Below are 40,575 nucleotides of genomic sequence, written 5' to 3' on the forward strand. Positions count from 1 at the left end.
ACAATGCTAGGATTTTGTTAAACGGAATTCTAAGTATTGTTCGCTTTTTGGGCTCTTTGTCACCTGTAGTGGATTGAAGAAAAGTTAACATCTGGAGAGGACGATCGTTGTCCTCTCCATTTTTATATTCAGAGCGATGAAAATTCGTTTTTTGAAGTTGTCAAAGTTCCGAAAACCAAAGACATTGCGCTTGATAAGTTTGATGATATTATTAGTGACTTCTAATTTGGCGTTGGAATAGGGGAACTGAAGTGCATTGACAATTTTCTCTTTGTCCTTTAGAAAGGTTTTAAAGACAGTCTAAAAAGAGGATGAATCTGCTTTAGATTGTCCTCAATTAGTCCGAAAAATTTGTTAGGCTTCTTATTCTGAAAGTGGAAAAGCAAGAGTTGATAGAGATTATAGTGGTGTTTCAAGTCTTCTGAATAGCTCAAAAGCTTGACTAAAATCTCCTTATTCGTCAAGTGCATACGAAAAGTAGAGCGATAAAAACGTTTATCGCTGAGTTTACGACTATCCTGTTGAATGAACTTCCAATAACGCTTGATAGCCTTGTATTGATGGGATTTTCGATGAAATTGATTCATAATTTGAACACGGATACGACTCATAGCACGGCTTAAGTGTTGGAGTAAAACAGTCCAGTGGACTGTTTTAGCCTGAGTTTAGAAATATAATAACGAAGGGGGAAAACGATCCAAAACGATTTTAGCACACGGAAAAAGTTGTCTAGCTAAGTCATAGTAAGGGCTAAACATATCCATAGTAATGATTTTCACTCGACATCGGACTGCTCTATCGTAGCGCAGAAAGTGATTGCGGATGATAGCTTGTGTTCTTCCCTCAAGAACAGTAATGATATTGAGCTGATCAAAATCTTGTGCGATAAAACTCATCTTTCCCTTGGTAAAGGCATACTCGTCCCAAGACATAATCTCTGGAAGACGAGAAAAATCATGCTTAAAGTGAAAGTCATTGAGTTTACGAATGACAGTTGAAGTTGAAATGGATAGCTGATGGGCAATATCAGTCATAGAAGTCTTTTCAATTAACTTTTGCGCAATTTTTTGGTTGATAATACGAGGAATTTGATGATTCTTCTTGACGATAGAAGTCTCAGCGACCATCATTTTCGAGCAATGATAGCACTTGAATCGACGCTTTCTAAGGAGGATTCTAGTAGGCATACCAGTTGTTTCAAGATAAGGAATTTTCGACGGTTTTTGGAAGTCATATTTCTTCATTTGACATCCGCACTCAGGGCAAGATGGAGCCTCATAATCCAGTTTAGCGCTGATTTCTTTGTGAGTATCCATATTGATGATATCTACAATCTTGATGTTTGGGTCTTTAATATCAAGGAGTTTTGTGATAAAATGTAATTGTTCCATATGAATCTTTCTAATGAGTTGTTTTGTCGCTTTTCATTATAGGTCATATGGGACTTTTTTTCTACAACAAAATAGGCTCCATAATATCTATAGGGGATTTACCCACTACAAATATTATAGAGCCAAAAAAATAGGTCAGAACAAAAATTCCGACCTTTTGAATCTAATAAAATTTCTTCTTAATCATCGAACGTTGAACGTTTGATGCCACTAAACTCAAGGCAATTGCCAGGCTAAAAGCTAGAACTGTGTTGAATTTGAGGGCTAAAAAGATAAAGCTAAACAAGGCTAAAAAGACGCAAAAACAAGCAATGTTTACAAAGAAAAGAACTTCCTTCAAACTAGCAACGGAAGTGGTTTCTGGAACATAGTCTTGATAGAGCGTTGTTTGAGTTTCCTCTTCTTCAAACTCATACGGTTGATATTTTCTTACGGGCATGATTCTCTCCTTAACAGTACTCTTTCATTTTACCATTTTTCAAGAAAAAAATTATTACAGTAAGGTTACAAAAAGAATAAACTCTGTTTTCATATGATGAAACAAATTTCTTGACACTCTTCTACAAAGGTGATAGGATGAGTAAACCGTTTAAACTTTATCATTTTTTTCTATCTAATACGAGAAGAAATTTAACGGATGAAACGAATAAAAATCATACACAGATGCAAATAAATTCAATTTTGAAGTAAGGACAGGATTCTTTTAAATTGATTCTAGTTGTTCATGACGAGATAGATTTCTATCTTTAGTGCTATGGTAGAGGGGAAACTTGTTTCCTCGACAACAGAATACTTAAAGGAGCTTGGCATGTATCTTGCTATCAAAGAAATATTACAGAATAAACTGCGTTACAGTTTAATTCTAACAACCATTTTTCTAATTGCTTTTATGGTCTTTTTTATGACCAGTTTGGCTCTCGGACTTGTTCGAAACAACAGGGCTGCCATTGATAATTGGCAGGCAACAGGAGTTGTTCTATCCGATTATGCAAATGATAATTTGACTGCATCCTTTATACCAGAAAAAGACTACAAGGATAAGGTGTCTGAGGATGCTGTTCCCCTAAGCTATATGTTTGCAGTGACTAACCTTGTTGATAGTAGTGACAAGATGAATGTCTCTATTTTTGCTCAAGAGTGGGACAGTTTTATCTCGCCATCCTTGATTGAAGGTCATTATCCAGAAAATGACCAAGAAGTTGTAGTGGATCAGTCTTTTGAAAATTACGGCATCAAACTTGGGGACACTATTCAACTCAACGGAAGTGAGACAAGTTTTAAGATTGTAGGTTTGACCAAAGAAAATAAATTTTTTACGGAACCTGTTGTCTTCACAAGTTTAACAACGTATTGGAATTTACAAGGAACAACAAAAACCAATCGTTCTATCTCTGCATTGGTATTACAAAATGATGTAGAAGTGACTGGCGATGGCTTGAAGCAGATTTCTATTCAAAAAATGATTTCGAAAATTCCTGGCTACACCCCTCAGGTCAATGTATTTTCAGGGATGATTCTAGCTATGATTGTCATTACAGGTCTGATTGTAGGGATTTTTATCTACATCATTACCATTCAAAAATTAGGTCTCTATGGAATTATGCGAGCGCAAGGAGTTCAGATCAAATCCATCGTATGGTCCCTTTTCTGCCAAATCTTTCTCTTATCTGGTTTGGGTATCGGATTAGCCTTGTTTGCCATTTGGGTTGTCATTTTAGTCTTACCTGCAACCTTCTTTTTCTATCCTAGTTGGTTGGCATACTTTATGCTAAGCTTGGTTATCTGCTTGATGGAACTTCTGGGTGGCGTCATTTCGCTTCCGCGTCTACTTAAAGTGGATCCAATTACAGCGATTGCAGAATGATAAGGAGAATGAAATGACTAGATTAATTGAGATGATTCAAGTGACAAAGACTTATGGCGAAGGCAAGATGAAAGTTGTAGCTCTCCATGAGACCAATTTTCAGCTGAATGCAGGTGAATTTGTTGCCATAGTTGGTCCTTCTGGATCTGGTAAAACAACCTTTTTGACCACCTTAGGACAGTTGCAGGAGCCTTCAGGTGGGAAGATTTTAGTAAAGGGAACAGAAACGGGTAATTTGACTGAAAAAGAGAAAACAGATCTTCGGTTTAAGGAATTTGGTTTTATATTACAGGCTTCAAATCTGATCCCTTTTTTAACAGTGAAGGAACAATTAGACTTAATTGATCGACTAGATAAAGACGAATCTTCGAAAAGTGACCGTCAAGAGTTATTTGATTTGCTGGATCTGAACAAAGTTCAAAATCATTATCCTAAGGCCTTATCTGGGGGAGAACGTCAACGAGCAGCAATTGCCAGAGCACTCTATAACAATCCTAGCATCGTTCTTGCTGACGAACCAACAGCCAGTCTTGATACCCAAAGAGCTTATCAAGTAACGGATATGCTGGCATCTATAGCCCATGAGCAGGGAAGAGGAGTGGTAATGATTACTCATGACACCAGACTTCTAGATAAGGTGGACCGTGTCTTTATCATGAATGATGGTCACCTTGTTGAAGAAATACAAGCATAAAAGAATATAAAGTGAACTCTAGTAAAGGTAGTTCACTTTTCTTTTTATAAAAGTGAAGAGTATAACTTTTCTTAAAAAATAGATTGCCCATAGCTGATTTTTCAGAAATGTGGTATAATTTTTCTTATGGAAAAGATTATTATTACAGCAACTGCTGAAAGCATTGAACAAGTAAAAGAATTACTAGAGGCGGGAGTTGACCGCATCTATGTTGGTGAGAAAGATTTTGGACTTCGTTTGCCAAAGACTTTTTCTTATGATGAACTGAGAACCATCGCTGGTCTGGTTCATGATGCAGGTAAGGAATTGATCGTAGCGGTCAATGCCCTTATGCATCAGGATATGATGGATCGTATCAAGCCCTTCCTTGATTTCTTGGAAGATATTAAAACAGACTACATTACTGTTGGGGATGCAGGTGTCTTTTATGTTGTCAATCGCGATGGTTATTCTTTTAAAACCATCTATGACGCCTCAACGATGGTAACTAGCAGCCGTCAGATCAATTTCTGGGGACAAAAGGCTGGCGCTTCTGAGGCAGTATTGGCTCGTGAAATTCCATCAGCTGAACTCTTTAAAATGCCTGAAATTTTGGAAATTCCTGCTGAAATTTTGGTCTATGGAGCAAGTGTTATCCACCACTCTAAGCGTCCACTCTTGCAGAATTACTATAATTTTACTCAGATTGATGATGAAAAAACACGTCAGCGTGATTTGTTCTTAGCGGAGCCAAGTGATCCAGATAGTCACTACTCTATTTTTGAAGACAATCATGGAACTCACATTTTTGCTAACAATGACCTTGATTTGATGACAAAATTGACAGAGTTGGTAGACCATGGTTTCACTCATTGGAAACTAGAGGGACTATATACTCCAGGGCAAGATTTTGTTGAGATTGCAAAACTCTTCATCCAAGCTCGTAGCTTGATTCAAGAGGGAAGCTTTACGCATGACCAAGCCTTCTTGTTGGATGAGCAAGTCCGTAAACTCCATCCAAAAAATCGTTTCCTTGACACAGGATTTTATGACTACGATCCTGACATGGTTAAATAAGAATCAGAAACCCGAAATAAAATGTTCGGGTTTTTCTAGTGCAAGGATGAATTTAAAGCGTATTCATGTTATAATAAAAGTAGCTTTTTGTTTGGAGGTGTTTAAGTGGAAAATCTGAAAAAAATAGCAGGCATCAAGGCTGCTGAGTTCGTAACCAACGGAATGGTTGTAGGACTTGGAACAGGCTCGACTGCCTATTATTTCGTAGAGGAGATCGGACGTAGAATTAAAGAAGAAGGACTTCAAATTACAGCCGTAACGACCTCGAGTGTAACGACAAAACAGGCACAAGGATTGAATATCCCACTTAAGTCGATTGACGAGGTGGATGAGGTGGACGTGACTGTTGATGGAGCTGATGAGGTAGATCGCCAGTTTAATGGTATCAAAGGAGGCGGTGGTGCACTTCTAATGGAAAAAGTAGTTGCGACACCAACCAAACAGTATATCTGGGTGGTAGATGAGAGCAAAATGGTTGAGAAACTGGGCGCTTTCAAACTACCTGTCGAAGTTGTCCAATACGGAGCAGAACAGGTTTTCCGTCGTTTTGAAAAAGCTGGTTATAAGCCAAGTTTTCGTGAAAAAGATGGCCAACGCTTTGTGACGGATATGAAAAATTTCATTATTGATCTTGATTTAGGTGTTATTGAAGATCCGATTGCTTTTGGTCATCAACTGGATCTTCAGGTCGGTATTGTTGAGCACGGTTTATTTAATCAAATGGTTGATAAAGTGATTGTTGCAGGGCAAGCTGGCGTTCAGGTTTTAACTTCAACAAAAGGAAAATAAAGGAGGCAAACGATGTCAAAATTTAAACGTATTCATTTGGTGGTACTCGATTCTGTAGGAATCGGTGCAGCACCAGATGCTAATAACTTTGTCAATGCAGGGGTTCCAGATGGAGCATCTGATACACTTGGCCATATTTCAAAATCAGTTGGTTTGAATGTTCCTAACATGGCTAAGATTGGTCTTGGTAACATCGAGCGTGAAACATCCCTTAAAACGGTTCCCGCAGAGGCAAATCCTAGCGGCTACTACACTAAACTTGAGGAAGTGTCATTAGGTAAAGATACCATGACTGGTCACTGGGAAATCATGGGACTTAATATCACTGAACCTTTCGATACTTTCTGGAATGGATTCCCAGAAGAAATTCTTACTAAAATCGAAGAATTTTCAGGACGCAAGGTTATTCGTGAAGCCAACAAACCTTACTCAGGAACTGCTGTAATCGATGACTTTGGACCACGCCAAATGGAAACAGGGGAGTTGATTATCTATACATCAGCTGACCCAGTTCTTCAAATTGCAGCTCATGAAGATATCATTCCTTTGGATGAACTCTACCGTATCTGTGAATACGCTCGTTCGATTACTTTAGAGCGTCCAGCTCTTCTCGGACGTATTATCGCTCGTCCTTATGTTGGTGAGCCTGGAAACTTCACACGTACTGCAAATCGTCGTGACTTGGCTGTATCTCCATTTGCTCCAACAGTTTTGGACAAACTCAACGAAGCAGGCATTGATACTTACTCAGTAGGTAAGATTAGCGATATCTTTAATGGTGCTGGGGTGAACCATGATATGGGCCACAATAAGTCAAATAGCCATGGAATTGACACACTTTTGACAACAATGGGCCTTACTGAGTTTGAAAAAGGATTCTCATTCACTAACTTGGTCGACTTTGATGCACTTTACGGTCACCGCCGTGATCCACATGGTTACCGCGACTGCTTGCACGAGTTTGATGAACGTTTGCCAGAACTTATCGCTGCTATGAGAGAAGATGATCTACTCATGATTACTGCCGATCATGGTAATGACCCTACTTATGCAGGTACAGACCATACTCGTGAATACATTCCACTTTTGGCCTACAGCCCATCACTAAAAGGAAATGGACACCTACCAATCGGTCATTTTGCTGATATTTCTGCGACAATCGCTGATAACTTTGGCGTTGATAAAGCTATGATTGGTGAAAGTTTCTTAGATAAATTGGTTTAAGATGACTCGCTTGGCATTACTGGTTAGAGGGATCAATGTCGGTGGGAAACATAAGGTGGTCATGGCCCAGCTTCGTCAAGAATTGACAGAGTTGGGATTGGAAAATGTTGAAACCTACATCAATAGTGGCAATATTTTCTTTGACACAAGTATCTCGAAGACTCAACTAGTGGAGATCTTACAGGCTTTCTTTGACAAGCATTATCCATTTATCCAACATTTTTCCTTGTTAAGTCAAGAAGATTATGAAGAGGAGCTTAGAACTCTTCCGGAATGGTGGTTCCAAGAAATGGCTCGAAAGGATGTTCTCTTTTATACTGAGGGACTGGATAACAAGCAAGTCATTGAGAAAGTCGAAAGTATGGAACTGGTAGATGAACTGCTTCATTTCGGGAAACTGGGAATCTTCTGGGGCAAATTCTCAGAAGAAACCTATAGCAAAACAGCCTATCACAAGTTCCTGCTTAAGATGCCTTTCTATCGTAATATTACTATTCGAAATGCAAAAACCTTTGACAAAATTGGTCAATTTTTAAAAGATTATGAAGGAGACAGACAATGACATTATTAGCAAAAATCAATGAAACAGCTGCTTTCTTAAAAGAAAAGGGAGTAGAAGCACCAGAGTTCGGCTTGATTCTTGGATCAGGACTTGGAGAACTTGCTGAAGAAATTGAAAATCCAGTTGTGGTAGACTATGCTGAGATTCCAAACTGGGGACGTTCTACTGTTGTTGGACACGCTGGAAAATTGGTTTACGGTGAGCTTGCAGGACGTAAGGTTTTAGCACTTCAAGGACGCTTCCATTTCTATGAAGGAAATCCGCTTGAAGTCATGACTTTCCCAGTTCGTGTCATGAAAGTTTTGGGCTGTGAAGGTGTGATTGTAACCAACGCTGCTGGAGGTATCGGCTTTGGTCCTGGTACTTTGATGGCTATCACTGACCACATCAATATGACAGGCCAAAACCCTCTAATCGGTGAAAACTTAGATGACTTCGGTCCACGTTTCCCAGACATGTCAAAAGCTTACACTCCAGAATATCGTGCTACAGCTCATGCAGTTGCTGAAAAGCTTGGTGTTAAACTTGATGATGGTGTTTATATCGGTGTAACCGGTCCAACGTATGAAACTCCAGCTGAAATCCGTGCTTATAAGACACTTGGTGCAGACGCTGTCGGAATGTCAACCGTTCCAGAAGTCATCGTTGCAGCGCATTCTGGTTTGAAGGTTCTTGGTATTTCATGTATTACCAACTTTGCGGCTGGTTTCCAAGAGGAACTTAACCACGAAGAAGTAGTAGAAGTTACCGAACGTGTCAAAGGCGACTTTAAAGGCTTGCTGAAAGCGATTCTTGCAGAATTGTAATGTTATGAGAGTACGACTCCAAAGTATTCCCTATGGACTGAGAGTGCTTCTAGCCACTTTATCATTAGGAATAGGGACGGGTCTGGTCGGAATTGCCTGTCATTATCTACTAGAAGGGGTGCAAGGGCTGGCCTTTGGCCAAGATAAGTCGGATTTACTCCAGCAATTTCAAGAAGCTGGAGGTCTCCGTAGATTTTTGGTCTTATGTGTGACTGGGTGTTTGGCAGCTGGTTTTTGGTATGTCTTGCAAAAGCGTTATAAGATTCTGTCTATTCGCCAGCAAATTGACTTAGCTGGAGACAGGGAACCAGCGCTCTTAGCCCACCTCCTTCATGCAGGGATGCAGGTTGCGATTGTCGGAGCAGGTGCATCGGTCGGAAAAGAAGGAGCACCACGTGAGGTTGGGGCTCTTCTAGCTGGTCGCTTGGCGAAAGGTTTTTCTCTAGCCCTCAAAGAGCGAAAAGTCTTGATTGTCTGTGGTGCTGGAGCTGGTTTAGCTGCGGTCTATCAAGTTCCCTTTGCCAGTAGCTTGTTCGTCTTTGAGACTTTAGGACTCGCCTACAGTTGGCAGAACCTTCTACTGGTTTTGACCAGCACTTATCTGGCCACCTGGGTCGCTCAGTCCATCATTGGTCAGGAGGCTATTTATCACCTGTCCGCAGTCTCATGGTCGGCTAGCAGTTTCTTTCAGGCTATTGTGATTGCTTTCTTGGTTACTCCCTTGGCTCTGGTCTTTGCTTTCCTAGCCAAGCGGGCTAGTCACAAACGGCGGAAGAATGGGTCGATTCTTTGGGCTCTTCCGCTAGCCTTTCTAGTGCTGGGGGGACTAGCAATCTTTTTCCCTATCTTTATGGGAAATGGCCAGATACTAGCGCAAGCCCTCTTGTCTAGCCAGTCGATTCCTTATCTTCCACTGGCTCTTGCAGTGAAGGGGATTCTGGTTTATTTCCTCTTGCGCAATGGTGCTTATGGGGGAACTTTAACACCATCATTTGCCTTAGGGATTGGATCTGGCTACCTAGTGACCTTGCTTTTGACAGCAGTTGGGATTCATCTAGATCCTGCTCTAGGGATGTTACTAGGAGCGACCGTCTTTTTAGGGACGACCTTAAAAGCTCCTCTGACAGCCATTGCCCTGAGCCTTGGATTTACAGGCCAAACTTGGAGTTTGACAATTCCGCTTGTACTTGCGGCTGGTCTGTCTTACGTGATTCGAAAGAGATGGGAGAAGAAACGATGAAGGTACATTTTGTACTGCATGAAACCTTTGAAGTGCCGGGCGCTTATCTAAAATGGGCGCAGGATCGTGGCCATCAAGTGACCACGACCAAAGTCTATGAGAATGAAGCCTTACCAGAGACAGTGGATGAAATCGACTTCTTAATTGTGATGGGGGGACCTCAATCGCCAGATGAAGATCGGGAAACTTTTCCATACTACGATCCTCAGGCAGAGATTGAGCTGATTCAAAAGGCTATGAAGGCAGATCGTTATATTGTTGGGGTCTGTCTTGGTGCTCAACTCTTGTCTGTTGCTTATGGCGCAGAGTATGAGCATAGTCCAGAGCGTGAGATTGGTGTTTTTCCAATAACGCTAACTGAAGCTGGATTAAAAGACAATCATGTCAAAGTTTTTGGACAAACTTTAAATACTGGTCACTGGCATGGAGATATGCCGGGATTAACAGAGGATGCTATCGTCCTTGCGACCAGTCAAGGCTGTCCACGTCAGATTATTCGCTTTAGTCCTAAACACTATGCCTTCCAAGCTCATTTGGAATTTGATCCAGAAGCAGTAGAGCTCTTAATTGCTGCGGATGGTGAAGAAGTTTTGGAAGAACAAAGCAAAAAATTGACTTATGTTCAAAAGTCTGAAGCTATTCGTAACTATGCTTATCGAGAAATGAATGCAAAACTCTATGCATTTTTGGATTCATTAACAAATTAAAAATAATAGAAAGGTAGAGCGTGTGTTCAAATTTGAACACGAGCAGAAAGCTTTTCTAATTACTCAATTAAAAAAGAAAGGATGGGTTAACCGTATTAGCTGAACTGAATACGGGCGGAGAACTGTGTAAAAAAGATAAACTGTCTAGCATTTACAATGCGTCGCCAGTTTCCTATTTTTACTTTGTTCTCTGTCGCCTGTCCTATTAATAAAAAAGAAAGGTAGAGCGTGTGTTCTAATTTGAACACGAGCGGAAAGCTCGGAAAATAGATAATCTGACTGTGAAATCAGGATTTCTCGTCAGATTCCTAATTTTCAGTCGCTTTCTGGTCGCTCTTTGTATCATAAACTATGTCTATCCATATTGCTGCTAAGCAGGGTGAAATTGCTGATAAAATTCTTCTTCCTGGAGATCCTCTTCGTGCGAAGTTTATCGCTGAGAATTTTCTTGAAGACGCTGTATGCTTCAATGAAGTCCGTAACATGTTTGGTTACACTGGAACTTACAAGGGCCATCGTGTATCTGTTATGGGAACAGGGATGGGGATGCCCTCTATCTCTATCTATGCGCGTGAATTGATTGTCGATTACGGTGTGAAAAAATTGATCCGTGTCGGAACTGCTGGTTCTTTGAATGAGGATGTTCACGTTCGTGAGTTGGTCTTGGCGCAAGCAGCTGCTACCAACTCAAACATTATCCGCAATGACTGGCCTCAATATGATTTTCCACAAATCGCTAGCTTTGATTTACTAGATAAAGCCTATCATATTGCCAAAGACCTCGGTATGACCACTCACGTCGGAAATGTTTTGTCATCAGATGTCTTTTACTCAAACTACTTTGAAAAAAATATCGAGCTTGGTAAGTGGGGAGTTAAAGCAGTGGAGATGGAAGCAGCAGCCCTTTACTATCTTGCTGCCCAACACCATGTTGATGCTCTTGCTATCATGACTATTTCAGATAGTTTGGTTAATCCAGATGAAGATACAACTGCAGAAGAGCGCCAAAATACTTTCACAGATATGATGAAGGTTGGTCTAGAAACCTTGATTGCAGACTAAAGTTAGATTCCATTCATGTGATTACTCTTGTTCTCAAAATGATAAGCATGTTCATTGCTTCAATCCTATAATAGATGAGAATAAGGACTTTGAAGAACGTCAAATTGTGTCAAAGGACCAAAAGTAGTCAGTTTAACATTTAAATCATAATCAAATAAAGTTGAAAGCCTGGTTGACAGAAGCTAAAGGTTTTCAACTTTTTTAGAACAAAAAACTTAAGGAGGGGTGAAATGGATAAGATTGAACAATTACAGGAACTGATAGATAAAAGTCAAAGAATTGTCTTTTTCGGTGGTGCAGGGGTTTCAACAGAGTCTAATATTCCAGATTTTCGAAGTTCTGATGGTGTTTATAGTCTTAAGTTGGGGCGCCATTTTACTGCCGAGCAACTTGTTTCACGCACCGTGTTTGAACGCTATCCAGAGGATTTTTTTGACTTCTACAAAAAGTATCTGGTCTATCCAGATGCCAAGCCAAATTTAGCACATGATTATCTAGCGTCGTTAGAAAAAACAGGTAAATTAAAAGCAATTGTGACGCAAAATATTGATAGCTTGCATGAAATGGCGGGGTCTCAGAAAGTTTTGAAACTGCATGGTAGTGCAGATCGTAATTACTGTTTGGGCTGTCATCACTTTTATGATTTGGATGATTTTTTGGCACTTGAAGGTCCAGTTCCTCATTGTTTATATTGTGGTAAAGTGGTCAAACCTGACGTAACCCTTTATGAGGAACCTCTGGATATGGATGTTTTTAGTCGAGCAGCCCGAGTCATTCAGCAAGCAGATTTATTGATCATTGGTGGAACTTCCTTAGTCGTTTATCCTGCAGCTAGCCTCATCAATTATTTTTCAGGGTCAAATCTTGTCGTTATCAACAAGTCCAGCACCCCTCAAGATAGCCAAGCTGATTTAGTTATCGAAGGTAAGATCGGAGAAGTATTTTCTAAATTGAGACAATAAAAAACTGAAAGAAGTAGGACTATACTTCCTTCAGTTTTTTGTATCACGAACTCAGAAACTATGAACACGATTCTCTTCATTTCTAGGGGAATATTATTGTTGATTTATAAATTGCTCGAGTTATTTTTAATTGTTGAATAAAAGGAAAAAAGGAAGATTTTCTGGATGAAAATCTTCCTTTTTTAGTCAATCAGTACATGCTGATTTTAATGAAATGCTACTATATTGTTTACTTTTTTAAAGATCGCAAAAAACAATCAATCTCTGCTTGAGAATGGAGAATGCGCATCTTTTCTCCGTAAGTATTGTTTAAGTGTTGGTATCTTTCCTTTGCATTTTTTGTTCGTCCATCCCAGAGAATCCAACGGATAAATTCCCAGTTGAATTGCTCGGGGCATCCTGCTGCCATACTTTCTCTAACTTTGCCTCTATATTTTAAATAGCGCTTAAAGGCTCTTAGCAAACAAGTCCAAGCCGAGAAATTTAAAAAGATAATCTGGTCAGCTTGCTCCATTCTTTCCTCATAGCAACACCAAGAGTAGTTGCCATCAATGACCCAATCTTTGTGTTTGGTAAGGAAAGTCTCCATTTCCTTAAGCATCCAATCGCGGTCACTGTCTACCCAGCCTGGCTGAAATTGAAGTGTGTCCATGTGAAGTTTTGGGATGGAGTAGTGCTTAGATAGTTTTTCAGCAAGAGTAGATTTACCTGATCCTGAATATCCGATAATGGCTATTTTCATAATGACCTCCAGAAAAAAGTGTACAAAAAAAGCTCCGAAGAGCTCATTTTGTATGCAGTTAAAGATTAACCAAGTTTAGCTGCAAGACGTGCTTTATCACGGCTAGCTTTGTTTTTGTGGATCAAACCTTTAGTTTCTGCTTTATCGATAGCTGAGCTGGCAGCACGGTAAAGTTCTTCAGATGGGTTTGCTTCAAAAGCTTTGATAGCAGTACGCATAGCTGATTTTTGAGCTGAGTTCTTTTCGTTTTGTTTAACGTTTAATTCAGCGCGTTTGATAGCTGATTTAATGTTTGCCAATGTTCTTACCTCCATTTTTACTAACTATACCATTATATCTGAAAACTTACGTTTTGACAAGGGAAAATTATTTTTTTAAGTAAATTTCATCAATTTCGTGATTTTTAGATTTATGGAGAATGACCTCGGCTCGATTTCGTGTCGGTTCAATGTAATTTTGGAGATTGGTGAGGTTGATACTGGTCCAAACTTGGTGAGCAAAATCCTTGACTTCACTAAGAGGAAGTTGAGTGAAACGGTAGTAATAGTTGCCTGGATCATCTTGAGCAAAGCTCAAAAGTTTTAAGAATCGATCCAAATACCAACTTTCAATGTCTTCGACAGCGGCATCTACATAGATTGAAAAGTCAAAGAAATCAGTAATATAGAGACGGGCATTATGAGGGTTTTGGAAAACATTGATTCCCTCAACAATGACAAAATCAGCAGCTTCTACTCGTTGTTTTTGACCTGGCACGATATCATAGATTTCATGGGAATAAACAGGAATATCAACATCCTGCCCATTTTTAAGTTGGTCTAGGAAATTAAGCAAAGCTTCCATGTCGTAGCTCTCAGGAAAACCTTTACGATTAAGGATATCTTGCTCAATTAAGACACTATTTGAGTATAGAAAACCATCCGTAGTAACTAGTTCAACACTTGCTCCAGGAACGATACGAGACAGTAAAATTTGCAAGAGTCGACTAGTGGTTGATTTACCGACAGCAACACTCCCAGAAACTCCGATAATAAAGGGCTGTTTTTTGCTCTCTCTTTGTAGGAAAATGCCTTTTGAGAAGGCAAGGTCTTCTTTGGAACGTTTGTAAATCTGAATCAGATGTGACAGTGGCAGATAGATATCTGTAACGTCTTGAAGGCTAATCTGGTCATTGAAACTCTTAATAGAATCTAACTCTTCCTCGGTCAAGGGAGGAGTTGTTTTGCGATGCAAGGATTGCCAAGTTTCGCGGTTTATCCTTTCAAAATGTAAAAATTCGTTGGTCATTTGTTTTCCCCTAGATATTTTGTCTATCATACCATAAAAAGCTAAAAAAATAAAGCGGTTTCTTGAATGTGATAAGTCAGTAGTATATACTATAAGTAGATAGAGAATGAACAATTTATTGATGAAGTAGGAGCTGATTTCTCCTGATATTATCAGCTAATAAAGGGGGCTTTTTAGTTCACAACTCATAGGAGGTGTACTATGAAAATCTTAAAAAGTTACATATTGGAACTCTGTTTTATTTTAAGTTTTGCTTTACCTTTTATAAAAGGAGACAATGTGGATAATGGTAGATGTTTTGTGGAAATTTATTATGGTTTTACATTTTTAATGGATTATGCCATTGTAACAACTATTTTCATTTGTTCACTCCTCATTGCATGGTTGTTAAGGAAAGGTTGGACAAAATTCCTTGTTGCTGGTAGTTATCTATTTTTGATTTTGTGGATTGCTACAGAGGGTTATTTATTCCGCATGTCAATAGAAGATTTGATACGACTGTGGACAAGTTTGGAAATCCTGACACAAACTTATCAGTTAGGCTTTTATCTAAATATCTTGTTGGGGATCCTGTTGATAATTAAGTATTTGAAGGTAAAGCAATAGTAATTAAAATGCATCTGATTATAGACAATAAATTTGTTGTTTTATCCTGACTGTGATACCTTGTAGCTCTCAATGACTTGTCATTCGTTTCCAATAATTGATAGAGATTGAAGAAAAGCGCTTTCTTTGTTAAAATATAAGGGGGAAAACCTATAAAGGAGGTGCTAAGATGAAAACGAGATTAAGAGATAAGATCTTTGTTTTGATCAGTCTGTTTGTAGTTGTTTTATGGTTATCACCAAACTGGATTAATTTTTCCTTTTCTATCGGACTTCACTCCTATAACTGGACCACTTTTGTTCTTTTTATTTTATTGCCCCTCGTAGGTCTTGGCTACCTTGTGCTAGCATTCTTTGAAAGAAAGTGCTGGCTCTTCTTTTTTGGTCTTGCTTGCATTTTTGCTTTTCCGATTACCATGGCAGTAGGGAGCTTTTTACTAGGACCCTAATGTTAATCCGAATTTATATTATTTTTGAGAAAATACAATGTGATGTAAGGGCTTGCTACCTTTGTAAACGATTTACAAATAACTTATTTTTATGGTAAAATAGTGTCATGAGTAAAATGTATTATGCAGAAAATCCAGATGCAGCCCATGATGTTCATGAGCTTAGAGTTGAGCTACTTGGGCAAAAGATGACCTTTTTGACAGATGCGGGTGTCTTTAGTAAAAAAATGATTGACTTTGGAAGTCAGTTATTACTAAGATGTCTAGATGTCGAAAAAGATGAAAAAATTCTTGATGTTGGTTGTGGCTATGGTCCGATAGGCTTGTCTTTGGTTAAGGCTTATGGTGCCCAAGCAACGATGGTGGATATCAATAATCGTGCCCTGGATTTAGCCCAGCAAAATGCAGTAAAAAACAAGGTTCAAGCGACTATCTTCCAGTCTAATATTTATGAGCAGGTAGAAGGACAATTTAATCATGTCATTTCGAATCCGCCCATTCGTGCAGGCAAGCAGGTCGTTCATGAAATCATCGAGAAAAGTATTGATTATCTTGTTGATGGTGGAGATTTGACCATTGTCATCCAGAAAAAACAAGGAGCTCCTAGTGCCAAAAGTAAGATGGAAGAAGTTTTTGGCAATTGTGAGGTTGTAAAGAAAGATAAGGGATATTATATCCTTAGAAGTGTGAAAGAATGAGAGCAGTAGATCTAATCCAGAAAAAAAGAGACGGCCAAGAACTAAGCTCCAGTGAGATTCAATGGTTGATTGAAGGTTATGTATCTGGAATCGTCCCTGATTACCAGATGGCAGCTTTTGCTATGGCAGTATATTTTCAGGGAATGACTATAGATGAGATTTCTGACTTGACTATGAACATGGTTAAGACAGGTCAGGAATTTGATTTATCAGCTATTGAGGGTATAAAGGTTGATAAACACTCTACTGGTGGAGTGGGAGATAAGGTTACCTTAATTTTAGCGCCATTAGTAGCTAGTTTCGGTGTTCCAGTTGCTAAGATGAGTGGTAGAGGTCTGGGTCATACTGGTGGGACCATTGATAAGCTAGAATCCATCAAAGGTTTTCAGATTGAACGAAGTCAGGATGAATTTATCAAACAAGTTCAAGAGATTGGGGTCTCAGTCATTGGCCAGTCCAATCAACTGGTTAAGGCTGATAAATTGCTCTATGCCCTTCGTGATGTGACGGCAACGGTTGATACTATTCCCTTGATTGCTAGCTCAGTCATGAGTAAAAAGATTGCAGCTGGAGCTGACGCCATCTTACTGGACGTTACTGTTGGTGAAGGTGCCTTCATGAAAACAGTGGACGAGGCCCGTGAATTGGCTCAAACTATGGTAAATCTTGGTAAAGCTGTAGGTCGCAAGACAGTAGCAGTCATTACGGACATGAGTCAACCATTGGGACGTGCCATTGGAAACCGCTTGGAAATCCTAGAAGCACTAGAAATTCTTCAAGGTAAGGGACGTGAAGATATTAGTCATTTTATCTGCGAGTTAGCCCAGATTATGCTATCTTTAGCAAATGTTGAAAAAACTGTTGAGGAAGTAAGACAACATCTTGAAAATGGTAAGGCACTCCAGAAATTCGAAGAGATGGTTGTAGCTCAGGGTGGAGATTTAGAAGACCTCTATCGTCCAGTAAAAGTTGACCATATAGTTGATATTCCTGCTCAAGAGGATGGTATTATCGCAGAACTTCCAGCCATGGAGTTTGGTCTTTTTGCCATGAGATTGGGTGCTGGTCGTGCAGTGAAAACAGACGCCCTTGACTATGAGACGGGGATTGTTTTTGAGAAGAAAGTTGGAGACTTTGTCAGAAAGGGTGAAATTGTTGCAAAAGTATATACAAATGGCAAAATTTCTCCGGAACTAGTTACAGATTTCCAAAAATATGTTAAAATTAAAATAAGTGATGAAGTGATAAAATCGCGTGAAATTATCGAAATCATCTCCTAATTTAAGGAAAAACCGAAATGAAATTAAATAAATACATTGATCATACGCTTTTAAAGCAAGATGCAACAGTGGAACAAATTAATCGTTTGTTATCTGAAGCCAAAGACTATGATTTTGCCAGTGTTTGTGTTAATCCGTGCTGGGTTGCTCATGCCAAATCTGGTCTAGAAACTACTGATGTCAAGGTTTGTACGGTTGTAGGCTTTCCTCTTGGAGCCACAACATCTGCTGTTAAATCCTTCGAAACTAAAGAAGCTATCCAAAATGGTGCTGATGAGATTGATATGGTTATCAATGTTGGAGCACTCAAGTCAGGCTATGTGGACTTGGTTGAATCAGATATTCGAGCAGTTGTTGAAGCAAGCGGAGACAAACTGGTTAAGGTTATTATCGAGGCTTGTTTGTTAACTGATGAAGAAAAAGTTCAGGCTTGCCAGCTAGCCCAGAAAGCAGGAGCAGACTTTGTCAAGACGTCAACAGGCTTCTCAACAGGTGGAGCAACCCTATCAGATGTTAAATTAATGCGCCAAACAGTTGGACCTGATATGGGGGTTAAAGCTGCTGGTGGTGCTCGTTCTTATACAGATGCTGTTGCCTTTGTTGAAGCTGGAGCTACTCGTATTGGAACATCTTCTGGTGTAGCAATCCTAAAAGGAGAGTTAGCAGATGGCGACTACTGAGTTGATTGATTTAGCGATTGAGACTAGTAAAAAGGCTTATGTCCCTTACTCACATTTTCCGATTGGCGCTGTTTTGGTAGCCAAAGACGGAAGTATTTATACAGGGGTTAACATTGAAAATGCTAGCTACCCCTTGACCAACTGTGGTGAGAGAACAGCTATTTTTAAAGCTGTTTCTGAAGGACAACGGGAGTTTTCAGAATTGATTGTTTATGGTCAAACTGAGAAACCTATTTCTCCATGTGGAGCTTGTCGCCAAGTTATGGTCGAATTTTTTGAACAAGATCTAAAGGTGACCTTAGTTGCCAAAGATAAATCGACGGTCGAGATGACGGTCGGGGAATTACTTCCATACTCATTTACAGACTTGCATTAGTTAGTCTGCGTCACTCCCTGAGTGACAAGGGTCCTTGTGACCAATCAATCCATACTTGCAACTTCGTTGCGCATCTTATTTAGGAGGTTCAGTAATGAACAAGAAACAATGGCTAGGCCTTGGTCTAGTTGCAGTAGCAGCATTTGGACTTGCTGCATGTGGTAATCGCTCTTCTCGTAACGCAGCATCTTCATCTTCTGATTTGAAGACTAAAGCAGCTATCGTTACAGATACTGGTGGTGTTGATGATAAATCATTCAACCAATCAGCTTGGGAAGGTCTTCAAGCTTGGGGTAAAGAGCACAATCTTGCAAAAGATAAAGGCTACACATACTTCCAATCAACAAGTGAAGCTGACTATGCTAACAACTTGAACCAAGCAGCAGGAAGCTACAACTTGATTTATGGTGTTGGTTTTGCCCTTCACAATGCAGTTGAAGAAGCAGCGAAAGAACATGCAGACTTGAACTATGTTTTGATTGATGATGTGATTAAAGATCAAAAGAACGTAGCAAGTGTAACATTTGCTGATAACGAAGCAGCTTACCTTGCAGGTGTAGCAGCAGCTAAAACTACTAAAACAAAACAAGTTGGTTTTGTAGGTGGTATGGAATCTGAAGTTATTTCTCGTTTCGCAGCTGGTTTCAAAGCTGGTGTTGAGTCAGTTGACCCATCTATCAAAGTACAAGTAGACTACGCTGGTTCATTTGGTGATGCCGCTAAAGGTAAAACAATCGCTGCAGCTCAATACGCTGCAGGTGCAGACGTAATCTACCAAGCAGCTGGTGGTACTGGTGCAGGTGTCTTCTCAGAAGCTAAATCTTTGAATGAAAGCAAAAACGAAGGCGAAAAAGTTTGGGTTATCGGTGTAGACCGTGACCAAGTTGAAGAAGGTAAATATACTTCTAAAGATGGTAAAGAATCAAACTTCGTACTTGCTTCTACTTTGAAACAAGTCGGAACAACAGTTCAAGATATCGCAAACAAAACTGAAAAAGGTGAATTCCCTGGCGGTCAAGTGATCGTTTACTCATTGAAGGATAAAGGGGTTGATCTAGTAACAACTAACCTTTCTGAAGAAGGTAAAAAAGCTGTTGAAGATGCAAAAGCTAAAATCCTTGATGGAAGTGTAAAAGTTCCTGAAAAATAATGGATGAAAGTCATTTCTTAGGGGAGCGGCCTGTGGCCGCTTCTTTAAGAATTGAGACAAAGTGTTTTGTCTCAATAGAGCTTGCTAAGTTTCTTTAGCAGGTTTTATTGAAACAAAATAAAACTCTGAAAGGAAGAGCACATGGCACACGAAAATGTCATTGAGATGCGTGAAATTACCAAAGTTTTTGGTGAATTTGTCGCTAACGACAAAATTAACCTAGAACTTCGTAAAGGTGAAATTCATGCACTTTTAGGAGAAAATGGAGCTGGTAAGTCCACTCTTATGAACATGCTAGCAGGGCTTCTAGAACCAACTAGTGGTGAAATTGTGGTTAACGGTCAAGTTGTAAAACTAGACTCGCCATCAAAAGCCGCTAGTCTAGGGATTGGAATGGTTCACCAACACTTTATGTTGGTAGAGGCTTTCACTGTTGCTGAGAATATCATTTTAGGAAGTGAATTGACTAAAAATGGTGTCCTAGATATTGCTCAAGCAAGTCGAGAGATTCTTGAATTATCAGAGCGTTATGGACTAGCTGTGGATCCTTCTGCCAAAGTAGCAGATATCTCTGTTGGTGCTCAACAACGTGTTGAAATTTTGAAGACACTTTATCGTGGTGCCGATATTCTTATCTTTGACGAACCAACTGCTGTTTTAACGCCATCAGAAATCGATGAGTTGATGGCTATCATGAAAAACTTGGTCAAAGAAGGCAAATCAATTATCTTGATTACCCACAAGTTGGATGAAATTCGTGCGGTTTCTGACCGCGTTACAGTTATCCGTCGTGGGAAATCAATCGAAACAGTTGAGATTGCTGGTGCGACTAACGCTGACTTGGCTGAGATGATGGTGGGACGTTCTGTTTCCTTCAAAACTGAGAAGCAAGCACCACAACCTAAAGAAGTCGTTCTTTCCATCAAAGACTTGCTTGTTCATGAAAACCGTGGCGTTCCTGCTGTTAAAAATCTTTCACTCGATGTTCGAGCTGGTGAGATTGTCGGAATTGCCGGAATTGATGGAAATGGTCAGTCTGAATTGATCCAAGCTATCACAGGACTTCGTAAGATTGAGTCTGGTAGTGTGGAATTGAAAGGCCAGTCCATTGTAGGATTGCATCCACGTCAAATTACTGAACTGAGCGTTGGTCACGTTCCGGAAGACCGTCACCGTGATGGTTTGGTCTTGGAAATGATGATTTCTGAAAATATCGCTCTTCAAACCTATTATAAAGAACCTCTTAGCAAGAAGGGAATTTTAAATTATACGAATATCCTTGACTATGCAAAAAAATTGATGCAGGAGTTTGATGTTCGTGCTGCTAGTGAGATTGTTCCTGCTTCTGCCCTTTCTGGAGGAAATCAACAAAAAGCAATTATCGCTCGGGAGATTAATCGAAATCCGGATCTCCTCATCGTCAGCCAACCAACTCGTGGTTTGGACGTCGGTGCCATTGAGTACATTCACAAACGCTTGATTCAAGAACGTGATAATGGGAAAGCTGTCCTTGTAGTCAGCTTTGAACTAGATGAGATTCTAAACGTATCAGATAGAATCGCTGTTATCCATGATGGTAAGATTCAAGGGATTGTAACGCCAGAAACAACCAACAAGCAAGAACTTGGTGTCTTGATGGCTGGTGGTGAATTGGAAAAAGGAGTAGAGTGATGTCTAAAAAATTACAACAAATTTCGGTTCCCTTGATTTCTGTTATCCTTGGAATCTTGCTTGGAGCCATCGTCATGTGGATTTTTGGCTATGATGCTATTTGGGGTTATGAAGAGTTGTTCTACACAGCCTTTGGTAGTGTTCGTGGTATTGGTGAAATCTTCCGTGCAATGGGGCCATTAGTCTTGATTGCTCTTGGATTTGCAGTTGCGAGTCGTGCCGGTTTCTTTAATGTCGGGCTTCCAGGACAAGCACTCGCTGGTTGGGTTATGAGTGGCTGGTTCGCTCTTTCAAATCCAGATTTGCCACGTCCATTGTTGATTCTTGCGACAGTTGTCATTGCGCTGGTGGCTGGAGGAATAGTTGGTGCCATTCCTGGTATTTTAAGAGCCTATCTTGGAACATCTGAAGTCATCGTAACCATCATGATGAACTACATTGTTCTCTATACAAGTAATGCCTTTATCCACTCTTTCCCTAAAGATATCATGCAAAGTACTGACTCATCAATTCGAGTAAGTGCAAACGCAACTTATCAAACACCTTGGCTTGCTGAGTTAACTGGAAACTCTCGTATGAATATTGGGATTTTCTTTGCTATCATTGCAGTTGCAGTAATCTGGTTCTTGCTTAAGAAGACAACTCTCGGTTTTGAAATCCGTGCAGTTGGTCTCAATCCAAATGCTTCTGAATACGCAGGTATTTCAGCTAAACGAACCATTATTCTATCAATGATTATCTCAGGTGCTCTTGCAGGTCTAGGTGGAGCTGTAGAAGGACTTGGTACCTTCCAAAACGTCTATGTTCAAGGTTCATCATTGGCAGTCGGATTTAATGGTATGGCGGTCAGCCTACTTGCTGCAAACTCACCAGTTGGAATTCTATTTGCAGCCTTCTTGTTCGGAGTACTTCAAGTTGGAGCCCCTGGTATGAATGCTGCTCAAGTACCATCTGAGCTTGTAAGTATTGTTACAGCCTCAATTATCTTCTTTGTCAGCGTTCACTACATCATCGAACGCTTTGTCAAACCAAGAAAACAACTTAAAGGAGGTAAATAAGGATGTCGATTACAACAATGCTAACCCTTATGGTTTCTTCAATGTTGATTTACTCAGCACCACTTATTTTTACAAGTATCGGAGGCGTTTTCTCTGAACGTGGTGGAGTTGTTAACGTTGGACTTGAAGGAATCATGGTCATGGGTGCCTTCTCTGGAGTTGTTTTTAACCTTGAATTTGCACAAGATTTGGGAGCATTAACTCCTTGGTTGGCTCTTCTAGTTGGTGGATTAGTCGGAGCTATCTTTTCACTGATTCACGCAGTAGCTACAGTTCATTTTCGTGCTGACCATGTTGTCAGTGGTACCGTACTTAACTTGATGGCGCCAGCCTTGGCAGTCTTCTTGGTGAAGGTGCTTTATAACAAGGGACAAACGGATAACTTAACGCAAACTTTTGGACGTTTTGATTTCCCTCTTTTGGCTAATATCCCAGTTATCGGAGATATCTTCTTCAAGTCAACAAGTTTACTTGGTTATCTAGCAATTTCCTTCTCATTCTTAGCATGGTTTGTCCTCTTTAAAACTCGCTTTGGGCTTCGCCTCCGTTCAGTTGGTGAACATCCACAAGCAGCAGATACTTTGGGGATAAATGTCTACAAGATGAGATATCTTGGAGTTGTGATTTCAGGTTTCCTTGGAGGAATCGGTGGAGCTATCTACGCTCAGTCAATTTCCGTTAACTTCTCAGTTACAACTATCGTTGGACCTGGATTTATCGCACTTGCTGCTATGATCTTCGGTAAATGGAATCCTGTTGGTGCTATGCTTTCAAGTCTCTTCTTTGGACTATCACAAAGTTTAGCAGTTATCGGTTCTCAACTTCCTTTCTTGCAAGGAGTCCCAGCCGTTTACTTGCAAATTGCACCATATCTCTTGACCATTGTCGTACTAGCAGCCTTCTTTGGTAAAGCTGTTGCACCGAAGGCAGATGGTATCAACTATATCAAATCTAAATAAACAAAAAAGCGTCGGTTTGAAACTGACGCTTTATTTTTTAGGTTTTTGATGGGTAAGATTTAGTCCCCAAGGAACAAGATTTTCTGTTTTATTACGAATACGATTGATGTTATCCTTGTGGCGAATGATAATTAGACTTGCGAGGGCTAGGATAATCACTACAAATAATAAATCGTAACTTGGCAGTAGGAAACTGATAAGTGGAAAGAGAATAACCCCAAGTACAGCAGCAAGGGCAGCAGTAACACTAGAGAGAGAAATCATACTTCCTAGATAAAGAGTTCCAAAGAAGACAACTGCTAGATAGAGGCAAAATAGAGGAGCAAATCCGAAAATGACTCCAGCACTGGTTGCGACAGCCTTACCTCCCTTAAATCCTGCAAAAATTGGGAAAGTATGTCCGATTACGGCTAAGAGACCAAAAATGAGAGGAGAGATTCCTTGTACATGGAAGATAAGGGGAAGCAGGGTTGCGATGGTTCCTTTGAAAAAATCAATCACGAAGGTTGCCATACCCGCTTTCTTACCTAAAATACGGAAGGTATTGGTTGTTCCAGTATTGCCAGAACCATGTTCTCTTAGATTGATGTTAAAGAATATTTGTCCAATCCACAAGCCTGAAGGAATTGAACCCAATAAATAAGCTAAAATTAATAATACTATTGTCATCATGCTTCTATTATATCATGAAATAGGAGAGAAACGGAAAGGAATCTCTTCTCAAATTGTGACATCTGATTCTTTATGTAAGTAGAAAATTTTTCTCATGAACACTATTGTTCGGAAATCAAGGTTAAAGTTTTAAAAATTCATGAAAGTTTCTGAAATTCTTTGATTTTGTGTTTATTTATGCTATAATGAGAACAATTATTTTTAGGAGGTGGAATATGTCTTACTTATTTGAGATATTACCAAGTTTATTGAGCGGTGCGACAATGACCTTACAAGTTTTTGCACTGGTCTTACTTTTTTCAATCCCTTTAGGCATTTTGGTTGCTTTTTGCTTACAGGTGCATTGGAAACCCCTCCATTACATGATTGACATCTATATCTGGGTGATGCGTGGAACACCCTTACTCCTACAGTTGATTTTTATCTACTATGTTCTCCCAAGTATCGGAATTCGACTAGATCGTGTGCCAGCAGCAATTATTGCCTTCACGCTTAATTATGCGGCCTACTTTGCAGAAATATTCCGTGGAGGGATTGCAACCATTCCTCAAGGGCAATATGAGGCAGCTAAGGTTTTGAAATTCAAACCTATCGATACCGTCCGCTATATTATCTTGCCACAAGTGACCAAGATTGTTTTGCCAAGTGTATTTAACGAAGTTATGAGTCTGGTTAAGGATACTTCACTGGTCTATGCGCTCGGTATTTCTGATCTGATTCTAGCTAGTCGTACTGCAGCCAATCGTGATGCCAGCTTGATTCCAATGTTTCTAGCAGGAGCTATCTATCTTCTCATGATTGGTATTGTTACGATTATAGCTAAGAAACTTGAGAAGAAGTTCAGCTACTATAGATAGGAGGTTATCCATGTTAGAGTTAAGAAATATCAGCAAAAAATTTGGAAAAAAAGAAATTTTATCCAATTTCAGTTTAACAATTCCTGAAAAGCAGATTTTGGCCATCGTTGGACCTTCTGGTGGTGGGAAGACAACCTTGCTTAGAATGTTAGCTGGACTTGAAACCATTGATTCAGGTGAGATTTTTTATAATGGAGAATCCCTACCTTTGGATGAACTTGAAAAGCGTCACTTATTAGGTTTTGTTTTTCAAGATTTTCAGCTTTTTCCTCACTTATCCGTTATGGAGAACTTGATTTTGTCACCCATCAAAACTATGGGGCTGTCTGAAGCAGATGCCAAGAAGAAGGCAACCGACTTACTCGCTCGTCTGGGGCTCGAAGCTCACGCAGATGCTTATCCATACTCATTATCTGGTGGTCAAAAGCAACGTGTTGCCTTAGCACGCGCTATGATGATAGATCCTGAAGTGATTGGTTATGACGAACCAACTTCAGCCCTTGACCCAGAGTTGCGTCTCGAGGTTGAAAAACTGATTCTACAAAATCGGGAACTAGGCATGACTCAGATTGTGGTAACCCACGATCTCCAGTTTGCAGAAAATATTGCAGATCAGATTCTCAAAGTAGAGCCTAAGTAGGAGGTGTCTATGAATCGAAAGAAAATCACACTTGTTTTGGTATTCTTACTTGCTTTTTTCCTAGTAGGATGCACACAAAAAGCTAGTGATCCCAAAGTTGATAATTGGGACAAGTACCAAAAACAAGGCACGATAACCATTGGATTTGACAATACCTTTGTTCCCATGGGGTTTGAAGAAAAAAATGGTCAGTATGCTGGATTTGATATTGATTTAGCCCAAGCTGTTTCTGAGAAACTTGGTTTCAAGGTACAGTTTCAACCCATTGATTGGGATATGAAGGAAACCGAACTTCAAAACGGGACCATTGATGCAATCTGGAATGGATATTCGGCGACTGATGAACGCCGTGAGAAAGTAGCTTTTACCATTCCTTATATGGAGAATCAGCAGGTTCTCGTTTCTAAAAAATCGCAAAATATCCAATCAGTGTCTGATATGACAGGCAAGGTTTTGGGAGCCCAAGCAGGTTCCTCTGGTTATATAGATTTTGAAGCTCAACCGGAACTCTTAAAAAATATTGTAAAAGATAAGAAGGCAAACCAATATCAAAGTTTTACAGAAGCCTTGATTGACCTGCAAAATGATCGGATTGATGCTCTTTTAATTGACCGTGTTTATGCCAACTATTATCTTAAAACGGAAGGAATCTTGGACCAATATGAGATTTTTCCAGCCGGTTTTGAGAGTGAGTCATTTGCGGTCGGAGTAAGACCAGCGGATAAGACCTTATTAGCCAATTTGAATGAGGCTTTTGTGGAACTCTATCAAGAAGGAAAATTCCAAGAAATTAGCCAAAAATGGTTTGGTGAAGATATTGCAACAAGTCAAGTTAAAGGAAAAGAAAACTGAGACTCTCGTCTTGGTTTCTTTTTTTAGGGCGGGAATGAGTGATTTTTTTACTAAATAGGACTTGTGAATAGGCTTTTAACTTGAAAATTTTGCAAAATCCTTAGAAAACCTGTAAAATAGAAAAGATGAACAAATAGGAGGTTCCTTGTGTCAAAAAAGGAAATCAATATTAACAATTATAATGATGACGCCATTCAGGTGCTAGAAGGGTTGGATGCAGTCCGTAAACGTCCAGGGATGTATATCGGATCGACTGACGGTGCTGGGCTACATCACCTTGTTTGGGAAATTGTCGATAATGCAGTCGATGAAGCCTTATCTGGATTTGGTGATCGCATTGATGTAACGATTAATAAAGATGGAAGTTTAACGGTTCAAGACCACGGACGTGGGATGCCGACTGGGATGCACGCTATGGGGATTCCAACGGTTGAGGTCATCTTTACCATTCTCCACGCTGGAGGAAAATTCGGTCAAGGTGGTTACAAGACTTCTGGCGGTCTCCACGGGGTTGGTTCTTCTGTTGTGAATGCCCTCTCTAGCTGGCTCGAAGTAGAAATCACTCGTGATAGTGCAGTCTACAAGCAACGCTTTGAAAATGGTGGGAAGCCAGTAACCACTCTTGAAAAGGTTGGAACGGCACCTAAGTCTAAAACAGGTACCAAAGTGACCTTTATGCCGGATGCTAGTATCTTTTCTACGACAGACTTCAAGTACAATACCATTTCAGAGCGTCTCAATGAGTCAGCCTTTCTCTTGAAAAATGTAACCTTGTCATTAACGGACAAACGAACAGATGAAGCAATTGAATTCCATTATGAGAATGGGGTACAAGACTTTGTTTCTTACCTCAATGAAGACAAGGAAACCTTGACGCCAGTCCTTTACTTTGAAGGCGAAGATAATGGTTTCCAAGTAGAAGTAGCCCTCCAATATAATGATGGATTTTCAGATAACATCTTGTCCTTTGTTAATAACGTTCGTACTAAAGACGGTGGAACGCATGAGACAGGACTTAAGTCTGCTATTACCAAGGTTATGAATGACTATGCACGTAAGACAGGTCTTCTCAAAGAAAAAGATAAAAATCTTGAAGGGTCAGATTATCGTGAAGGATTGGCAGCTGTACTTTCTATCCTAGTTCCTGAAGAACATTTGCAGTTTGAAGGACAGACTAAGGATAAACTAGGAAGTCCACTTGCTCGTCCAGTTGTGGATGGGATTGTGGCAGATAAGTTGACCTTCTTCCTTATGGAAAACGGTGAGTTAGCTTCAAATCTGATTCGTAAGGCAATCAAGGCGCGTGATGCTCGTGAAGCAGCACGTAAGGCGCGTGATGAGAGTCGTAATGGTAAGAAAAATAAGAAAGATAAGGGATTGCTTTCTGGGAAATTAACCCCAGCCCAGTCTAAAAATCCAGCTAAGAATGAACTCTACCTAGTCGAGGGTGACTCTGCCGGTGGTTCTGCTAAGCAAGGCCGTGACCGTAAGTTCCAAGCTATCTTGCCTCTTCGTGGTAAGGTTATCAATACAGCCAAGGCTAAGATGGCAGATATCCTCAAAAATGAAGAAATCAATACCATGATTTATACCATCGGTGCAGGTGTTGGAGCAGACTTTTCTCTTGAAGATGCTAACTATGATAAGATCATTATCATGACCGATGCGGACACCGATGGTGCCCACATTCAAACCCTCCTCTTAACCTTCTTTTATCGCTATATGCGTCCACTAGTCGAGGCAGGACATGTCTATATCGCCCTTCCGCCTCTTTACAAGATGTCCAAAGGTAAAGGCAAGAAGGAAGAAGTGGCTTATGCTTGGACAGACGGAGAACTGGAAGAACTCCGTAAGCAGTTTGGTAAAGGCGCTACACTTCAACGCTACAAAGGTCTTGGTGAGATGAATGCGGATCAACTATGGGAAACAACCATGAATCCAGAAACGCGTACTCTCATCCGTGTTACAATCGAAGACCTAGCACGCGCAGAACGTCGCGTCAATGTCCTCATGGGTGACAAGGTTGAACCACGCCGTAAGTGGATTGAAGATAATGTCAAATTTACGCTGGAAGAGAGTGGGGCGTTTTGAACGATGCAAAATAAACAATTTATGATCACTGAATTGAAAAAAATAGCTATGCAATTTAGAAAAGCTGTTGAAAAAGCAATTCAGACAGAAGAGATTATCGATTACAACCTAGTTAATTTTCCTAAGGGATGTTGCAGTTTTGTAAGTGACTACCTTCAGAGGTATTTATATGAACAAGGAATTGAATCATTATATGTTTCTGGTGAATATGGTTCTGGATGGGAAGGGGAATCTCATGCTTGGTTAGTTGCCTACGGAGATATAATTGTTGATATTACAGGAGATCAGTATCAAGATAACGAAGGAGAACTCTTTTATGATATTCCGGTGTATGTCGGCGAAGAGGATGGGTTTCATAAATTATTTAAATATAATGGCCCACTGATTTCCTATCCTGAGCAAGAAATAAATGATTCTCGTAATGGTCGTTTAAAAGAAAAGAAAAACAAAAATTACAATATAATTTTGAAATACATTCAAAATTAGAGTTTTGCACTGTGAAAAGGAGAACTCTTATGAAAGAATCAGATGTTCTGACTAGGCTTGGATTGAAAGATAAGGACGAATTGGTCTCTTTATTAGAAAATAGTGGGTTAAATGAAAGATTGTCTAGACTTACTTTTATTGATAGAGAAACACATTCTATTAAGCTAGAATTTTGTGAATCAGGATGTTACTTTAAAATAGAAGTGGACTATACAAAGGAAGTGTCGGAAATTAAAGAAGAGGCTTCTGATTACTTTAGACGAGGGTGGTCATGTGTTTTGAAAGGGTCCAGAAAAACAGGAAGAGAAGCTCCCAAAAATAAAAAAACACCAGAGAACTATCCGAAAGAAATTGGAATTAATCATTTTAATATTGGTCATATTTTGGGACGTGGTTTCCATGAATTCATTTATGGGTATCAGTGCTTAACTCCCGATTTCAAGCAAAAAGGGATTTGGAAAGATGAAGCCATTAACGATAAAGAAAAAAATTTGATTACTCAGTTTGCTAGTGCAAACCATCAGACTAAGGGAGCTCCAAGATATAGCCAAGCTTATTTTGAAGATGAAGTTGAAAAGTTTTTCAAGGATACTGAAAGTGGAGAGGTTTTCTATGAAGTAAAGGCGATTTATAAAAAGTCAGAAGATTCAATAGACAAATATCCTATTGGAACGGAAATTTATTATACAACTTTAAAGCCTAATGAAAATGATCAAGCTATAGGAAAACATGTATTTATTCCTAATTGTGATATTGATTTTGATTTATCAGTTATGGGCGACTATCGGGAATATAACAGCTATCGAGAGTTTTATAAAAATGGATATAACGGAGAATATCGAAAATATTTTAAGAATAGTAATGATTTAACCGAACTACTTGGTGAAGAGCATTATTTTGCTTTAGTACTTCAAGAAAAAGTGCTTGGGATTTATAAAACTTCTAATAAGGCAAAAGATAAGATAGGAAACAAATCTATTTCTGAAATTAAGTTTGGAACAATTATTAGCGAGGGTGAACTTATTCATTCTTTTACTACAGAAGAGGAGAAAGGGATTATCCTTTTTACAAAAGAACAGATAAATACGCTGGAAAATTCTTTGAAAGGTAGTCAATATACTGAACGAACAGGAAGAAACAAGTATTTTAGACCTTTTATTAGTGAGGGAAAAATTTATCTGAAATATCATGGAGAAGATGGGAGTGCTTCTGTAACTCATGGCTCTACCGGTGGAGATATCAAGGGATATAACTCGTTAAGAGACGCTATGATTGCAATGGGATGGCTATAAATCTAATGCTTCCTCATTCCTAGGATTATTTTCCAAAATATTTCGTCTTATATAATCCTAGGAATTTGATAATGAAAAAGTTCCAGCAGACAGTCCGCTTTATAGACATGTCCTCTACAGAATCAATAGTTTCCACTAAAAAGGCAGGTATTCCCATGAGAACTGAAACCGAGATGTTTGATGTGATTTTGCAAACCGCAAAAGTGCTACAGGTCGATGCAGTCGCCATGTCCGGCTCGCGGACAAACCCAAAGGCTCCCAAGGACGAGTTCCAAGACTATGATGTAGTCTATATCGTGGGGGATTTGGATGGTCTGATAGCCGACCTTTCTTGGTTGGACCAGTTTGGCACACGTATCATTCAGCAACATAATATCCTAGGCAACCGTCGTCTCTATCTCATGCTATTTGAAGATGGTAATCGGATTGATTTAACCCTCTGCCCCAAAGACCACATTCAAGAGTGGGTAGAAAGCGAAGCGGATTTCACGGTGCTAGAGGACACTAAGGGCTTGTTTGAGACCTATTCCCCAAGTCCAGAGCGTTACTGGATAACCCCAGCTACTGAGACGGATTTTGAAAAATCTTGTAATGAATTTTGGTGGGTGTCAACCTACGTGGTCAAAGGAATTTGTCGTAAGCAACTTATCTATTCGACTGACCATCTCTACGGTATTTGTCAGCAAGAACTGCTAAAAGTATTGGCCTGGCAGGTAGCAAGTGATAAAGGAACAGTCGACATCGGTAAGAACTACAAATACCTCTTTAACTACTTGCCTGCTGAGAAGGAGAAGGAATTCTCAAATCTACTTGATTTCTCAAGTTTAGACAAAACCACTCATTCTTTATTGGCTACGATGCAAATTTTCCACCAAGAAGCTCAAATCCTTGCCCAAAAGATGGACTTTGACTATGATAAGGAAGTGGCTGAGAAGATGATTGAGTATGCTGAGGATAACAATGAGACTGGCAAGGTGGAGAAAAATAGATATAGTTAATCAGATAAGGAGTACTGCAATGTCTGAAATACTGACAATATTGTCATTTTTGATTATTTTTTTAATTTTTAGTGAGTTTAAAAGACGTAAAAATAAAAGATTTAATGATTCGCCCTTCTTTGTTATAATTGAGAAAGAATACAAGAAATGGCATAGAATGAACGGCACAATATTAAACAGAAAGTATACTACGGCATTTGAAATAGATAGAATATTATTTGAATTACGTTCCAAGTTATTAGATTATGGTATTACAAAGAAAGAATTTGAGAATTATATTAAATTTGTGGAGAGCAAAGGCAACCAATTATCTTTTTCAATTAAAGATATAATTATAGGTTTGTTAACTTTTCTTAGCACAAATACACTCATGTCTAAAATATTACCAAATCCTACTTGGGAACAAATTCAAGATTCATTTCAAGGGTTAGTTAGTAGCATGAGTGAATATAATTATATGTTTAATATTATTTTGATTTTATTGCTATTCATTCTTTTAATCCGCTCAATGTATGTTATTAGTAATTTTGATAATTTGAATAAAGAGGGACAAAGATTCCCATTATTGAAAAGATTAGAATCAATTTGGGAATATAAAGAAAATACGGAAATTTCTACTACTGAAGATGCGTTAAAACATAGGGAAGGAAACACTGAGGAGTATGTATATACTAAAATAAATTTTTCAAAATCTAATTTTGATAAGCGGTTGGAAGCAGCCGTGGGTGAAACAGTTTTTGATAATTTTGCTTTCATATTTAAAAAAATTGAGGTTGTATTTACTTGTTTATCTAGTGTATTTGACTGGTTATTAGGTTTTATACTACCAACTATATTTCTGATAAGCAGTCTTTGGTTATTATCTTTAGAACCAAAGACTAACATGGTAAATATTCTTTTTATTAAAATTTTATCAGTAATCATTTATCTTTTATTTATATCATTTTCTAATTCACAAATGAATGTGTACTCAGAGGGAATAACTTATGAAAAAAGTGATTTTTCTAAAAAATATCAATATAAGCTAGTACCAGTCCAGAGAAAATGGCCCTCGGTCATTTGTTTTGTAATATATTTAATTTTTTCCATTTTCATTGTTTATTATCTTTTTGTTAGTGAAAAACTTAATTGTCTTAATATAATTTTTTTGATTATATTCTTTATAGTCTATTTGAGAAGTTTCTTTCTAAGGGTGGAAAAAGTACTAGATGAAAATGCAATAATACAATAGAACTGGAAAGAACTTTAGCTAGAAATAAAAAAATTTACTGTATATTTATATTTTAATAAATAATTCTAATTATTAAATTAAGAAGGTTTATAACCATGTCCAACATTCAAAATATGTCCTTAGAGGACATCATGGGAGAGCGCTTTGGTCGCTACTCCAAATACATTATTCAAGATCGTGCTTTGCCAGATATTCGTGATGGCTTGAAGCCGGTTCAACGTCGTATTCTTTATTCGATGAATAAAGATGGCAATACCTTTGACAAGAGCTACCGGAAGTCGGCTAAGTCTGTCGGGAACATCATGGGTAATTTCCACCCACACGGGGATTCTTCTATCTATGATGCTATGGTTCGTATGTCTCAGGACTGGAAGAACCGTGAGATTCTAGTTGAAATGCATGGTAACAACGGTTCTATGGACGGAGATCCACCTGCGGCTATGCGTTATACAGAGGCTCGTTTGTCTGAGATTGCAGGCTATCTCCTTCAGGATATCGAGAAAAAGACAGTTCCCTTTGCTTGGAACTTTGACGATACGGAGAAAGAGCCAACTGTCTTGCCAGCAGCTTTTCCGAATCTTTTGGTCAATGGTTCTACAGGTATTTCAGCTGGTTATGCCACAGATATTCCACCACATAATTTGGCTGAAGTTATTGATGCGACAGTCTACATGATTGATCACCCAACTGCCAAGGTTGATAAGTTGATGGAATTCTTGCCTGGACCAGACTTTCCTACAGGAGCGATTATCCAAGGTCGTGACGAGATCAAAAAGGCCTATGAAACTGGTAAAGGGCGCGTGGTTGTTCGTTCTAAGACAGAAATTGAGAAGCTTAAAGGTGGTAAGGAGCAAATCGTTGTCACTGAGATTCCTTATGAAATCAACAAGGCTAATCTAGTCAAGAAGATTGATGATGTTCGTGTCAATAACAAGGTGGCTGGTATTGCTGAGGTTCGGGATGAATCTGACCGTGATGGTCTTCGTATCGCTATCGAACTTAAGAAAGACGCTAATACGGAGCTTGTTCTCAACTACCTATTTAAGTACACCGACCTTCAAATCAACTACAATTTTAACATGGTGGCGATTGATAATTTCACACCTCGCCAGGTTGGGATTATCCCAATCTTATCTAGCTATATTGCTCACCGTCGTGAAGTCATTTTGGCGCGTTCACGCTTTGACAAGGAAAAGGCTGAGAAACGTCTTCATATTGTGGAAGGTTTGATTCGCGTGATTTCGATTTTGGACGAAGTCATTGCCCTTATCCGTGCTTCTGAGAACAAGGCTAACGCTAAGGAAAATCTTAAGATCAGCTATGATTTTACAGAAGAGCAGGCTGAGGCTATCGTTACCTTGCAACTTTACCGTTTGACCAATACGGATGTCGTTGTCTTGCAGGAAGAAGAAGCAGAGCTTCGTGAGAAGATTGCTATGCTGGCGGCTATTATCGGTGATGAGCGGACTATGTACAATCTTATGAAGAAAGAGCTTCGTGAGGTTAAGAAGAAGTTTGCGACACAACGTTTGAGTACTTTAGAAGATACTGCGCAAGCAATCGAGATTGATACAGCTAGTCTGATTGCTGAGGAAGATACCTATGTCAGCGTGACCAAGGCAGGTTACATCAAGCGTACTAGTCCACGTTCCTTTGCGGCTTCAACGCTGGAAGAAATTGGCAAACGTGATGACGATCGTTTGATTTTTGTTCAATCTGCCAAGACAACCCAGCACCTCTTGATGTTCACAAGTCTTGGAAATGTCATCTACAGACCAATCCATGAATTAGCAGATATTCGCTGGAAGGACATCGGAGAGCATCTGAGCCAGACCATTACAAACTTTGAAACTAACGAAGAAATCCTTTATGTGGAAGTAGTAGATCAGTTTGATGATGCGACAACTTATTTTGTAGCTACTCGTCTCGGTCAAATCAAACGCGTAGAACGTAAAGAATTCTCTCCATGGAGAACCTATCGTTCTAAATCTGTCAAGTACGCTAAGTTGAAAGACGATACTGACCAGATTGTAGCAGTAGCTCCGATTAAATTGGATGATGTTCTGTTGATCAGTCGAAACGGTTATGCCCTCCGCTTTAACATCGAAGAAGTGCCAGTTATCGGTGCCAAAGCTGCAGGGGTCAAAGCCATGAATCTCAAAGCAGATGATGTGATACAAGCAGCCTTTATCTGCAATACATCTTCTTTCTATCTTTTAACGCAACGTGGAAGCTTGAAACGTGTTTCAATAGAGGAAATTCCAGCAACCAGTCGTGCCAATCGTGGTCTTCAAGTCTTGAGAGAATTAAAGAGTAAACCCCATCGCGTATTCTTGGCTGGAGCGGTCTCAGAACAAGGATTTGTTGGAGATCTCTTTAGTACAGAAGTAGAAGATGGAGAACAAACGCTTGTGATTCAATCAAATAATGGAACGATTTACGAATCAATCCTACAAGATTTGAATCTATCAGAACGTACAAGCAATGGAAGCTTTATCTCAGATAGCATTTCTGATGAAGAAGTTTTTGATGCTTATCTCAAAGAAATCTTTAAAGAAATCAAAGAAAATTAAAAATCGGTCCTAGTGACTGATTTTTTATAAGTAAAATTTTCAGAAAATTACAAATAATACTTGAATTTTTAGGAGAATAGTGTAGAATAGAACACAAAGCCTGATTAGAATAAAGGAGATTGTCATGACAGTTACGATTGATTGGGAAAATCTCGGTTTTTCCTATATGAAACTACCTTATCGTTATATCGCTTATTTTAAAGATGGACAATGGACACAAGGGGAACTAACAGAAGATGCAACCTTGCATATTTCAGAATCATCTCCAAGCCTTCACTATGGACAACAAGCATTTGAAGGATTGAAAGCCTATCGTACAAAGGATGGCAGCGTACAACTCTTCCGTCCAGATGAAAATGCTAAACGTCTGCAACGTACCTGTGATCGTCTTTTGATGCCTCAAGTTCCAACAGAAATGTTTGTAGAGGCGTGTAAAGCAGTTGTTCGTGCCAATGAAGAATACGTACCGCCTTATGGGACAGGTGGAACCCTTTACCTCCGTCCACTCTTGATTGGTGTTGGAGATATCATTGGGGTAAAACCAGCTGAGGAGTATATTTTTACCATCTTTGCGATGCCAGTTGGAAATTACTTTAAGGGTGGATTGGTTCCAACAAACTTCTTGATTCAAGATGAGTATGACCGTGCTGCACCAAATGGAACAGGGGCTGCCAAGGTCGGTGGGAACTATGCAGCTAGTCTTTTGCCAGGAAAAATGGCTAAATCCCGTCATTTCTCAGATGTTATTTATCTTGACCCATCAACACACACTAAGATTGAAGAAGTCGGTTCAGCAAACTTCTTTGGGATTACAGCTGATAATGAGTTTGTAACGCCATTGAGCCCATCAATCTTGCCATCCATTACCAAGTACTCATTGCTTTACTTGGCAGAGCATCGTTTGGGCTTGAAACCTGTTGAGGGGGATGTACCAATTGATAGTCTGGATCGATTTGTAGAAGCAGGTGCCTGCGGTACTGCGGCAGTTATCTCACCTATTGGGGGAATCCAACACGGTGATGACTTCCATGTGTTCTACAGTGAAACAGAGGTTGGTCCAGTAACTCGTAAACTATACGATGAATTGACAGGTATCCAATTTGGTGATATTGAAGCACCAGAAGGTTGGATTGTAAAAGTAGATTAAAAAATATTAAAGGAGTTCTTTATGAAAACGAAAAAGTGGATGTTAACAGCAGGAGTGGTCCTGAGTACAGCAGTTCTTCTTGTAGCTTGTGGGAAAGCTGACAAGGAAGCAGATGCGCCTACAACTTTCTCTTATGTCTATGGAGTAGACCCATCATCTTTGGACTACAGTATCGCAACTCGTACTTCAACAACTGATATCATCGGTAACGTCGTTGATGGTTTGTTGGAAAACGATGAATATGGGAATTTGATTCCTTCCCTTGCTGAGGATTGGAGTGTCTCACAAGACGGTTTGACTTATACTTATAAACTTCGTAAAGGGGTTAAATGGTATACTTCAGAAGGTGAAGAATACGCTGAAGTTACTGCGCATGACTTTGTTACAGGGTTGAAACACGTAGCAGATGGCAAATCAGACGGTGTCACTCTTATTCAAAACTCAATCAAGGGCTTGAATGAATATATGACTGGTGAGACTAATGATTTCTCTACAGTCGGTGTTAAGGCAGTAGATGACTATACTGTTGAGTACACTCTAAATGCACCTGAAACTTTCTGGAATTCAAAAGTAACTTCAGCAACTATGTTACCAGTAAATGAAGAATTCCTCAAAGCATCAGGTAAGAATTACGGAACGGTCAGCCCAGCTGGTATTCTTTATAACGGTCCATATATCTTGAAGACATTGACTTCAAAATCTTTAATCGAATATGAAAAGAACCCAAATTATTGGGATAAAGAGAAGGTTAAAATCGAGAAAGTTAAATTAACTTACTATGATGGTTCAGACCAAGAATCCTTGATCCGTAGCTTCTCTTCAGGTGTTTACACAACAGCTCGCCTCTTCCCAAGTAGCTCAAACTTTGCCTCAACTTTGGAACAATACGGAGATAAAATTACTTACAGCCCACAGGATTCAACTAGTTACTACTTTACCTTTAACGTAAACCGTCAATCTTTCAATAAGACAGCGAAAACAAGTGAAGAACAGAAAACTTCTACAAAAGAAGCAATGTTGAACAAGGACTTCCGTCAAGCAATCAACTTTGCCTTCAACCGTCATTCTTATGCTGCCCAGCTCAATGGTGAAGATGGTGCGGATAAGATTATTCGTAATAGCTTAGTACCAGATAACTTTGTACAATCTGGTGGTAAAAACTTTGGTGATATCGCTCAAAAAGAATTGGTCAACTATGGAGACCAATGGAAAGGTGTTGAGCTCGTTGACGGAAAAGATACCATCTACAATCCTGACAAAGCCAAAGCTTCATTTGAAAAAGCTAAGAAAGAATTGGAAGCAAAAGGTGTAACCTTCCCAATTCACTTGGATGTCCCAGTTGAACAAACAGATACCATTGCCGTTCAACAAAGCAATTCCTTCAAACAATCAATCGAGTCAACTCTTGGTTCTGAAAATGTCGTGATCGATGTCCTTCAGATGACTGATAACGAGAAGGAAAGCATTACATCTCAAGCACGTGTTCCTGCTCAAAAAGACTATGACTTGAACAGTACTGGATGGGCTCCAAGCTACCAAGATCCAGCAAGTTATCTCAATATCATGGATCCTAAGACCGGTTCTGCTATGAAACACCTTGGTATTACGAAAGGAAAAGACAAGGAAGTAGTAGCTCAACTAGGTTTGGACGAATATAAGAAACTCTTGGATGATGCAGTTTCTGAGACAAATGACTTGGATAAGAGATATGAAAAATATGCTAAAGCGCAAGCATGGCTCACTGATAGTTCTCTCTTGATGCCAACAGCTTCATCAGGTGGTTCACCAGTTGTCAGCAATATTGTTCCTTTCTCTAAACCATACTCACAAGTTGGTATTAAGGGTGATCCATACATCTTCAAGGGAATGAAATTGCAAAAAGAGATTGTATCTGCTAAAGAATACCAAGCAGCTCTTGAAAAATGGCAAAAAGAAAAATTGGAATCAAACAATAAATACCAAAAAGAATTAGAAAGTCATGTCAAATAAAACAGACTAGTACTTTTGGAATAAAGGGGCCTATATGGAATGGATTAAACTAATAGGGATAGTTATCATTGTGATTGGTTTTATCTATAAATTAGATACCATTGCAACGGTAGTCTTAGCTAGTTTAGTTACCGCTCTAGTTTCTGGAGTTTCTCTTGTTGAGTTCTTGGAAATTTTGGGAAAAGAATTTAGTAATCAACGAGTTCTGACGATTTTTATGGTAACCTTGCCGCTGGTAGGTTTATCTGAAACTTTTGGCCTCAAGCAACGTTCGATTGACTTGATTCAAAAGATAAAGGGACTAACAGTTGGAAGTTTTTATACAGTGTATTTCTTTTTTCGGGAACTCGATGGTTTCTTTGCCATTCGTCTTGGAGGACATCCGCAGTTTGTAAGGCCTTTGGTTCAACCCATGGGACAAGCAGCAGCAGAGTCTCAATTAGGTAGAAAATTAACGGAGCAGGAGAGCGAAGCGCTAAAAGCGCGTGCAGCAGCAAATGATAATTTCGCAAATTTCTTTGCTCAAAACACTTTCGTTGGTGCAGGTGGTGTCCTCTTGATAGGGGGCACACTGGACCAATTAGGTTACGAAAGTAATTATGCAGGAATTGCTTCAGCTTCGCTTATAGTTGCAGGAATTGCCCTATTTATAGTTGGGATTTACAATTACCTGTTTGATAGAAAACTGCTAGTAAATAAGGTTAGTAAAGGGAAAGAAGAATGACCAATCTAGCAAGACAGTTATTAGAGTTGACCTATATTGTGATTGGTTGTCAATTCCTTCATACAGCTTATTGTAGCTATAAAGATAAAACAAACCCAGTTCGCTTTGGAACGGCTGGGTTTTGGGCTTTATTGGGCATCAGTTTTATCGGTGGTTCCTATCTACCTTCTGTCTGTATTGGAGTTATCGTAGTGCTATTAGCCCTGCTAACTCTCTTTAAACAGGTTCGTATCGGCACCTTACCGTCTCTGGATGAAGTCAAGGCAAATATTGAAGCTAAACGACTAAAGAATAGAATTTTTATTCCAGTCATGTTAATGGCTTTGATTGCTTTGGTATTAGCAAAAATGATCCCTGAGTTTAGTAAGATTGCTATCAGTCTTGCTGCATTTTTCGCAACCATCTCTCTTTTATTGATTACTAAGAGTTCTCCTAGAAGTTTGTTAGCAGAAAACAATCGCATGGTGCAACAAGTTTCAACCAGTGGGATTGTGCCTCAACTTTTAGGTGCTTTAGGGGCAATATTTACCGTAGCAGGAGTTGGAGACCTGATTTCTCACTGGATAAGCGGTCTAGTGCCTTCTGGCAGTCGTTTTATGGGTGTGGTAGCTTATGTCCTTGGGATGGTTCTATTTTCCATGATAATGGGAAATGCATTTGCTGCCTTTACTGTTATTACTGCTGGAATTGGTGTCCCCTTTGTATTTGCTTTGGGAGCTGATCCAATCATGGCTGCAGCTCTAGCAATGACGGCAGGTTGCTGTGGAACCTTATTAACTCCAATGGCGGCTAACTTTAATGCTTTACCGGCAGCTCTCCTGGATATGAAAGATCCAAATGGGGTTATCAAAGCGCAAGTAGGAGTAGCTGTTATCATGATTATCCTACATATATTTTTGATGTACTTTTTGGCATTTTAGCAAAGGAAATAAAATGAAAATATTAGTTACAGGTTTTGATCCTTTCGGTGGTGAAAAGGTCAATCCAGCTCTGGAAGCAGTTAAATCATTACCGTCTGTAATTCATGGAGCGGAGATACGCTGGGTAGAGATTCCAACAGTCTTTTATCAATCAGCAGAGGTTTTAGAAGCAGAAATTGTCCGTTATCAACCAGATGTGGTACTCTGCATCGGACAAGCAGGAGGTAGAGCGAGTTTAACTCCTGAACGAGTTGCCATCAATCAAGATGATGCAAGAATTCCAGATAACCAAGGGAATCAGCCGATTGACACTCCTATACGCCTGGACGGTCAAGCAGCCTATTTTAGCACACTACCTATTAAAGCAATGGTACAAGCCATAAAAGAGGAAGGGCTACCAGCTACAGTTTCCAATACAGCGGGAACCTTTGTTTGCAATCATCTGATGTATCAGGCTCTCTATTTAGCGGATAAAAAGTTTCCAAATATGAGAGCAGGCTTTATGCATATTCCCTATATGACAGAACAGGTGATCAATAAACCTAATACAGCATCTATGAATTTAACTGATATCGTCAGAGGTATCGAAGCTGCGATTGGTGCTATCGTAGAATATAAAGATAAGGACTTGAAAATAGTTGGTGGAGCGACCCATTAATTGACTAAAATTCAAGGAAAAAATTTCTCTAGACGATTCTAGGAACTCTTTACCAAGATTAGCTTGATAAAGAGTTTTTTCTGGCTCTCTGTCAACTGTAGTGGGTTGAATAAAAAGCTAACATCTGGAGAGG

40 protein-coding genes and 1 pseudogene are annotated in these 40,575 nt (G+C 39.4%); 35 read left to right on the forward strand and 6 right to left on the reverse strand.

Annotated elements, in window-relative coordinates:
* Window positions 1-84: 84 nt before the first annotated feature.
* Both RQ973_RS05740 and RQ973_RS05745 read right to left on the reverse strand, forming a co-directional pair.
* Window positions 85-1,391, reverse strand: a pseudogene (locus RQ973_RS05740) (ISL3 family transposase).
* 163 nt (window positions 1,392-1,554) lie between these two features.
* Window positions 1,555-1,830 (reverse strand): DUF3270 family protein, encoded by a 276-nt coding sequence (locus RQ973_RS05745; protein WP_075231965.1) that lies wholly within the window; start codon window positions 1,828-1,830, stop codon window positions 1,555-1,557.
* Window positions 1,831-2,199: 369 nt separating this feature from the next.
* On the opposite strand from RQ973_RS05745, the gene RQ973_RS05750 reads away from it, so the two are divergent.
* From RQ973_RS05750 to RQ973_RS05800, 11 genes are all read left to right on the forward strand, one after another.
* Window positions 2,200-3,255, forward strand: a complete 1,056-nt coding sequence (locus tag RQ973_RS05750) for an ABC transporter permease (RefSeq protein WP_075231964.1) — start codon at window positions 2,200-2,202, stop codon at window positions 3,253-3,255.
* Window positions 3,256-3,268: 13 nt separating this feature from the next.
* Window positions 3,269-3,949 carry an ABC transporter ATP-binding protein gene (locus tag RQ973_RS05755; RefSeq protein ID WP_311523120.1) on the forward strand — a complete coding sequence of 227 codons (681 nt, stop codon included), beginning with the start codon at window positions 3,269-3,271 and terminating at the stop codon, window positions 3,947-3,949.
* Window positions 3,950-4,075: 126 nt separating this feature from the next.
* Window positions 4,076-5,005 carry a peptidase U32 family protein gene (locus RQ973_RS05760; protein ID WP_311523121.1) on the forward strand — a complete coding sequence of 310 codons (930 nt, stop codon included), beginning with the start codon at window positions 4,076-4,078 and terminating at the stop codon, window positions 5,003-5,005.
* Window positions 5,006-5,110: 105 nt separating this feature from the next.
* Entirely contained in the window at window positions 5,111-5,794 is a 684-nt protein-coding gene (gene rpiA, locus RQ973_RS05765) for a ribose-5-phosphate isomerase RpiA (protein WP_061862936.1), read from the forward strand.
* A gap of 12 nt (window positions 5,795-5,806) precedes the next feature.
* Complete coding sequence (locus tag RQ973_RS05770) at window positions 5,807-7,018, forward strand: phosphopentomutase (RefSeq protein ID WP_075231961.1); 1,212 nt, start codon at window positions 5,807-5,809, stop codon at window positions 7,016-7,018.
* Between the two features lies 1 nt (window position 7,019).
* Window positions 7,020-7,580 (forward strand): DUF1697 domain-containing protein, encoded by a 561-nt coding sequence (locus RQ973_RS05775; protein WP_075231960.1) that lies wholly within the window; start codon window positions 7,020-7,022, stop codon window positions 7,578-7,580.
* The gene (locus RQ973_RS05780) at window positions 7,577-8,386 is read left to right on the forward strand and encodes a purine-nucleoside phosphorylase (RefSeq protein WP_311523124.1); all 810 of its coding nucleotides are present in this window, start codon (window positions 7,577-7,579) and stop codon (window positions 8,384-8,386) included. The genes RQ973_RS05775 and RQ973_RS05780 overlap by 4 nt, the downstream gene beginning before the upstream one ends.
* Before the next feature lie 4 nt (window positions 8,387-8,390).
* Window positions 8,391-9,626 (forward strand): chloride channel protein, encoded by a 1,236-nt coding sequence (locus RQ973_RS05785; RefSeq protein ID WP_248035464.1) that lies wholly within the window; start codon window positions 8,391-8,393, stop codon window positions 9,624-9,626.
* Complete coding sequence (locus RQ973_RS05790) at window positions 9,623-10,333, forward strand: type 1 glutamine amidotransferase (protein WP_248035462.1); 711 nt, start codon at window positions 9,623-9,625, stop codon at window positions 10,331-10,333. Before RQ973_RS05785 ends, RQ973_RS05790 begins: the two co-directional genes overlap by 4 nt.
* A 351-nt stretch (window positions 10,334-10,684) precedes the next feature.
* Window positions 10,685-11,395 carry a purine-nucleoside phosphorylase gene (deoD, locus tag RQ973_RS05795; RefSeq protein WP_045763751.1) on the forward strand — a complete coding sequence of 237 codons (711 nt, stop codon included), beginning with the start codon at window positions 10,685-10,687 and terminating at the stop codon, window positions 11,393-11,395.
* 230 nt (window positions 11,396-11,625) lie between these two features.
* Window positions 11,626-12,357 carry an NAD-dependent protein deacylase gene (locus RQ973_RS05800; RefSeq protein WP_248035460.1) on the forward strand — a complete coding sequence of 244 codons (732 nt, stop codon included), beginning with the start codon at window positions 11,626-11,628 and terminating at the stop codon, window positions 12,355-12,357.
* Between the two features lie 229 nt (window positions 12,358-12,586).
* On the opposite strand, the gene RQ973_RS05805 is transcribed toward RQ973_RS05800, so the two are convergent.
* The 3 genes from RQ973_RS05805 to coaA all read right to left on the reverse strand — a co-directional run bounded on the left by RQ973_RS05805 (window position 12,587) and on the right by coaA (window position 14,386).
* Entirely contained in the window at window positions 12,587-13,099 is a 513-nt protein-coding gene (locus RQ973_RS05805) for a DNA topology modulation protein (protein ID WP_311523127.1), read from the reverse strand.
* Window positions 13,100-13,164: 65 nt separating this feature from the next.
* Window positions 13,165-13,413: a 30S ribosomal protein S20 gene (rpsT, locus tag RQ973_RS05810; protein WP_029689628.1), complete on the reverse strand. Its 249-nt coding sequence runs from the start codon at window positions 13,411-13,413 to the stop codon at window positions 13,165-13,167.
* A 52-nt stretch (window positions 13,414-13,465) separates the two neighbouring features.
* Window positions 13,466-14,386 carry a type I pantothenate kinase gene (gene coaA, locus RQ973_RS05815; protein ID WP_311523129.1) on the reverse strand — a complete coding sequence of 307 codons (921 nt, stop codon included), beginning with the start codon at window positions 14,384-14,386 and terminating at the stop codon, window positions 13,466-13,468.
* Between the two features lie 201 nt (window positions 14,387-14,587).
* On the opposite strand from coaA, the gene RQ973_RS05820 reads away from it, so the two are divergent.
* From RQ973_RS05820 to RQ973_RS05865, 10 genes are all read left to right on the forward strand, one after another.
* Window positions 14,588-14,992, forward strand: coding sequence for a hypothetical protein (locus RQ973_RS05820; protein ID WP_311523131.1), 405 nt, complete (start codon window positions 14,588-14,590; stop codon window positions 14,990-14,992).
* Between the two features lie 169 nt (window positions 14,993-15,161).
* Window positions 15,162-15,440 carry a 1,4-dihydroxy-2-naphthoate prenyltransferase gene (locus tag RQ973_RS05825; protein ID WP_311523133.1) on the forward strand — a complete coding sequence of 93 codons (279 nt, stop codon included), beginning with the start codon at window positions 15,162-15,164 and terminating at the stop codon, window positions 15,438-15,440.
* A 107-nt stretch (window positions 15,441-15,547) separates the two neighbouring features.
* The gene (locus RQ973_RS05830; RefSeq protein WP_248035453.1) at window positions 15,548-16,138 is read left to right on the forward strand and encodes a class I SAM-dependent methyltransferase; all 591 of its coding nucleotides are present in this window, start codon (window positions 15,548-15,550) and stop codon (window positions 16,136-16,138) included.
* Complete coding sequence (locus tag RQ973_RS05835; RefSeq protein WP_248035451.1) at window positions 16,135-17,418, forward strand: pyrimidine-nucleoside phosphorylase; 1,284 nt, start codon at window positions 16,135-16,137, stop codon at window positions 17,416-17,418. Before RQ973_RS05830 ends, RQ973_RS05835 begins: the two co-directional genes overlap by 4 nt.
* A gap of 17 nt (window positions 17,419-17,435) precedes the next feature.
* On the forward strand, window positions 17,436-18,098 hold the full coding sequence (deoC, locus tag RQ973_RS05840; protein ID WP_311523135.1) for a deoxyribose-phosphate aldolase: 663 nt from the start codon (window positions 17,436-17,438) through the stop codon (window positions 18,096-18,098).
* The gene (locus tag RQ973_RS05845; protein WP_301559356.1) at window positions 18,085-18,474 is read left to right on the forward strand and encodes a cytidine deaminase; all 390 of its coding nucleotides are present in this window, start codon (window positions 18,085-18,087) and stop codon (window positions 18,472-18,474) included. Before deoC ends, RQ973_RS05845 begins: the two co-directional genes overlap by 14 nt.
* Window positions 18,475-18,568: 94 nt before the next feature.
* On the forward strand, window positions 18,569-19,624 hold the full coding sequence (locus tag RQ973_RS05850) for a BMP family protein (RefSeq protein WP_045763743.1): 1,056 nt from the start codon (window positions 18,569-18,571) through the stop codon (window positions 19,622-19,624).
* 141 nt (window positions 19,625-19,765) lie between these two features.
* On the forward strand, window positions 19,766-21,295 hold the full coding sequence (locus RQ973_RS05855; RefSeq protein WP_281335459.1) for an ABC transporter ATP-binding protein: 1,530 nt from the start codon (window positions 19,766-19,768) through the stop codon (window positions 21,293-21,295).
* Window positions 21,295-22,353, forward strand: coding sequence for an ABC transporter permease (locus tag RQ973_RS05860; protein WP_070888684.1), 1,059 nt, complete (start codon window positions 21,295-21,297; stop codon window positions 22,351-22,353). The genes RQ973_RS05855 and RQ973_RS05860 overlap by 1 nt, the downstream gene beginning before the upstream one ends.
* 2 nt (window positions 22,354-22,355) lie before the next feature.
* Window positions 22,356-23,312 (forward strand): ABC transporter permease, encoded by a 957-nt coding sequence (locus tag RQ973_RS05865; RefSeq protein WP_311523141.1) that lies wholly within the window; start codon window positions 22,356-22,358, stop codon window positions 23,310-23,312.
* 30 nt (window positions 23,313-23,342) lie between these two features.
* Here RQ973_RS05865 and plsY read toward each other — a convergent pair whose 3' ends face one another.
* Window positions 23,343-23,984, reverse strand: coding sequence for a glycerol-3-phosphate 1-O-acyltransferase PlsY (gene plsY, locus RQ973_RS05870; protein ID WP_281335458.1), 642 nt, complete (start codon window positions 23,982-23,984; stop codon window positions 23,343-23,345).
* Window positions 23,985-24,199: 215 nt separating this feature from the next.
* Between plsY and RQ973_RS05875 the strand changes: the two genes are divergently transcribed.
* The 14 genes from RQ973_RS05875 to pcp all read left to right on the forward strand — a co-directional run bounded on the left by RQ973_RS05875 (window position 24,200) and on the right by pcp (window position 40,442).
* Complete coding sequence (locus RQ973_RS05875) at window positions 24,200-24,841, forward strand: amino acid ABC transporter permease (RefSeq protein WP_153224835.1); 642 nt, start codon at window positions 24,200-24,202, stop codon at window positions 24,839-24,841.
* A gap of 10 nt (window positions 24,842-24,851) precedes the next feature.
* Window positions 24,852-25,481, forward strand: coding sequence for an amino acid ABC transporter ATP-binding protein (locus RQ973_RS05880; RefSeq protein WP_075231944.1), 630 nt, complete (start codon window positions 24,852-24,854; stop codon window positions 25,479-25,481).
* 9 nt (window positions 25,482-25,490) lie between these two features.
* Window positions 25,491-26,333 (forward strand): amino acid ABC transporter substrate-binding protein, encoded by an 843-nt coding sequence (locus tag RQ973_RS05885; protein WP_075231943.1) that lies wholly within the window; start codon window positions 25,491-25,493, stop codon window positions 26,331-26,333.
* A gap of 147 nt (window positions 26,334-26,480) precedes the next feature.
* Window positions 26,481-28,424 carry a DNA topoisomerase IV subunit B gene (gene parE, locus RQ973_RS05890; RefSeq protein ID WP_311523143.1) on the forward strand — a complete coding sequence of 648 codons (1,944 nt, stop codon included), beginning with the start codon at window positions 26,481-26,483 and terminating at the stop codon, window positions 28,422-28,424.
* Window positions 28,425-28,427: 3 nt separating this feature from the next.
* Window positions 28,428-28,910, forward strand: a complete 483-nt coding sequence (locus tag RQ973_RS05895; protein ID WP_311523144.1) for a hypothetical protein — start codon at window positions 28,428-28,430, stop codon at window positions 28,908-28,910.
* Between the two features lie 29 nt (window positions 28,911-28,939).
* Window positions 28,940-30,202, forward strand: a complete 1,263-nt coding sequence (locus RQ973_RS05900; RefSeq protein ID WP_311523145.1) for a hypothetical protein — start codon at window positions 28,940-28,942, stop codon at window positions 30,200-30,202.
* Between the two features lie 155 nt (window positions 30,203-30,357).
* Complete coding sequence (locus RQ973_RS05905; protein WP_311523146.1) at window positions 30,358-31,200, forward strand: aminoglycoside 6-adenylyltransferase; 843 nt, start codon at window positions 30,358-30,360, stop codon at window positions 31,198-31,200.
* A gap of 19 nt (window positions 31,201-31,219) precedes the next feature.
* A complete protein-coding gene (locus RQ973_RS05910; RefSeq protein WP_311523148.1) occupies window positions 31,220-32,431 on the forward strand; it encodes a hypothetical protein in 1,212 nt (403 codons plus the stop codon).
* 95 nt (window positions 32,432-32,526) lie between these two features.
* Window positions 32,527-35,004, forward strand: a complete 2,478-nt coding sequence (gene parC / locus RQ973_RS05915) for a DNA topoisomerase IV subunit A (RefSeq protein ID WP_311523149.1) — start codon at window positions 32,527-32,529, stop codon at window positions 35,002-35,004.
* Between the two features lie 124 nt (window positions 35,005-35,128).
* A complete protein-coding gene (locus RQ973_RS05920) occupies window positions 35,129-36,151 on the forward strand; it encodes a branched-chain amino acid aminotransferase (protein WP_016465685.1) in 1,023 nt (340 codons plus the stop codon).
* A 21-nt stretch (window positions 36,152-36,172) separates the two neighbouring features.
* Complete coding sequence (locus RQ973_RS05925) at window positions 36,173-38,140, forward strand: peptide ABC transporter substrate-binding protein (RefSeq protein ID WP_075231267.1); 1,968 nt, start codon at window positions 36,173-36,175, stop codon at window positions 38,138-38,140.
* A 34-nt stretch (window positions 38,141-38,174) separates the two neighbouring features.
* Complete coding sequence (locus tag RQ973_RS05930) at window positions 38,175-38,864, forward strand: DUF969 domain-containing protein (protein WP_075231266.1); 690 nt, start codon at window positions 38,175-38,177, stop codon at window positions 38,862-38,864.
* Entirely contained in the window at window positions 38,861-39,784 is a 924-nt protein-coding gene (locus tag RQ973_RS05935) for a DUF979 domain-containing protein (protein ID WP_075231265.1), read from the forward strand. Before RQ973_RS05930 ends, RQ973_RS05935 begins: the two co-directional genes overlap by 4 nt.
* Before the next feature lie 13 nt (window positions 39,785-39,797).
* Complete coding sequence (pcp, locus tag RQ973_RS05940) at window positions 39,798-40,442, forward strand: pyroglutamyl-peptidase I (protein WP_075231264.1); 645 nt, start codon at window positions 39,798-39,800, stop codon at window positions 40,440-40,442.
* Window positions 40,443-40,575: the final 133 nt, after the last annotated feature.

This window comes from uncultured Streptococcus sp. (assembly GCF_963511325.1).
In the GTDB taxonomy this organism is placed as follows: domain Bacteria; phylum Bacillota; class Bacilli; order Lactobacillales; family Streptococcaceae; genus Streptococcus.

What these genes read in the sequence shown, in the direction of transcription:
- RQ973_RS05745 (WP_075231965.1), bottom strand. Translation starts at nt 1,830, where the DNA reads ATGCCCGTAAGAAAATATCAACCGTATGAGTTTGAAGAAGAGGAAACT.
- RQ973_RS05750 (WP_075231964.1), top strand. Translation starts at nt 2,200, where the DNA reads ATGTATCTTGCTATCAAAGAAATATTACAGAATAAACTGCGTTACAGT.
- RQ973_RS05755 (WP_311523120.1), top strand. Translation starts at nt 3,269, where the DNA reads ATGACTAGATTAATTGAGATGATTCAAGTGACAAAGACTTATGGCGAA.
- RQ973_RS05760 (WP_311523121.1), top strand. Translation starts at nt 4,076, where the DNA reads ATGGAAAAGATTATTATTACAGCAACTGCTGAAAGCATTGAACAAGTA.
- RQ973_RS05770 (WP_075231961.1), top strand. Translation starts at nt 5,807, where the DNA reads ATGTCAAAATTTAAACGTATTCATTTGGTGGTACTCGATTCTGTAGGA.
- RQ973_RS05775 (WP_075231960.1), top strand. Translation starts at nt 7,020, where the DNA reads ATGACTCGCTTGGCATTACTGGTTAGAGGGATCAATGTCGGTGGGAAA.
- RQ973_RS05780 (WP_311523124.1), top strand. Translation starts at nt 7,577, where the DNA reads ATGACATTATTAGCAAAAATCAATGAAACAGCTGCTTTCTTAAAAGAA.
- RQ973_RS05785 (WP_248035464.1), top strand. Translation starts at nt 8,391, where the DNA reads ATGAGAGTACGACTCCAAAGTATTCCCTATGGACTGAGAGTGCTTCTA.
- RQ973_RS05790 (WP_248035462.1), top strand. Translation starts at nt 9,623, where the DNA reads ATGAAGGTACATTTTGTACTGCATGAAACCTTTGAAGTGCCGGGCGCT.
- deoD (WP_045763751.1), top strand. Translation starts at nt 10,685, where the DNA reads ATGTCTATCCATATTGCTGCTAAGCAGGGTGAAATTGCTGATAAAATT.
- RQ973_RS05800 (WP_248035460.1), top strand. Translation starts at nt 11,626, where the DNA reads ATGGATAAGATTGAACAATTACAGGAACTGATAGATAAAAGTCAAAGA.
- RQ973_RS05805 (WP_311523127.1), bottom strand. Translation starts at nt 13,099, where the DNA reads ATGAAAATAGCCATTATCGGATATTCAGGATCAGGTAAATCTACTCTT.
- rpsT (WP_029689628.1), bottom strand. Translation starts at nt 13,413, where the DNA reads ATGGAGGTAAGAACATTGGCAAACATTAAATCAGCTATCAAACGCGCT.
- coaA (WP_311523129.1), bottom strand. Translation starts at nt 14,386, where the DNA reads ATGACCAACGAATTTTTACATTTTGAAAGGATAAACCGCGAAACTTGG.
- RQ973_RS05820 (WP_311523131.1), top strand. Translation starts at nt 14,588, where the DNA reads ATGAAAATCTTAAAAAGTTACATATTGGAACTCTGTTTTATTTTAAGT.
- RQ973_RS05825 (WP_311523133.1), top strand. Translation starts at nt 15,162, where the DNA reads ATGAAAACGAGATTAAGAGATAAGATCTTTGTTTTGATCAGTCTGTTT.
- RQ973_RS05830 (WP_248035453.1), top strand. Translation starts at nt 15,548, where the DNA reads ATGAGTAAAATGTATTATGCAGAAAATCCAGATGCAGCCCATGATGTT.
- RQ973_RS05835 (WP_248035451.1), top strand. Translation starts at nt 16,135, where the DNA reads ATGAGAGCAGTAGATCTAATCCAGAAAAAAAGAGACGGCCAAGAACTA.
- deoC (WP_311523135.1), top strand. Translation starts at nt 17,436, where the DNA reads ATGAAATTAAATAAATACATTGATCATACGCTTTTAAAGCAAGATGCA.
- RQ973_RS05845 (WP_301559356.1), top strand. Translation starts at nt 18,085, where the DNA reads ATGGCGACTACTGAGTTGATTGATTTAGCGATTGAGACTAGTAAAAAG.
- RQ973_RS05850 (WP_045763743.1), top strand. Translation starts at nt 18,569, where the DNA reads ATGAACAAGAAACAATGGCTAGGCCTTGGTCTAGTTGCAGTAGCAGCA.
- RQ973_RS05855 (WP_281335459.1), top strand. Translation starts at nt 19,766, where the DNA reads ATGGCACACGAAAATGTCATTGAGATGCGTGAAATTACCAAAGTTTTT.
- RQ973_RS05860 (WP_070888684.1), top strand. Translation starts at nt 21,295, where the DNA reads ATGTCTAAAAAATTACAACAAATTTCGGTTCCCTTGATTTCTGTTATC.
- RQ973_RS05865 (WP_311523141.1), top strand. Translation starts at nt 22,356, where the DNA reads ATGTCGATTACAACAATGCTAACCCTTATGGTTTCTTCAATGTTGATT.
- plsY (WP_281335458.1), bottom strand. Translation starts at nt 23,984, where the DNA reads ATGATGACAATAGTATTATTAATTTTAGCTTATTTATTGGGTTCAATT.
- RQ973_RS05875 (WP_153224835.1), top strand. Translation starts at nt 24,200, where the DNA reads ATGTCTTACTTATTTGAGATATTACCAAGTTTATTGAGCGGTGCGACA.
- RQ973_RS05880 (WP_075231944.1), top strand. Translation starts at nt 24,852, where the DNA reads ATGTTAGAGTTAAGAAATATCAGCAAAAAATTTGGAAAAAAAGAAATT.
- RQ973_RS05885 (WP_075231943.1), top strand. Translation starts at nt 25,491, where the DNA reads ATGAATCGAAAGAAAATCACACTTGTTTTGGTATTCTTACTTGCTTTT.
- RQ973_RS05895 (WP_311523144.1), top strand. Translation starts at nt 28,428, where the DNA reads ATGCAAAATAAACAATTTATGATCACTGAATTGAAAAAAATAGCTATG.
- RQ973_RS05900 (WP_311523145.1), top strand. Translation starts at nt 28,940, where the DNA reads ATGAAAGAATCAGATGTTCTGACTAGGCTTGGATTGAAAGATAAGGAC.
- RQ973_RS05905 (WP_311523146.1), top strand. Translation starts at nt 30,358, where the DNA reads ATGAGAACTGAAACCGAGATGTTTGATGTGATTTTGCAAACCGCAAAA.
- RQ973_RS05910 (WP_311523148.1), top strand. Translation starts at nt 31,220, where the DNA reads ATGTCTGAAATACTGACAATATTGTCATTTTTGATTATTTTTTTAATT.
- parC (WP_311523149.1), top strand. Translation starts at nt 32,527, where the DNA reads ATGTCCAACATTCAAAATATGTCCTTAGAGGACATCATGGGAGAGCGC.
- RQ973_RS05920 (WP_016465685.1), top strand. Translation starts at nt 35,129, where the DNA reads ATGACAGTTACGATTGATTGGGAAAATCTCGGTTTTTCCTATATGAAA.
- RQ973_RS05925 (WP_075231267.1), top strand. Translation starts at nt 36,173, where the DNA reads ATGAAAACGAAAAAGTGGATGTTAACAGCAGGAGTGGTCCTGAGTACA.
- RQ973_RS05930 (WP_075231266.1), top strand. Translation starts at nt 38,175, where the DNA reads ATGGAATGGATTAAACTAATAGGGATAGTTATCATTGTGATTGGTTTT.
- RQ973_RS05935 (WP_075231265.1), top strand. Translation starts at nt 38,861, where the DNA reads ATGACCAATCTAGCAAGACAGTTATTAGAGTTGACCTATATTGTGATT.
- pcp (WP_075231264.1), top strand. Translation starts at nt 39,798, where the DNA reads ATGAAAATATTAGTTACAGGTTTTGATCCTTTCGGTGGTGAAAAGGTC.